50 protein-coding genes and 2 pseudogenes (2 of these 52 cut by a window edge) are annotated in these 57,413 nt (G+C 63.4%); 33 read left to right on the top strand and 19 right to left on the bottom strand.

From position 1 onward, the window contains the following. Positions 1–562: pseudogene (gene tnpC / locus PQR27_RS17445) on the top strand (IS66 family transposase) (its annotated part extends 479 nt beyond the left edge of the window); the annotation flags it as partial. Between the two features lie 287 nt (positions 563–849). Here the strand turns inward: tnpC and PQR27_RS17440 are convergent. The 6 genes from PQR27_RS17440 to PQR27_RS17415 all read right to left on the bottom strand — a co-directional run bounded on the left by PQR27_RS17440 (position 850) and on the right by PQR27_RS17415 (position 5,491). Then, the gene (locus PQR27_RS17440) at positions 850–1,419 is read right to left on the bottom strand and encodes a DUF2946 family protein (RefSeq protein ID WP_408524812.1); all 570 of its coding nucleotides are present in this window, start codon (positions 1,417–1,419) and stop codon (positions 850–852) included. Continuing rightward, positions 1,412–2,497 carry a YheT family hydrolase gene (locus tag PQR27_RS17435; protein ID WP_408524811.1) on the bottom strand — a complete coding sequence of 362 codons (1,086 nt, stop codon included), beginning with the start codon at positions 2,495–2,497 and terminating at the stop codon, positions 1,412–1,414. Before PQR27_RS17435 ends, PQR27_RS17440 begins: the two co-directional genes overlap by 8 nt. Positions 2,498–2,534: 37 nt before the next feature. After that, positions 2,535–2,981: a nuclear transport factor 2 family protein gene (locus tag PQR27_RS17430; protein WP_408524810.1), complete on the bottom strand. Its 447-nt coding sequence runs from the start codon at positions 2,979–2,981 to the stop codon at positions 2,535–2,537. Positions 2,982–3,149: 168 nt separating this feature from the next. Continuing rightward, positions 3,150–4,175 (bottom strand): lipopolysaccharide heptosyltransferase II, encoded by a 1,026-nt coding sequence (gene waaF / locus PQR27_RS17425; RefSeq protein WP_408524809.1) that lies wholly within the window; start codon positions 4,173–4,175, stop codon positions 3,150–3,152. Positions 4,176–4,312: 137 nt separating this feature from the next. Continuing rightward, the gene (locus PQR27_RS17420) at positions 4,313–4,507 is read right to left on the bottom strand and encodes a zinc-finger domain-containing protein (RefSeq protein ID WP_064268765.1); all 195 of its coding nucleotides are present in this window, start codon (positions 4,505–4,507) and stop codon (positions 4,313–4,315) included. 60 nt (positions 4,508–4,567) lie between these two features. After that, the gene (locus PQR27_RS17415) at positions 4,568–5,491 is read right to left on the bottom strand and encodes a branched-chain amino acid transaminase (protein ID WP_408524808.1); all 924 of its coding nucleotides are present in this window, start codon (positions 5,489–5,491) and stop codon (positions 4,568–4,570) included. A gap of 337 nt (positions 5,492–5,828) precedes the next feature. Here PQR27_RS17415 and PQR27_RS17410 point away from each other — a divergent pair, with 337 nt between their 5' ends. From PQR27_RS17410 to PQR27_RS17370, 9 genes are all read left to right on the top strand, one after another. Next, entirely contained in the window at positions 5,829–6,575 is a 747-nt protein-coding gene (locus tag PQR27_RS17410; RefSeq protein WP_408524807.1) for an AzlC family ABC transporter permease, read from the top strand. Continuing rightward, positions 6,572–6,895 (top strand): branched-chain amino acid transport AzlD family protein, encoded by a 324-nt coding sequence (locus PQR27_RS17405; protein WP_408524806.1) that lies wholly within the window; start codon positions 6,572–6,574, stop codon positions 6,893–6,895. Before PQR27_RS17410 ends, PQR27_RS17405 begins: the two co-directional genes overlap by 4 nt. Positions 6,896–7,167: 272 nt before the next feature. Next, positions 7,168–8,361, top strand: coding sequence for a phosphoglycerate kinase (locus PQR27_RS17400; protein WP_408524805.1), 1,194 nt, complete (start codon positions 7,168–7,170; stop codon positions 8,359–8,361). A gap of 436 nt (positions 8,362–8,797) precedes the next feature. Beyond that, a complete protein-coding gene (pyk, locus tag PQR27_RS17395) occupies positions 8,798–10,234 on the top strand; it encodes a pyruvate kinase (RefSeq protein ID WP_408524804.1) in 1,437 nt (478 codons plus the stop codon). A gap of 278 nt (positions 10,235–10,512) precedes the next feature. Further along, positions 10,513–11,577, top strand: coding sequence for a class II fructose-bisphosphate aldolase (gene fba, locus PQR27_RS17390; RefSeq protein ID WP_408524803.1), 1,065 nt, complete (start codon positions 10,513–10,515; stop codon positions 11,575–11,577). Between the two features lie 132 nt (positions 11,578–11,709). After that, positions 11,710–12,600, top strand: coding sequence for a phosphoribosylaminoimidazolesuccinocarboxamide synthase (locus tag PQR27_RS17385; protein ID WP_408524802.1), 891 nt, complete (start codon positions 11,710–11,712; stop codon positions 12,598–12,600). 91 nt (positions 12,601–12,691) lie between these two features. Then, entirely contained in the window at positions 12,692–13,210 is a 519-nt protein-coding gene (purE, locus tag PQR27_RS17380) for a 5-(carboxyamino)imidazole ribonucleotide mutase (protein WP_408524801.1), read from the top strand. A gap of 97 nt (positions 13,211–13,307) precedes the next feature. After that, positions 13,308–14,504: a 5-(carboxyamino)imidazole ribonucleotide synthase gene (locus tag PQR27_RS17375; RefSeq protein ID WP_408524800.1), complete on the top strand. Its 1,197-nt coding sequence runs from the start codon at positions 13,308–13,310 to the stop codon at positions 14,502–14,504. 10 nt (positions 14,505–14,514) lie between these two features. Then, positions 14,515–15,567, top strand: a complete 1,053-nt coding sequence (locus PQR27_RS17370) for an L-threonylcarbamoyladenylate synthase (RefSeq protein ID WP_408524799.1) — start codon at positions 14,515–14,517, stop codon at positions 15,565–15,567. A gap of 170 nt (positions 15,568–15,737) precedes the next feature. On the opposite strand, the gene PQR27_RS17365 is transcribed toward PQR27_RS17370, so the two are convergent. The 3 genes from PQR27_RS17365 to dacB all read right to left on the bottom strand — a co-directional run bounded on the left by PQR27_RS17365 (position 15,738) and on the right by dacB (position 19,863). After that, complete coding sequence (locus tag PQR27_RS17365; RefSeq protein WP_408524798.1) at positions 15,738–16,988, bottom strand: SGNH/GDSL hydrolase family protein; 1,251 nt, start codon at positions 16,986–16,988, stop codon at positions 15,738–15,740. A 94-nt stretch (positions 16,989–17,082) separates the two neighbouring features. Continuing rightward, positions 17,083–18,021: a sterol desaturase family protein gene (locus PQR27_RS17360; protein WP_408524797.1), complete on the bottom strand. Its 939-nt coding sequence runs from the start codon at positions 18,019–18,021 to the stop codon at positions 17,083–17,085. A gap of 195 nt (positions 18,022–18,216) precedes the next feature. Beyond that, positions 18,217–19,863 carry a D-alanyl-D-alanine carboxypeptidase/D-alanyl-D-alanine endopeptidase gene (gene dacB / locus PQR27_RS17355; RefSeq protein ID WP_408524796.1) on the bottom strand — a complete coding sequence of 549 codons (1,647 nt, stop codon included), beginning with the start codon at positions 19,861–19,863 and terminating at the stop codon, positions 18,217–18,219. A gap of 236 nt (positions 19,864–20,099) precedes the next feature. On the opposite strand from dacB, the gene PQR27_RS17350 reads away from it, so the two are divergent. The 6 genes from PQR27_RS17350 (at position 20,100) to PQR27_RS17325 (ending at position 25,884) form a co-directional block, all read left to right on the top strand. Then, on the top strand, positions 20,100–20,762 hold the full coding sequence (locus tag PQR27_RS17350; RefSeq protein WP_408524795.1) for a response regulator: 663 nt from the start codon (positions 20,100–20,102) through the stop codon (positions 20,760–20,762). Between the two features lie 4 nt (positions 20,763–20,766). After that, on the top strand, positions 20,767–22,068 hold the full coding sequence (locus PQR27_RS17345) for an ATP-binding protein (RefSeq protein ID WP_408524794.1): 1,302 nt from the start codon (positions 20,767–20,769) through the stop codon (positions 22,066–22,068). 167 nt (positions 22,069–22,235) lie between these two features. Next, positions 22,236–23,750, top strand: coding sequence for a DegQ family serine endoprotease (locus tag PQR27_RS17340; RefSeq protein ID WP_408524793.1), 1,515 nt, complete (start codon positions 22,236–22,238; stop codon positions 23,748–23,750). A 286-nt stretch (positions 23,751–24,036) separates the two neighbouring features. Next, complete coding sequence (locus tag PQR27_RS17335) at positions 24,037–24,534, top strand: peptidase associated/transthyretin-like domain-containing protein (RefSeq protein ID WP_408524792.1); 498 nt, start codon at positions 24,037–24,039, stop codon at positions 24,532–24,534. 168 nt (positions 24,535–24,702) lie between these two features. Beyond that, positions 24,703–25,095 carry a DUF427 domain-containing protein gene (locus tag PQR27_RS17330; RefSeq protein WP_408524791.1) on the top strand — a complete coding sequence of 131 codons (393 nt, stop codon included), beginning with the start codon at positions 24,703–24,705 and terminating at the stop codon, positions 25,093–25,095. Positions 25,096–25,128: 33 nt separating this feature from the next. After that, positions 25,129–25,884, top strand: coding sequence for an SRPBCC family protein (locus PQR27_RS17325; RefSeq protein ID WP_408524790.1), 756 nt, complete (start codon positions 25,129–25,131; stop codon positions 25,882–25,884). Positions 25,885–26,032: 148 nt separating this feature from the next. On the opposite strand, the gene PQR27_RS17320 is transcribed toward PQR27_RS17325, so the two are convergent. Next, complete coding sequence (locus tag PQR27_RS17320; protein ID WP_408524789.1) at positions 26,033–27,028, bottom strand: helix-turn-helix domain-containing protein; 996 nt, start codon at positions 27,026–27,028, stop codon at positions 26,033–26,035. 165 nt (positions 27,029–27,193) lie between these two features. Between PQR27_RS17320 and PQR27_RS17315 the strand changes: the two genes are divergently transcribed. Next, complete coding sequence (locus PQR27_RS17315; RefSeq protein WP_408524788.1) at positions 27,194–27,826, top strand: cysteine hydrolase family protein; 633 nt, start codon at positions 27,194–27,196, stop codon at positions 27,824–27,826. A gap of 198 nt (positions 27,827–28,024) precedes the next feature. Here the strand turns inward: PQR27_RS17315 and PQR27_RS17310 are convergent, their stop codons facing one another. Further along, positions 28,025–28,660 (bottom strand): TetR family transcriptional regulator, encoded by a 636-nt coding sequence (locus PQR27_RS17310; protein ID WP_408525514.1) that lies wholly within the window; start codon positions 28,658–28,660, stop codon positions 28,025–28,027. A gap of 429 nt (positions 28,661–29,089) precedes the next feature. On the opposite strand from PQR27_RS17310, the gene PQR27_RS17305 reads away from it, so the two are divergent. The 3 genes from PQR27_RS17305 to PQR27_RS17295 are packed head-to-tail and all read left to right on the top strand — an operon-like array spanning position 29,090 to position 35,066. Continuing rightward, positions 29,090–30,319, top strand: a complete 1,230-nt coding sequence (locus PQR27_RS17305; protein ID WP_408524787.1) for an efflux RND transporter periplasmic adaptor subunit — start codon at positions 29,090–29,092, stop codon at positions 30,317–30,319. An 18-nt stretch (positions 30,320–30,337) separates the two neighbouring features. Beyond that, positions 30,338–33,547 carry an efflux RND transporter permease subunit gene (locus PQR27_RS17300; protein ID WP_408524786.1) on the top strand — a complete coding sequence of 1,070 codons (3,210 nt, stop codon included), beginning with the start codon at positions 30,338–30,340 and terminating at the stop codon, positions 33,545–33,547. 1 nt (position 33,548) lies between these two features. Continuing rightward, entirely contained in the window at positions 33,549–35,066 is a 1,518-nt protein-coding gene (locus tag PQR27_RS17295) for an efflux transporter outer membrane subunit (protein ID WP_408524785.1), read from the top strand. A 153-nt stretch (positions 35,067–35,219) separates the two neighbouring features. On the opposite strand, the gene PQR27_RS17290 is transcribed toward PQR27_RS17295, so the two are convergent. Beyond that, positions 35,220–36,629 carry a nucleobase:cation symporter-2 family protein gene (locus PQR27_RS17290; RefSeq protein WP_408524784.1) on the bottom strand — a complete coding sequence of 470 codons (1,410 nt, stop codon included), beginning with the start codon at positions 36,627–36,629 and terminating at the stop codon, positions 35,220–35,222. Between the two features lie 435 nt (positions 36,630–37,064). Here PQR27_RS17290 and PQR27_RS17285 point away from each other — a divergent pair, with 435 nt between their 5' ends. The 3 genes and pseudogenes from PQR27_RS17285 to fghA all read left to right on the top strand — a co-directional run bounded on the left by PQR27_RS17285 (position 37,065) and on the right by fghA (position 39,852). Beyond that, positions 37,065–38,525 (top strand): xylulokinase, encoded by a 1,461-nt coding sequence (locus PQR27_RS17285; RefSeq protein WP_408524783.1) that lies wholly within the window; start codon positions 37,065–37,067, stop codon positions 38,523–38,525. Between the two features lie 224 nt (positions 38,526–38,749). Further along, positions 38,750–38,986: pseudogene (locus tag PQR27_RS17280) on the top strand (S-(hydroxymethyl)glutathione dehydrogenase); the annotation flags it as partial. Between the two features lie 14 nt (positions 38,987–39,000). Beyond that, positions 39,001–39,852, top strand: a complete 852-nt coding sequence (gene fghA / locus PQR27_RS17275; RefSeq protein ID WP_408524782.1) for an S-formylglutathione hydrolase — start codon at positions 39,001–39,003, stop codon at positions 39,850–39,852. A gap of 81 nt (positions 39,853–39,933) precedes the next feature. Here the strand turns inward: fghA and PQR27_RS17270 are convergent, their stop codons facing one another. Genes PQR27_RS17270 through PQR27_RS17260 form a run of 3 tightly spaced genes read right to left on the bottom strand, consistent with a single transcriptional unit; the run spans position 39,934 to position 42,606 of the window. Then, the gene (locus PQR27_RS17270; RefSeq protein ID WP_408524781.1) at positions 39,934–40,716 is read right to left on the bottom strand and encodes a metal ABC transporter permease; all 783 of its coding nucleotides are present in this window, start codon (positions 40,714–40,716) and stop codon (positions 39,934–39,936) included. Further along, positions 40,709–41,650, bottom strand: a complete 942-nt coding sequence (locus tag PQR27_RS17265; RefSeq protein ID WP_408524780.1) for an ABC transporter ATP-binding protein — start codon at positions 41,648–41,650, stop codon at positions 40,709–40,711. Before PQR27_RS17265 ends, PQR27_RS17270 begins: the two co-directional genes overlap by 8 nt. After that, entirely contained in the window at positions 41,647–42,606 is a 960-nt protein-coding gene (locus tag PQR27_RS17260; protein WP_408524779.1) for a metal ABC transporter solute-binding protein, read from the bottom strand. Before PQR27_RS17260 ends, PQR27_RS17265 begins: the two co-directional genes overlap by 4 nt. A gap of 420 nt (positions 42,607–43,026) precedes the next feature. Between PQR27_RS17260 and PQR27_RS17255 the strand changes: the two genes are divergently transcribed. Both PQR27_RS17255 and PQR27_RS17250 read left to right on the top strand, forming a co-directional pair. Then, positions 43,027–43,809, top strand: coding sequence for an L-iditol 2-dehydrogenase (locus PQR27_RS17255; protein WP_408524778.1), 783 nt, complete (start codon positions 43,027–43,029; stop codon positions 43,807–43,809). 84 nt (positions 43,810–43,893) lie between these two features. After that, entirely contained in the window at positions 43,894–45,216 is a 1,323-nt protein-coding gene (locus PQR27_RS17250; RefSeq protein ID WP_408524777.1) for an ABC transporter substrate-binding protein, read from the top strand. Here the strand turns inward: PQR27_RS17250 and PQR27_RS17245 are convergent. Then, positions 45,207–45,404, bottom strand: a complete 198-nt coding sequence (locus tag PQR27_RS17245; RefSeq protein ID WP_408524776.1) for a hypothetical protein — start codon at positions 45,402–45,404, stop codon at positions 45,207–45,209. The two genes, PQR27_RS17250 and PQR27_RS17245, sit on opposite strands and share 10 nt — an antisense overlap. 2 nt (positions 45,405–45,406) lie before the next feature. Between PQR27_RS17245 and PQR27_RS17240 the strand changes: the two genes are divergently transcribed. The 4 genes from PQR27_RS17240 to PQR27_RS17225 all read left to right on the top strand — a co-directional run bounded on the left by PQR27_RS17240 (position 45,407) and on the right by PQR27_RS17225 (position 49,142). After that, on the top strand, positions 45,407–46,342 hold the full coding sequence (locus PQR27_RS17240; RefSeq protein ID WP_408524775.1) for a carbohydrate ABC transporter permease: 936 nt from the start codon (positions 45,407–45,409) through the stop codon (positions 46,340–46,342). 38 nt (positions 46,343–46,380) lie between these two features. Then, complete coding sequence (locus PQR27_RS17235) at positions 46,381–47,214, top strand: carbohydrate ABC transporter permease (RefSeq protein WP_408525513.1); 834 nt, start codon at positions 46,381–46,383, stop codon at positions 47,212–47,214. Then, entirely contained in the window at positions 47,211–47,924 is a 714-nt protein-coding gene (locus PQR27_RS17230) for an HAD family hydrolase (protein ID WP_408524774.1), read from the top strand. The genes PQR27_RS17235 and PQR27_RS17230 overlap by 4 nt, the downstream gene beginning before the upstream one ends. 108 nt (positions 47,925–48,032) lie before the next feature. Continuing rightward, positions 48,033–49,142: an ABC transporter ATP-binding protein gene (locus PQR27_RS17225; RefSeq protein WP_408524773.1), complete on the top strand. Its 1,110-nt coding sequence runs from the start codon at positions 48,033–48,035 to the stop codon at positions 49,140–49,142. Between the two features lie 41 nt (positions 49,143–49,183). On the opposite strand, the gene PQR27_RS17220 is transcribed toward PQR27_RS17225, so the two are convergent. The 3 genes from PQR27_RS17220 to dalD form a co-directional block, all read right to left on the bottom strand. Continuing rightward, positions 49,184–50,131, bottom strand: a complete 948-nt coding sequence (locus PQR27_RS17220; protein WP_408524772.1) for a sugar-binding transcriptional regulator — start codon at positions 50,129–50,131, stop codon at positions 49,184–49,186. An 82-nt stretch (positions 50,132–50,213) separates the two neighbouring features. Next, a complete protein-coding gene (xylB, locus tag PQR27_RS17215; RefSeq protein WP_408524771.1) occupies positions 50,214–51,695 on the bottom strand; it encodes a xylulokinase in 1,482 nt (493 codons plus the stop codon). Positions 51,696–51,832: 137 nt separating this feature from the next. Next, entirely contained in the window at positions 51,833–53,245 is a 1,413-nt protein-coding gene (gene dalD / locus PQR27_RS17210; RefSeq protein ID WP_408524770.1) for a D-arabinitol 4-dehydrogenase, read from the bottom strand. A gap of 439 nt (positions 53,246–53,684) precedes the next feature. Between dalD and PQR27_RS17205 the strand changes: the two genes are divergently transcribed. The 4 genes from PQR27_RS17205 to PQR27_RS17190 form a co-directional block, all read left to right on the top strand. Then, complete coding sequence (locus PQR27_RS17205) at positions 53,685–54,779, top strand: alcohol dehydrogenase catalytic domain-containing protein (RefSeq protein ID WP_408524769.1); 1,095 nt, start codon at positions 53,685–53,687, stop codon at positions 54,777–54,779. 37 nt (positions 54,780–54,816) lie between these two features. Beyond that, positions 54,817–56,361 carry an FGGY-family carbohydrate kinase gene (locus tag PQR27_RS17200; RefSeq protein ID WP_408524768.1) on the top strand — a complete coding sequence of 515 codons (1,545 nt, stop codon included), beginning with the start codon at positions 54,817–54,819 and terminating at the stop codon, positions 56,359–56,361. Then, complete coding sequence (locus tag PQR27_RS17195; RefSeq protein WP_408524767.1) at positions 56,358–57,095, top strand: SDR family oxidoreductase; 738 nt, start codon at positions 56,358–56,360, stop codon at positions 57,093–57,095. The genes PQR27_RS17200 and PQR27_RS17195 overlap by 4 nt, the downstream gene beginning before the upstream one ends. 152 nt (positions 57,096–57,247) lie before the next feature. Next, positions 57,248–57,413, top strand: the 5' end (the start) of a protein-coding gene (locus PQR27_RS17190) for a DUF6984 family protein (protein WP_408524766.1). It continues 212 nt past the right edge of the window; 166 of the gene's 378 nt are visible here — the first part of the coding sequence; it begins with the start codon at positions 57,248–57,250; its stop codon lies off the right edge, out of view.

Raw genomic sequence — 57,413 nt, 5'->3', positions numbered from 1 at the left:
CCGCGGCAAGTGGGTGTGCCGTCAATGCGAGACGCTGACGCAGGCACCCGTGCCTGCACACGTTATCGACAAGGGCATTCCCACGGCCGCGCTGTTGGCCTGGGTGCTGGTGTCGAAATTCTCCGATCATCTGCCGCTGTACCGGGTTGAGCGCATTTGCGCCCGCGCGGGGCTGGCGATCCCGCAGTCGACGCTGGGTGACTGGGTGGGCGTGTGCGGCGTGCGACTGCAGCCGCTGGTTGACGCTTTGCGCGAACACCTTCTGCGTGAGCTTGTGCTGCATGCTGATGAAACACCTGTGCAGATGCTCAGTCCGGGCAAAGGCAAGACGCACCGCGCGTATCTCTGGGCGTATGCCACGACGCAATACTGCTCGCTCAAGGCGGTGATATACGACTTCGCTGACAGCCGCGCTGGCGAGCATGCGCGCGCATTCCTGGGCGACTGGCAGGGCAAGCTGGTGTGCGACGACTATAGCGGCTACAAGAAAAGCTTCACCCGGGGCGTCACGGAAATCGGCTGTGCCGCGCACGCGCGGCGCGCGTTCTTCGACCTGGATGTGAACCGTCTCCATCACGTTTTTGATGGACACGCATGACGGCCTGGTCACTCACGCGGGCAGGTGCGCAGGCTGAATCTCTACGGAGCCACGATCCCCTCCAAGCCAGGGAGCCCGCTTAGAAACTAGCGGTGTGAGCCGCTTTCTTTTGCCTACTTTTCTTTGCGGCCGGCAAAGAAAAGTAGGTGCCGCCCCGCACAGGGGCGAGGCCAATAAACCAATAAGAAAACAAGGAAAGGCCAAAGAGGCAAGTACCAGGAAAACGCCGCCGCCAAAGGCAAAAAAAACCTCTATGCCCCTCCAGCCGGACTAACAACAAACCCAAACCGCGCTGCCACGTCCCCCCGCCGCAGCGCCTGCATCCCCAACCTCAGGCCACGCCACAAAAAAACACCACTAACCCCATCGTCAGCCAACTCAGCATGCTCAGAAAAAACATCCAGATCATGATCATGCAAAACAGCCACCCTCGGTGGAACCGAACCATCAGCAAACAGAATCCCGCCTTCATCATCAACAAACACAGCCGAAGGCTCGAATAACACCCCAGCCTGGTCAGTCAACGAAAGCGAACCGCCCGCATCGGCGGACAACCTCACCACCCACGGCGTATAACCCAATTCAACATAAACCCGTTGCGGTCCATTCTGGAAAAACCACTGCCCGCGTTCATCGGCGTCGTAATTGCGGTTGATAAACCCGAGCAACGCCTCGTGCCGGATAGGCTCCCCAAGTGCACCACTAGCCTGCGCAGCCTCATCCCGCATGCGCCAGACACCACGGCGATCGAGCATCAACCAGCCCGTGCAACTCGGTACATTCGGCCACTTGGCCAGCGCCTGCTTGACAATGTCATCCATGATCGACGTACCGCTCCAGATAGCCAAACACCCGCCGCGACAACCAGTCAATCCGTCCGGGAAACGGTCCGGTCATAAAGCCGGCGTGCCCGCCGTGCAAGGGTTGATCGAGTTCGACAACTGCCGATACCTCGTGCCGCGACGGCAACGCCTCGCTCGGCAAAAACGGATCGTTGCGCGCATTCAGCACCAGCGTCGGCACGATAATCGCCGGCAGCAGCGGACGCGTCGTCGCGCTACTCCAGTAATGGTCAGTATCGCGAAAGCCGTGCAGCGGCGCCGTCACCGCATTGTCGAACTCATACATGGTGCGGCTCGCCAGCATCGCGTCGCGATCGAACAGGCCCGGAAACTGGACCAGCTTCTGTCCGGCCTTCTGCTTCAGCGTTTTCAGGAAACTGCGTGTATAGATCATGCCGAAGCCCTGCGACAACGCCCGCCCGCCAGCATGCACGTCGATCGGCGTCGAAATCGCGGCCGCAGCCGATACCACCGACGACGCATCCTCGCGTCGCTCGCCAAGCCAGCGCAACAGCACATTGCCGCCCAGCGAGACACCCGCCACCACGATCGGCCCGCGATGCGCCGCGCGTAGCCGCCGCAGCACCCAGTCGACTTCGTTGCTATCGGCGAGATGATAGAAGCGCGGCATCAAATTGAGCGCCCCGCTGCAACTGCGAAAATGCGGCACCACGCCATGCCAGCCATACTCGCGCGCGGCCGCCATCAGTGAAGACGCATAGTGCGAAGCGGAACTGCCTTCAAGGCCGTGAAACAGCACGAAGAGCGGAGCCGTGTTGGCAGGAATCCGTGGCGCAACGGCTGCGCCCGATGCGCCAATGGACTGGCCGTCATGCACCACCCAGTCGAGATCGATGAAGTCGCCGTCTGGTGTATCCCAGCGTTCACGCCTGAAGGCGACCGCCGGACGGCGCGCGAACAGCGACGGCACGATAGTCTGGATATGCCGGTTCGGCAGCCAGAGCGGCGCGCGGTAAAGCAGATCGACGCTAGCCTCGACGGCAGCCGCAGTGCGTGCCGCGCCGGAAGAAACGGATTTATTGTGCGTCGTACTCATGCCTGCGCCGGAACAGAAAGGTGAAACGCGAGGCGCGTCAGTGCAGCGCCCCCTGACCATGTCGCATCTTAACGGCGAACTGGCTGGCGGCTTCGTTCGGCATCGCACTCGCGTGAATATGCGCAATGCGCCATTCGCCACGCTCGTGGACCATTACGTAGGTGGTGAACACCATGCTTGGCGTGGCGGTCTGATCGGCCGGCCGATGCGCTTCGGCAATGGCGTAGACCACGGTGCCGAGGCTGTCGTACACGCGAATATCGAGCGGCTCGATCGAAATGCGCGCAGCTTCGAGCTGGATCTGCAAACCGGCGCGAATGCTGTCGAGGCCGTGCAGGTGCGAGCCGTCTGCGCAGATGCAGCTGGCGAACTCCTCGTCGATCCACAGGCCCATCAAGCTGTCGATATTCGCCTCGGCGATTGCCTGGTAGTAGGCATTCAGCGTATCGGCGGCGGCTTCGAAGATGTGGGCAAAACGTGGCATGGCTCGTCAGTCTCTTGTGCGCGGCGCGCGGTTGCGGGGCAGCAGTCAGCGGGACAGTCCGGTGCACCGGACAATCAGGCCTGAGCGCGAGAATGCCCGCGCCTCAAGGCGCGAACATGACGCAACGCGCTCAGGTGCGTGCGGTGTTGCGTGCAAGTATCAGTTGGTTCAGCGCTGCGCGAGCAGCATGCCACGCAAATCGCCAAATACCTGCTCGGCGCTCAACTGCTTCAGGCAGTTCAGATGACCAAGCGGACACTCGCGCTCAAAACAGGGGCTGCATTCGAGATGAAGCCATTGTACCTTCGCAAGCTCGGACAAGGGCGGGGTGTGGCGCGGATCGGTCGAACCGTACACGGCCACCAGCGGGCGGCGCAGCGCGGCGGCCACATGCATCAGGCCGGAATCGTTCGTGACGACCGCGTTGGCCCGCGCGATCAGCGCGCAAGCCTCGCCCAGCGCGGTCTGGCCACACAGGTTGCGTACGTTCGGCGCCTTTTCGGCAATGGCCTGGGCAAGCGGGGCGTCTTTCGGCGAGCCGAGCGCGACGATCTGGGTGTACGGGAAGGACTGGCCGACCATCTGCGCGAGCGAAGCGAAATGCTCAGGCGGCCAGCGCTTGGCCGGACCATACTCGGCGCCCGGGCAGAACACCAGCAGCGGCACCCGTGTATCCAGATTGAAGCGCGCCGAAACCCGCGATGCCTCGTTCAGATCCGCGTCGAGCCGCGGCATGGGCAGGTCGTCGGGGATTTTGGCGCCGGGCGCGTAGGCGAGGGCGGCGTATTGGCCGACCATCGGCGGACGCTCGTCTTTGCGCGGATTCGCGTGACGCACGTTCAGCAGGCCATAGCGGCTTTCGCCGGTATAGCCGATGCGCAGCGCAATACCCGCCAGCCACGGAATCAGCGCCGATTTGAGCGAATTCGGCAGTACATAGGCCGCGTCGTAGCTGACGTCGCGCAAGTCGCTCGCCAGTTGCCAGCGGCGCAGCATCTGCAGCTTGCCGTGCGCGAGGTCGGTGGCATAGACGTCGCGGATCTCGGGCATCCGTTCAAGTACGGGCGCGACCCACGAGGGCGCGACCGCGTCGATGACGATGCGCGGATGCAATTTCACGAGGCGCGCAAACAGCGGCTGCGCCATCAATGCGTCACCGATCCAGTTCGGTGCGATAACCAACGCGCGACGCATCAGAGTGGGTGTCCGGTGTCGAAACGAAGCGCCGCGCGCATCCTGCGCGTGACGTTCAGAGTGGTAAATAGGAAAAAGCCGCGAGCGGGATGGCGCGCGGCAGGTGCGGAACGGCGCAAGCGCTCAGCGTTCAGCGATCAATGACCCTTGACCACTTCGCCGTCGCGCAGCTTGTAGCGCGTGCTGCAGTACGGGCAGCGCGCTTCGCCATGCGTGACGTCGATAAAGACGCGCGGATGGGCGCTCCAGCGCGGCATGGCCGGGTTCGGGCAGTACGCCGGCAGGTCTTTTGCCGACAGTTCGACTAGCGGCATTTCCTTGATTTCGCTCATGGGGACTTTCTCGTTGTATGCAGGGTTCGTGCGGGACGCGCATGCGGCGCGCCCTGCGCGTTAAATCTTGGTGAGCCAGTGCGCGTACTTCTCGCTCTTGCCGTTCACGATATCGAAGAAGCCCGCTTGCAGCTTCTCCGTGATCGGGCCGCGTGCGCCCGCGCCGATCGTGCGGTTGTCGAGTTCGCGGATCGGCGTGACTTCAGCGGCGGTGCCGGTGAAGAAGGCTTCGTCGCAGGTGTAGACCTCGTCGCGTGTGATGCGCTTTTCGATCACTTCGATGCCAGCGTCTTTCGCCAGCGTGATGACCGTGTCGCGCGTGATGCCGTCGAGGCACGACGACAGATCAGGCGTGTACAGCTTGCCGTTGTTCACGAGGAAGAAGTTTTCACCCGAGCCTTCCGACACGTAACCGTCCACGTCGAGCAGCAGCGCTTCGTCGTAGCCGTCGGCCGTGGCTTCCTGGTTGGCGAGGATCGAGTTCACGTACCAGCCGGACGCCTTCGCGCGCACCATCGACACATTCACGTGATGGCGGGTGAACGACGAGGTCTTCACGCGGATGCCCTTCTTCAGGCCGTCTTCGCCGAGGTAGGCACCCCACGGCCACGCGGCGATCGCCACGTGAATCGTATTGCCCTTGGCCGACACGCCGAGCTTTTCCGAGCCGACCCAGATGATCGGGCGCAGATAGCAGGATTCGAGTTTGTTCTCGCGGACGACTTCGCGCTGCGCGGCGGCGAGCGTTTCGTGGTCGAACGGCACGTCCATCTGGAAGATCTTGGCCGAGTTCAGCAGGCGCTTGGTATGTTCCTGCAGACGGAAAATCGCGGTGCCGCCATCGGCCGTCTTGTAGGCGCGTACGCCCTCGAAAACGCCCATGCCGTAATGCAGCGTATGGGTGAGCACATGGATCTTGGCATCGCGCCAGTCGATGAGCTTGCCATCCATCCAGATCTTGCCGTCGCGGTCGGCCATTGACATACGATTCTCCAGCGGTGCGGTTGTGAGTGCCTCTGAACCTGACGCTTCGCGCCAGGCCCCGAGTGGGCAATCTCCCAATCCCCCAAGGGGACTTCCTTCGGGGCGGGGGACTTCCTGCGGGGCGGAAAACGCGGGGACGGCCCCTGCGTTTTCTTGTGAGGTCTTGCGAAGAGCGTTATTTTAGCGTCTTTTGCACAAGGAACGGGCATTTGGCCGCATGTCGGGCGCTATAATTCGGCGCACGCATAAATCAAATCCGGATGCGCCAGCGGGTGCTTGACGACCTGGCGCCGACTCCCTTCATTGCGGCGCCCTTTGCGCCGGCGCGTTTCACCTCATGCTCGCTCGCCTGTCAGATACCGATCGCCGTGCCTTTCGCGAGGGCGCGCGCGACTACTCGCCCACGCTGATGGCGATTTTCTCCTGGGGTCTCGTGACCGGCATCGCGATGAGCAAATCCGTGCTCACGCTGCCGCAAGCGCTCACCATGTCGCTGCTGTGCTACGCCGGCTCGTCGCAACTGGCGGTATTGCCGCTTCTGGCGGCCAAGCTGCCGATCTGGACCGTGCTGCTCACGGCGGCGATGGTCAATACGCGTTTCGTGATCTTCAGCGTCGGCCTCGCGCCGCATTTTTCCTATCTGCCGATGTGGCGCCGCATCGTACTCGGTTACTTCAATGGCGACGTGATCTATCTGCTGTTCCAGAAGAAGAGCTTCCAGACCGGCTACGTGCCGGGCAAGGAGGCGTACTTCTGGGGCATGGCGGTCTGCAGCTGGCTGTCGTGGCAGGTTTCGTCGATCATCGGCATTCTGCTGGCGAGCCTGATTCCCGATAACTGGGGTCTTGCGCTGGCCGGCACGCTGGCGCTCCTGCCGATCATGGTCTCGGCGATTGTCAACCGTTCTACCCTGGTCGCCGTGAGCGCCGCTGGGGTGGTGTCGCTGCTTGCGTTCGATCTGCCGTACCGCCTCGCGCTGCCGCTCGCGGTGATCGCGGCGATCATCGCCGGCAGCGCAGCCGATCTGATGGTCGAGCGCGCCGACTTGCGCCGTATCCGTAACCGCGCCGGAGATTCCCCATGACGTCCACGCAAATCTGGCTCGCCATTTTCGGCATGACCTTTGTCACGGCGGTGACACGCGCGCTGTTTCTGATTGGCGGTGAGCGCACGGTTCTGCCGGCACGCGTGCAAAAGATGCTGCGCTATGCGCCTGCCGCGGCGCTTGCTGCCGTCGTGTTGCCCGATGTGCTGGCAACGCCCGACGGCCTGTCGTTCGCGCCGTCGAATCACGAGTTCTACGCCGCGCTGTCAGGACTTGCGTGGTTTTTGTGGCGACGCAGCATGGTCGGCACGATTGTCGTTGGAATGATCGTATTTACGCTGCTGCGCGTCTTCATGTGACTGATGCGGCGTGAAATGTTGCGTTGCGGCATGCGCGACGCATTCATCAAATACGGGACATTCGCCGGGTGGCGGGTCAGAAGGGAGTGTGGATCAGTTAAAATGGATGTTTCCGGGATAACCGCGTCGCTGCATTGCGCGCGAGCCGCGGCGCGTGCCGCCGGCGCCCGCCCCAGTGGAGCCGCTGCTGTGCCGAAGCGCCGGAGTTGCCGCGCGAGGCCCGCAGTGCGTCGTCCGCCACCGCCTTCTCATCAACTCGCACACAAACGCCCATGAACAAGGTATTGCGTCTCTCTGATCTGATCGCCGAAGGCAAGCTCTCCGGCAAACGCGTGTTCATCCGCGCCGATCTGAACGTGCCGCAGGACGATCAAGGCAACATCACTGAAGACACCCGCATCCGCGCCTCCGTGCCCGCGATCAAGGCCGCGCTGGACGCAGGCGCCGCCGTGATGGTCACGTCGCACCTGGGCCGCCCGACCGAAGGCGATTTCAAGCCGGAAGACTCGCTTGCGCCGGTCGCGAAACGTCTGGCCGAATTGCTCGGCCGCGACGTGCCGCTGCTCGCCAACTGGGTTGAAAACGGCGTGAACGTTGCCGCAGGCCAGGTCGTGCTGCTGGAAAACTGCCGCGTCAACAAGGGCGAAAAGAAAGATTCCGACGAGCTCGCGCAGAAAATGGCGAAGCTCTGCGATGTCTACGTGAACGACGCATTCGGCACGTCGCACCGCGCCGAAGCGACCACGCATGGCATCGCGAAGTATGCGCCCGTGGCATGCGCCGGCCCGCTGCTGGCTGCTGAACTGGACGCGCTCGGCAACGCGCTCGGCGCGCCGAAGCGCCCGCTGGTGGCAATCGTCGCCGGCTCGAAGGTGTCCACCAAGCTGACCATTCTGAAGTCGCTGGCCGAGAAGGTCGATCAGCTGATCGTGGGCGGCGGGATTGCCAACACGTTCATGCTGGCCGCGGGCCTGAAGATCGGCAAGTCGCTGGCCGAAGCCGATCTGGTCAACGAAGCCAAAGCCATTATCGACGCAGCCAAGGCGCGCGGCGCCTCGGTGCCGATCCCGACCGACGTGGTCACGGCCAAGGAGTTTTCGCCGACCGCCAGGGCTGAAGTCAAAGCCGTGGCCGACGTAGAAGACGACGACCTGATCCTCGATATCGGACCGGAAACGGCCAAATTGCTGGCCGCGCAACTGGAAAAAGCCGGCACCATCGTGTGGAACGGCCCGGTCGGCGTGTTCGAATTCGACCAGTTCGGCAACGGCACCAAAACGCTGGCCGATGCGATCGCCAAATCGTCGGCGTTCTCGATTGCCGGTGGCGGCGACACGCTCGCGGCCATCGCCAAATACGGCATCCACGACAAGGTCAGCTATATCTCGACGGGCGGCGGCGCTTTCCTCGAGTTCCTCGAGGGCAAGAAACTGCCCGCCGTCGAAGTTCTGGAATCGCGGGCTTAACGTGGCGACGCGCTCCCCAACGGCAAAATCGGCAAAAGCGCGCGGCGGCCAGCGCGGCGGCCAACGCAACGGCACGCCGCGCAACACCGCAGCAGCAACGGCCGGGGAGCGCCCAGCGCGTTCCGACGCCACACAGCACGCTGCCATCCAGCAGGAATCCGAGACGCCCGTCGCGCTCGCGGAGTTGACCACTGCCAGTGAGGCAGCGGAATTGTCCAGCGGACAAACCGCCCAATCGCCGGCAGAACTTCACGACGAAGAGATTGCGCTCGCCCCCCCACCGGCACCCCCCGTGCTGGTGTCGAATACCGCTTCACCCTACAAAGCGACGCTGGTTTCAACCGGCGCGCAGCCCCTGGCAGCATCTTTCGGTGCGCAGCCTCCGCATCCGACTCGCAGCGCTCATTCCAGCGATCTCACCCAGACGAGGAGACTCATGCATCGCGCCACCAAGATTGTCGCTACCATCGGACCGGCTTCCAGCACGCCCGAAATCCTGCTGCAAATGATTCAGGCAGGGTTGGACGTGGTGCGGCTGAATTTCTCGCACGGCACCGCCGACGACCACCGCCAGCGCGCCGAATTCGTGCGCGAGGCGGCCCGTCAGGCCGGCCGTGAAGTCGCCATCATGGCCGACCTGCAAGGCCCGAAGATCCGGGTCGGCAAATTCGAAAACGGCAAGGTCATGCTCGTGGCCGGCGAGCCGTTCGTCCTCGACGCCGACTGCGAACTCGGCAACGAAGAGCGTGCCGGCCTCGACTACAAAGACCTGCCGCGCGACCTGAAACCGGGCGACGTGCTGTTGCTCAACGACGGCCTGATCGTGCTGAACGTGGCACGCGTGATCGGCAGCGAAATCCACACGATCGTCAAGATCGGCGGCGAGCTGTCGAACAACAAGGGCATCAACCGCCAGGGCGGTGGTCTGTCGGCGCCCGCGCTGACCGCGAAAGACATGGAAGACATCCGCACGGCAATGTCGCTCGGTGTCGATTTTGTCGCGGTCTCGTTCCCGAAGAACGCCACCGACATGGAAATGGCCCGCCAGCTCGCGAATATCGCCGGCGCGCCCTACGGCATCAAGCCGAAGATGATCGCCAAGATCGAGCGCGCGGAAGCGATTCCGGCGCTGCAGGGCATTCTCGACGCATCGGACGGCATCATGGTCGCGCGTGGCGATCTGGCCGTGGAAGTGGGCAATGCCGCCGTGCCCGCGCTGCAAAAGCGCATGATTCGCATGGCGCGCGAATCGAACAAGTTCGTGATCACCGCGACCCAGATGATGGAGTCGATGATCCACGCCCCGGTGCCGACCCGCGCCGAGGTGTCGGACGTGGCGAACGCCGTGCTCGACGGCACGGACGCGGTGATGCTGTCGGCGGAATCGGCGGCGGGCAAATACCCGGTGCAAACCATCGAAACGATGGCGGCCATCTGCGTCGAAGCCGAGAAGTCGGAACAGTCGGAACTGGACAAGGATTTCCTCGACCGCACGTTCACCCGCATCGACCAGTCGATCGCAATGGGCGCGCTGTTCACGGCGTTCCACCTCGGCGCGAAGGCGATTGTGGCGTTGACCGAATCGGGCTCGACCGCGCTGTGGATGTCTCGCCACTGGACGCATGTGCCGATTTTCGCGCTCACGCCGCGCGTCGGCAGCGAGCGGGCCATGGCGCTGTATCGCAACGTGACCTCGCTGCATCTGGACACCAACACCGACCGCGACACTGCGTTGCAACAGGCGTTGGAAACCGTGGTCAGCAAGGGTTACGCGTCGCGCGGCGATATGGTGGTGCTGACTGTCGGCGAGCCGATGGGCCAGGCGGGCGGCACGAACACGCTGAAGATCGTTCGGGTTGGCGAGCCGTATTGATTGGCGACAACCATCTTGATCGGAGCGCCTTGCGTGGGACGGAAGTAAGCGCTAAAGCGCTAACTCCCGTCGACAGGAGACTGCACGATCGGCACTGGCTTGATTGAGTGAAGCAGGCTGTCATGCCCCGCGAGAGGCGGCGCACAGACTCCAATCGCGCGTTCAGGAAACATGCGCTTTAGGGAATGTGTGAACGGGTATGCAGCTTGCTTCGCGATAAAATCGCCCCAAAAAGATGCCGACGGCACAGAATTCGTTTCAATTTATGGAGTTACAGCATGCCTCTCGTATCAATGCGTCAACTGCTGGACCATGCCGCGGAAAACGGTTATGGCCTTCCGGCATTCAACGTGAACAATCTGGAGCAGGTGCAGGCAATCATGGCCGCGGCCGACAAGGTCAACGCCCCGGTCATCATGCAGGCTTCGGCCGGCGCGCGTAAGTACGCAGGCGAAGCGTTCCTGCGCCACCTGATCGAAGCAGCGGTCGAGTCGTACCCGCATATTCCAGTCGTGATGCACCAGGACCACGGGCAGTCGCCGGCGGTCTGCATGGCGGCGATCCGCAGCGGTTTCACCAGCGTGATGATGGACGGTTCGCTCGAAGCCGACGGCAAGACGGTCGCATCGTACGAGTACAACGTCGACGTGTCGCGCAAAGTGGTAGAAGCGGCGCACTCGATCGGCATTACGGTGGAAGCGGAACTAGGCGTGCTCGGTTCGCTGGAAACCATGAAAGGCGACAAGGAAGACGGTCATGGCGCGGAAGGCACGATGACCCGCGAACAGCTGCTGACCGACCCGGAACAGGCTGCCGACTTCGTCAAGCTGACCCAGTGCGACGCGCTGGCCATCGCGATCGGCACCTCGCACGGCGCGTACAAGTTCAGCAAGAAGCCCACGGGCGACATTCTGTCGATCCAGCGCATCAAGGAAATTCACCGGCGCATTCCGAACACCCATCTGGTGATGCACGGTTCGTCGTCGGTACCGCAGGAATTGCTCGCGGAAATCCGCGAATTCGGCGGCGACATGAAGGAAACCTACGGCGTGCCGGTCGAAGAAATTCAGGAAGGCATCAAGAACGGCGTGCGCAAGGTCAACATCGATACCGACCTGCGTCTGGCGATCACCGGCGCGATCCGCCGTTACATGGCCACCAATCCGGGCAAGTTCGATCCGCGCGATTATCTGAAGCCGGCGCGCGAAGCCGCGATGAAGATCTGTATCGAGCGTTACACGCAATTTGGCTGCGAAGGCCAGGCCGGCAAGATCAAGCCGGTTTCGCTTGATAAAATCGCGGAGAAGTACAAATCGGGCGACCTCGCGCAAGTCGTCCGCTAAGCTATAAGCAAGCTCAACATCTGGCCGAAAGGCCAGGTTGTCGTTCGATCGCCGTTCCCGCATCATCCGGGGAACGGCGTTTCCCTTTTGTTCCGGTCACACTTTTTGCCCCACTTTTAGCGAACCACGACGATGTCTACCCTTTACGAATCCACGCTCCGCTCGCTGCCGCTGCTCGGCCGCGGTAAAGTCCGCGACAACTATGCGGTGGGCAACGACCAGTTGCTGATCGTCACCACCGACCGTCTGTCGGCGTTCGACGTCATCATGGGCGAGCCGATTCCGAATAAGGGCCGCGTGCTCAACGAAATGGCGAACTTCTGGTTCGAGAAACTGAAGCACGTGGTGCCGAATCACCTCACGGGCGTGGCGCCCGAATCCGTGGTGGCGGCAGACGAAGTGGAGCAGGTCAAGGGCCGTGCGGTGGTGGTCAAGCGCCTCGAACCGATTCTCGTCGAAGCAGTGGTGCGCGGTTATCTGGCCGGCAGCGGCTGGAAAGACTACCAGGCAACCGGTTCGGTGTGTGGTGTTGAACTGCCGCCGGGTCTGCAAAACGCGCAAAAACTGCCTGAGCCGATTTTCACGCCGGCAGCCAAGGCCGAAATGGGCCACCACGACGAAAACATCACCTACAACGAGATGGAACGCCGCATCGGCACCGAACTGTCGGCCACGATCCGCGACATCTCGATCAAGCTGTACAAGGAAGCCGCTGATTACGCGGCTACGCGCGGCATCATCATCGCGGATACCAAGTTCGAATTCGGGCTCGACAACCACGGCAAGCTGTATCTGATGGACGAGGCGCTGACGGCCGATTCGTCGCGTTTCTGGCCGGCGGATCAATATCAGGTCGGCACCAACCCGCCGTCGTTCGACAAGCAGTTCGTGCGCGACTGGCTGGAAACCCAGCCGTGGAAGAAAGAGCCGCCGGCGCCCAAGCTGCCGGACGACGTCGTCGCGAAGACCGGCGAGAAGTACCAGGAAGCGCTCGAACGCCTGACCGGCCAGAAGCTCGCTTGATCGCGCGGGCTGGCTAGATTCTCGCACCCCTTGGGGGGCCTGGCGCGAAGCGACAGGTCTTGGGGGCCTCAAGACACAAGGAAGCCGTAAGATGAGTGAAGTCCAGACTGCCCATACACATGGCGCGCCCGTGGTTGGCGTGCTGATGGGGTCCAGTTCCGATTGGGAAGTGATGAAAAACGCCGTCGCGATTCTGCAGGAATTCGGCGTGCCGTATGAAGCGAAGGTTGTATCCGCGCACCGCATGCCGGACGAGATGTTCACCTATGCTGAAAATGCGCGCGAGCGCGGCTTGCGCGCGATCATCGCCGGTGCCGGCGGCGCGGCGCATCTGCCGGGCATGCTGGCCGCCAAGACCACGGTGCCGGTGCTCGGCGTGCCGGTAGCGAGCAAGTATCTGAAGGGCGTGGATTCGCTGCATTCGATCGTGCAGATGCCCAAGGGCGTGCCGGTCGCCACATTTGCGATCGGCGAAGCGGGCGCGGCGAACGCGGCGTTGTTCGCGGTGTCGATTCTGAGCGGTACGAACGCCGAGTATGCGGAAAAACTGGCTGCATTCCGCGCGCGCCAGAACGAAGCAGCCCACGCCATGGTGCTGCCCGCGCTGTAAGCGCAATGGCGGATGCTTTTAGACGTCCCCCTGTCCGACCCCCGGTTGGGCGTTGTTGCATGCTTGCATGCGCGCCCGGCCGCGACCGACCACTAAGATGAACCCAGACAACACACCGGTTTCACCAATTCTGCCCGGCGCATGGCTTGGCATGGTTGGTGGCGGCCAGCTCGGCCGCATGTTCTGCTTTGCCGCCCAGGCAATGGGCTATCGCGTCGCTGTACTCGATCCGGACGAAAACAGTCCGGCGGGTGCCGTCGCTGACCGGCATATCCGCGCGGCTTACGACGACGAAGCGTCGTTGACCGAACTCGCGCGTTTGTGCGCGGCGGTGTCGACCGAATTCGAGAACGTGCCGGCGGCGAGCCTCGATTTCCTTGCCAGAACCACGTTCGTGAGTCCGGCCGGCCGGTGCGTCGCCGTGGCGCAGGACCGGATCGCCGAGAAGCGCTTCATTGCGTCCTCGGGCGTGACGGTGGCGCCGCATGTCGTGATCGAGTCGTCGAATGCGCTGGCCGCGCTCGACGACACGAAGCTCGAAGCGGTGCTGCCCGGCATTCTCAAGACCGCGCGCATGGGCTACGACGGCAAAGGCCAGGTTCGCGTGCGCAACGCCGAGGAAGTGCGCGAGGCGCATGCGTCGCTCGCCGGCGTGCCGTGCGTGCTGGAAAAGCGCTTGCCGCTGAAATTCGAGGTGTCCGCGCTGATTACACGCGCGGCGAGTGGTGCGTCGGTGGTGTATCCGCTGGCGCAAAACACGCATCGCGACGGCGTGCTGTCGCACACCATCGTCCCCGCGCCGGATGCGAGCCCGACGCTGGTTGCCCAGGCCCAGCAAGCCGCGCTGCAGATCGCCGACAAGCTCGGCTATGTGGGCGTGCTGTGCGTCGAGTTTTTCATTCTCGAAGACGGCTCGCTGGTCGCCAATGAAATGGCGCCGCGTCCGCACAACTCCGGTCACTACACCGTCGACGCCTGCGCGACCAGCCAGTTCGAGCAGCAGGTGCGCGCGATGACCGGCATGCCGCTTGGCGACACGCGCCAGCATTCTCCGGCGGTGATGCTGAATATCCTCGGCGACGTGTGGTTCCCGGACGGTCCGAAGCGTGCGGCGGTCACGCCGCCGTGGCACGAGGTTGCCGCGATGCCGGCGGCGCGTTTGCATCTGTACGGCAAGGAAGAAGCACGTTGCGGCCGCAAGATGGGCCACGTGAACTTCACGGCCGCGACACTCGAGGAAGCTCGCACGGCCGCCCGCGATTGCGCGCGGCTCCTGCACATCCTCACGAGCTGACGCGCACGCCATGCCGGATCAAAGCAAACCTGCCGAAGGGGGCGCCGCAAGCGCCTTGCCTGTGAGCGCCGAGCAGATCGAACACGCTGCCGCGCTGCTCGATGCGGGCGGCCTCGTCGCGTTCCCCACGGAGACGGTCTACGGACTCGGCGGCGACGCCGAGAGTCCTGACGCCGTCGCGCGCATCTACGCGGCGAAGGGCAGGCCGGCGAATCATCCAGTGATCGTGCATCTTGCTCCGCAGGGCGATCCGAACTACTGGGTCGAGCATTTGCCGGCGGAAGCGCAGCGTTTGATCGATGCGTTCTGGCCGGGGCCGCTCACGTTGATCCTGAAACGCGCCGAGCGGATCAATGCAGCCGTGAGCGGTGGCCAGGATTCAGTGGGTTTGCGCTGTCCGTCACATCCGGTTGCCCAGGCGTTGCTCGAAGCATTCAGTGCGTTGCGCGGCGGACATGGCGGCGTGGCGGCGCCGTCGGCGAATCGCTTCGGCCACGTGAGCCCAACGACGGCGCAACATGTGCGCGACGAGTTTGGCAGCGCGATTCACGTGCTGGACGGTGGCGCATCTGACGTCGGGATTGAGTCGACGATCTTGGATTTGTCGCGCGGATTTCCGGCGCTACTAAGGCCTGGGCGGATAACGCCGCAGGATATCGCCGACGTGCTCGGCGAGGCGCCACGCCTGGCCGACGGTTCGGATGCAACGGCACCGCGCGCTTCGGGGACGTTGAAGGCGCACTATGCGCCGCGCACGCCGTTGGCCTTGCTACCTTTTGATGCGTTGCAGATTTTGCTCGCGGCGCGCCAGAGCGATGAACGCGTGGCCCTGGTGGCGCGTGCTTCCCGCGCAGGGGAGTGGGCCCAGGCCGAGGGCGTGCACTTCATTGCCGCGCCTGAAGATCCGCACGTTTATGCGCGCGAGTTGTATGGCCTGCTAAGGGCGCTGGATCGCGCGGATGTGAGCCGGATTCTCATCGAGAAGTTGCCGGACACGATCGAGTGGATCGCTGTGAACGACCGATTGGGCCGGGCCGCGGCTGCATTCGAAGCGCAGGGGTAGGGACGGCCTGGTTTGTGCGGCCTGCTCACTGGCGCCGCCGCAATCCGTTGTAGCAACTTGTCGTCTCAACCGCTGTGCCGCGCGCGACAATAAAAAAACGCCTGGCTTGACCAGCAAGCCAGGCGTTCGCAGGATTCGCATCCTGCAGCCGCTATGCGGCAACCCTCAACTTATTTCCCCAACCCCGTGGCCGCGATCTGCTGCTGAACGTACTGCGCGAACAAGGCGTGCAAGTGCGTGCTCGGATGGACCAGGTCCGCGAACATGTAGGTCTGGTCAGCGCCGGCCACCGTGTAGGTCTGCGGTGAGCAGAACAGCGACGAGCCGAACTGGGAGCCGTACTGGGCCGGGGTCAGCCCGTTCGTCGCGCTCGGATTGGCGGTGGCGTACGCGGTTGCGTTGGTCACCATCGACGCCAGGTTACACGCCGTACCGGTGTTGGACACCGTGAAGCCCAGCGCCTGGTAGTTCGGCACCTGCTGATCAATCCACGTGAACGCATCGGCCACGATCACCTTGCCCGTCCCCAGCAGGCCGCGAGCCGTCAGGTTCTGGACCAGGATGCCGTTATACGCTGCGGTAATCCCCGACAGCAGTGCAGCCGTGCCAGGCGCGGCTGCGTTGGCCTGAACGCCTTGCGGCGTACTGCCGATGTCCGGCACCGTCGACACCACTACGTGGGTCGCACCCGAGTTGACGATGGTCTGAATTTGTGCGGCGAGCTGCGCGGCGGCCGTCGCGATCTGGGGGTTGGCCAACTGCTGCAGATAACCGGCTATAAACTGTACCTGGCCTGCCTGCGAGTTCGGCAGTTTGCCTGCCTGCACGAGCAGCGGGTATTGCGTCTGCAGCGCGGCGCCGAGCGCCGTCAGATTGGCGGTGGTCGAGAACTGGAAGATGTCGTTCGCGCCGCCGTTCACCAGCACGAGCTGGTTCGAGTTGAAGCTCGTATGCGCGCCCAGGTAGTTTGCCACCTGAGTGACCACCGGCACGGTCGTCGCCGCCATGCTGTTCGGTGCCCAACCTTCGCCTTGGGCGTTCACGACGTCCGAGCCGCCTTGCGCGTAGCCTAACCCGCCCGTTGCGACCAGCGGTCGACCGAAGCCGCCCACATACGCTGCGGTCAACGTGCCGCCATAGTACTCCGCGACTTTCTGGGTCCACACTTCACCCGGGTTCGTCGTGAAGCGGCCGCCGCCGAAGCTCGACTGAATCACCGGCGCGTACGTGCCGACATCCGACAGGCTGTCGCCAAACGAAACAACCTGCAGGTTCACGCCGCCTGGCGGCGTGGTGCTGGTGCTGGCGTTGTTGTTGTCGCTACCGCCCCCGCAGGCAGCCAGCAAAGCAAACGCGGCACTGGCCGTGGCGATCTGCGTGACACGAACGAAATTGGGTTTCTTCGATGCTGTTTGTTTCATGTTGACTACATCTCCTCGTATGTGTGGCCCTTGTGCCATGTATTGCAGGCAGCGCCCACCGCGTCGACGGCGTGGCGACAGCTTACAGAATCTTCTACGGCCTGCGCGTCGTTTGAAACGCAGCCGTATGGTTTTCGTTCACACTCGTCTCACCACCCAATGACGCAGCGCCGGCAGCGCGGCGCGCATGATACTCGGCAGCCCACGCGGGCGGCGCAAACAGCGCACGCCACCTATTGCGCCAGCCACGCACGCTCGCGAAATCGGCGGCCATCGACGCCCATTCGTGAAACGTCGCCTTCAGCGGGTTGTAGGTGTGCAGCGGTTCGACGATGCCGTACGCCGGCGCGTCATGCGGATCTTCCTCGACAAAGCTGCCGAACAGACGATCCCAGATCACCAGCACACCCGCGTAATTGCGGTCGATATAGCGATCGTTGCGCGCGTGATGCACGCGATGAATCGACGGCGTGTTGAACACGTATTCGAGCCAGCCGAGCTTGCCGATCGCCTGCGTGTGGACGAAAAACTGAAAGCCGAGATTGATCAGCACGATCGCCACAATCTGTTTGGGCGGAAAGCCAAGGACGGCGAGCGGAATCCAGAACACCCACATGCCGGCAACCGGATACATCAGGCTCTGGCGAAACGCGGTCGAAAAATTCATCCGTTCCGACGAGTGATGCACGACATGCGCGGCCCACAGCCAGCGCACCCGGTGGCTGCAGCGGTGAAACACGTAGTAGAGCAGATCCTGAGCGACGAACAGCACGACGAACGACACCCAGGTCGCCGGCCACGTATGAACGCGGTAGTGATCGTAGAAAAATGCATAGACGGGGATGATCGCGAGCCACGCGAGCTTGTCCGCGGCTTGCTGCATCAGCGCGAGCGCGGCGTTGCAGAGCGTGTCGCGCCAGCTATAGAGCTGCGCGCCAGGACGGCTGCGCCGCAGGTGCCACGCCTCCCAGCCGATGCATGCGAGAAAGACTGGCGCCATGGCGAGCAGCAGCAATTCGGCATCGAATTGCATCGTGTCTTCCTCCGTGGTCCCTGATCGCTGCGTTTGCCGCAGCGGACGTTGTCGTTATCGTTTGATTGCGCCGTAGGGCCGCAACGGCTGCGCGGTCCGTGCGCCGCGCGTTGCGTTTTACGCGCGCCTCAAACACTGCCCGACAGCGTACACGCTTGGGCGCGTCGCGGCGCGCGGGTTCTATAGAAGGAATACTCAATGGCCCGCGCGCTTCTGCGGGTTTTTCCTGGGCTTGCTGCGTGGCTCTTCAACGGACGCGGCGACCTTGGTAAATCCCTGAGCCGGTCCTTGATACACCCATTCGAGCAAGGCATCGTGTGCGGCGCCGGCGGCTTCGGAATGCGGGTCGTTGATCAGGCTGACGACCACATAGCTGTTGCCGTCCGCCGATGCGACATAACCAGCGATCGCGCGCACGTCGCGCAAGGTGCCAGTCTTGATGTGCGCGTTGCCGCCCGCGCCCTGGTTGGTCAAGCGGTTGCGCATCGTGCCGTCGACCCCCGCAATCGGCAGCGACTCCACGAACACCTGGGCGACCGGGCTCGCATTGGCCCGTTGCAGCAGATCGGCGAGCGAGAGCGCGGTGACATGTTCGTCGCGCGACAGGCCCGAGCCGTTGTCGAGCGTCAGATATTGCATATCGACGGCGTCGCGCCGCAAAAACGCCTGAATCGCGCGGGCCGATTTCGCCGGCGTGGCGGGCGGCCTTTCTTCCGACGCGCCGATCGTCAGGAACAGGTTGCGCGCCATCGTGTTGTTGCTGAACTTGTTGATGTCGCGAACGATGTCCGACAGCATCGGCCCCTCGTGCGTGGCGACCAGTTTTGCACCCACCGGCACGGGGCCCTCGCGGGTCGGGCCGCTGAACGTGCCGCCGGTCTGTTGCCACAGCGCGAGGAAGCCGCGCGCGAAGAACGCGGCGTGATCGAGCACCGCCACGTTGATCGTGCGCGGGCCGCAGCGCACCGAGTAGTCGCCGGCGAAGGAAGCCACCAGGGTGCCGTTCGGCTGCGGCGTGACGCTGGGCGAAACGCTCGCCGCGTCGCCACGGCAGGGGCCGTTCGTGGCGCGCAGCTGATTGTCGATCTGCAACTGCGCGAGCGCGGGCAGTACGTCGATCGCAACGCTGCCGTCCGGCGAAGGCGTCACTGTGAATGACAGCGCCTTGAATGCGTACAGCAGCGGGTCGGGCCCGACGTTGTACGGTGCGGTGGCGTCGTCGTCGAAGGCGGGCAGGTCGCGTGTCGACGGATCGAAAAAGCGCTTGTCGAGCACGAGCGCGCCGTCAATGCCGGTAATGCCCGCCTTGTGGATCTTCTGCACCAGATCGATCAGTTCTTCAGGCACCAGCTTCGGATCGCCCGTGCCCTGAATGTAGAGATCGCCGTGCAGCACGCCGTTGCCGTCGAGCGTGCCATCCGCGTAGGCGCTCGTGCGCCAGCGGTAGTCCGGGCCGAGAATCGACAGGCCGGCGTAGGTGGTGACGAGCTTCATCGTCGAGGCGGGCATCATCGGCTTGCCGGCGTTCAGCGCGAGGAGCGGCGTGCGGTCGCCGACTTTTTCCACCACCACGCTGATCGACGACAACGGCACGTGCGCGCGCTGCAAGCCGACCATGACGGCCTGCGGCAGAACCGTCGTGACGTTGACGCTCGGACGCGTGGCCTTGACACGGGCCTGAACGGACAGCGGCAGCGATGCACTCGCGCCAAGCGCGGCGCAGGCGAGCAGCAAAGCCGCCGTGCGCGGCGCGAACCGGCGAGGCTTCAGATCGTCAGCGGAACGGGACAGCAGACGCCGCGCCGTACGGCGTGCGAGAGAAGACAGGAAAGCGTGCGTCATGAACGGGCGAAAAAGCAAAATATCAGGGCGTGGGGCGCGGGTTCGATGCGCGGGCGGATGTGCGTGAGCTATGGCCGCGCGGTTATCCACGACGCATCGGGCGTCGACGCGTTCGACACAAAGCGCCCATTGTAGAGACATGCCGTCGCGCTGCGGTGAAAAAACGTCCAACGGCGCGGCACGTTGGGCCGGGCGCTAGAATGCGGCATCACCAAACGATTCGGAAACGTACAACCATGCGCATATTGCTAGTCGAAGACGACCGGATGATCGCCGAAGGCGTGCGCAAGGCGCTGCGCGGCGAAGGCTTCGCGGTTGACTGGGTGGAAGACGGCGAAGCGGCGCTCAGCGCGGCGGCCGGCGAAACTTACGATCTGCTGCTGCTCGATCTCGGCCTGCCCAAGCGCGACGGCCTCGACGTATTGCGCGCCTTGCGCGCGCGTGGTCATGCCTTGCCGGTGCTGATCGTCACGGCGCGCGATGCGGTCGCCGACCGGGTCAAAGGGCTCGACGCCGGTGCCGACGATTACCTCGTCAAACCTTTCGATCTCGACGAACTCGGCGCCCGCATGCGCGCACTGATCCGCCGTCAATCGGGCCGCAGCGATTCGACCATTCGCCACGGCAACCTGACGCTCGATCCGGCCTCGCATCAGGTCACGCTCGAGGGCGCACCGGTGGCGCTCTCCGCACGTGAATTCGCGCTGCTCGAGGCGCTGATCGCCCGGCCCGGCGCCGTGCTCTCGAAGAGCCAGCTCGAAGAAAAAATGTACGGCTGGGGTGAAGAGATCGGCAGCAATACCGTCGAGGTGTATATCCACGCGCTGCGCAAGAAGCTCGGCGCGGATCTGATCCGCAACGTGCGCGGTCTCGGCTACATGATCGCCAAGGACGCCTGAGCCGATGCGTTCGATTCGCCGTCAATTGTTGTTCTGGCTGCTGGCGCTGGTGTTGCTCGGCGTCGGCATTGCGGGTTGGCTGATCTACCGGCAGGCGCTTGCCGAAGCCAACGAACTGTTCGATTACCAGCTGGAGCAGATCGCCGCCGCGCTGCCGTCGGAACCGTTTTCGCAGGTGCTGGGTTCGCGCGATACCGGCGATGAAGGCATCGTGTTGCAGATCTGGAATCGCAACGGCGTGCTGATGTACTACTCGCGTCCGCGTGCGCCGCTCGCGCCGCGCGCCGAACTCGGCTTTTCGACCGAGCATACCGAGCGTGGCGACTGGCGCGTGTACGGCGCGATTGTCGGCGATAACGTCGTGCAGCTGGCGCAGCCGGTTTCCGTGCGCAACCGCCTTGCGGCGAATGTCGCGCTGCGCACCTTGTGGCCGTTGATCGTGCTGCTGCCGCTGCTGGGGCTGGCGGTGTGGGTCATCGTCGGGCGTGGGCTCAGGCCGTTGCGGCGGGTGACCAGCGCGCTCGACGCGCGTCATCCCGAGGCGCTCGATCCATTGCCGGATCGGCGTTTGCCACTGGAAGTACAGCCGCTGGTGCGCGCGCTGAACGGGCTGCTCGAACGGCTCGCCACGGCGCTCGACATCCAGAAGGCTTTCGTCGCCGACGCGGCTCACGAACTGCGCACGCCGCTCGCCGCCGTGCAGATTCAGTCGCAACTGGTCGCGCGCGCCAAAGATGACACCACGCGCAGCGAGGCGCTTGCCGATCTGCAAGCGGGTGTCACGCGCGCCACGCGTCTCGCCGAACAATTGCTGGCGCTCGCACGTTCGGAGCCGGACGGGCTCGCCGTCACCAATGCGATCGATCTGCGCGCGCTGCTGCAGGACTGCGTGGTGACCTACGCGCCGCTGGCGCAGGATCGCGGGGTCGATCTCGGCATCGATGCAAGCGAGCCGGCCACGGTGATCGGCGACGCCGACGCGCTGCGGGTGATGTTCAACAACCTCGTTGACAACGCAACCAAGTACACGCCGCACGGCGGCCGCGTCGATGTCAGTCTGCATGTCGAGGAAGGCCATCCGGTGGTGCGGATCGCCGATAGCGGACCGGGTATCGAGCCGGCCGAACGTGACCGTGTGTTCGACCGCTTCTACCGGGCCGGCGCCGGCGCGAACCGTGCGCGCACCGATGTGGCGGGCAGCGGCCTCGGTCTCGCGATCGTGCGCCGCATCGGTACACAACACCACGCGGCGGTGTCGCTCGACGAATCGCCCGCAGGTGGATTGCAGGTCACCATCCGCTTCTGAGACGTGTTGCCTGCGGTAGGGAAAGAGGCTTAAAGCAGCCTTAAAACCGGGCTGAAATGACTGGAAAGCCGCCTAAAACGATCTGGCGCTGCTTAAGACTGGTTTAAGCGACGCCACGTACGCTTCGAGTCATTCCAAAGCCACTTTCTCTCAGTCAGGAACACACGATGAACGCGAAAACCTTGTCCCGTAGCGCTGTTGCAGTGGCTGTCGCCGTGGCCTTGTCCGCCGGCTATGTGGCGGGGCATCGCGACGTGCCCGCGCCGCAGGTCATCAGCCCGGCGCAAGCCGCGATGATGCCCGCCGAAGCCGCCGCGAAAACCGGCATCCCCGATTTCTCGGGCCTCGTCGAAACCTTTGGTCCGGCCGTCGTCAATATCAGCGCCAAGCACGTAGTCAAGCAGGCCGCGCTGCGCGGCAATGGCGGCAATGGTGGCGGCAACCAGTTGCCGATCGACCCGAGCGATCCGTTCTACCAGTTCTACAAGCGCTTCTTCGGCGGCATGCCCGGCATGCAGGGTCGCGGCGACGGCGGCGATGCGCCGGATCAGCCGAGCGCGAGCCTCGGTTCGGGCTTTATCGTCAGCAATGACGGCTACATCCTGACCAATGCGCACGTGGTGGACGGCGCCAACGTCGTCACCGTGAGATTGACCGACAAACGCGAATTCAAGGCGAAGGTGGTCGGCGCCGACAAGCAATCGGACGTCGCCGTGCTGAAGATCGACGCGAGCAACCTGCCGACCGTGAAGATCGGCGATCCGCGCCAGAGCAAGGTGGGTCAATGGGTTGTCGCGATCGGGTCGCCTTACGGTTTCGATAACACGGTGACCTCAGGCATCATCAGCGCGAAGTCGCGCTCGCTGCCGAACGAGAACTACACGCCGTTCATCCAGACCGACGTGCCGGTGAATCCGGGCAACTCGGGTGGGCCGCTGTTCAATCTGCAAGGCGAAGTGATCGGCATCAACTCGATGATTTACTCGCAGACCGGCGGCTTCCAGGGCCTTTCGTTCGCCATCCCGATCAATGAAGCGATCAAGGTCAAGGACGACATCGTCAAGACCGGTCACGTGAGCCGCGGGCGCCTCGGCGTTGCCGTACAGGGCATGAACCAGACGCTGGCTAACTCGTTCGGCATGCAGAAGCCGCAAGGTGCGCTGGTCAGTTCGGTCGATCCGGGTGGCCCGGCTGCCAAGGCTGGCTTGCAACCGGGTGACGTGATCCTGTCGGTGAACGGCGAAGCGGTCGGCGACTCGACGGATCTGCCGTCGCAGGTGGCGGGTCTGGCGCCGGGCAGCTCGGCCACCGTGCAGGTGTGGCGCGACAAGGCGACCAAGGATCTGAAGGTGACCATCGGTTCGCTGTCGGATGCCAAGGTCGCTTCAGACAAAGCCGATCAGCCGACGCAATTGCAAGGCCGCCTCGGCGTGGCGGTGCGGCCGCTGACGCCGGAAGAGAAGAGCAGCGCATCGGTCTCGCATGGTCTGCTGGTGCAGCAGGCGGGCGGCGCGGCTGAAGGTGCCGGCATCCAGCCGGGCGACGTCATTCTGGCGGTCAACGGACGGCCCGTCACGAGCGTCGATCAGTTGAAGCAGATGGTCGCCAGCGCCGGCAACAGCATCGCGTTGCTGATCCAGCGCGATAACGCGCAGATCTTCGTACCGGTCGATCTCGGCTGATGGCTGGGCCGTCCCTCGTCAATCGCGTCGGACGTCGAGGTCGTTGAGGTAATGCTTGCCGGTCCGTTGCATTTACTGCCAACGGACCGGTGTTTTTTTCACCTTCCACAACGTCTTGAAGCCGTGATGAAGCCGTGATGAATCAGCACGCTCCGCGCCACGTGGTGCGGCGAAGCAGCGTTTTCCCGACGACGCAATCTGTTCGCTGGCACGCAGGTTGCGTCTGCCTTGATCCGGGCCCAATCCCGAACACCGGGCGACAGGGGCCTCAAAAAGGAGCAAACCGATGAAAACCCAACGCAATCAGCGAAGGATCGTAGCCGCTGCGATGTGCGCAGCGCTCACGCTCGGTCTGGCGGGCGGCGCATATGCACAGCAGGCGAGTGAAGTGACCGGTGGCACGACCGCCGACGACAGTAGCGCGGGTAATGCCAACGGCGGCGGTCTGCCGCAAATCCAGCAGCAGGGAGATGTCTCGTTCGTGTCGGGCGGCGTCGGTCTCGACGAATCGAAGGCGCTGCAGGCGGCGCAAAGCCAGTGGCCGCTGTCGCTGCGCTTTACGGGTCCCGGTTCCGATTTTCTCGCCGACGTTCACGTGCGGGTGGTCGACGCGCACAATGGCGAGGTGCTGAGCACCACGTCGCGCGGGCCGTATATGCTGGTCAAACTGCGTCCCGGCCGTTACACCGTGCATGCGGAGTACAAGGATCGCGACCAGTCGAAGCCCGTGACGATTCCAGCCAAGGGCACCGCCAAGGCCACGTTCTACTGGAATACGCAATAAGTACCGGTAAGTACCGTCCTGGCGCCCCGCGATTTGCACTTGCTGGTGTGCGCCGGGCGACATGCAGGAAGGCCGCCCACGCGAGTGAAGTTTGATCGATAATGAAGCCACGGGCGCACCCCGTGGCTTTTCTGTTTGCACGACCGCACACCATCACGGAGCCGAGACATGAGCGATGCCTTGACACCTCACGGAAGCCCCGCCGCGAGCGCGGGCGGGCACACCATCGGCATTTCGGGCAACAACCACCGGGTGCGCGTGATTCACGGCGGCGTGACGATGGCCGACACCCAGGCCGGGCTCACACTGACAGAAACCGGGCTGCCGGATGTGTTCTATTTTCCGCGTGGCGACGTGAACATGGCGCGGCTCGAACGTTCCACGCATACTTCGCATTGTCCGTTCAAGGGCGATGCCTCGTACTTCCATCTGCGCACGGAAGACGGTCTGATCGAAAACGCCGTGTGGAGCTATGAAACGCCGCTCGAACCGGCCGTGCAGATCAAAGGGTATCTCGCGTTTTACGCATCGCGCGTCGACCGCATCGATCAGACGTCCTGATCCTGCTGCCGCGCGTTCATCGGGGAGGCTGCCATGGAACTGACCGACGCGTTAAGGATTCCACTTGGCGCATCTGACGTTTGGGACGCGTTGCAGGACCTCGCCTTATTGCGGGCCAGTCTCGACAATTGCGAGTCGTTCACACGCCTCGCCCACGGCGAATATGCGCTGATCATGACCGTGCCTCTCGGGCCTTTGCGCGCGCGTTACGAGGCGCGCGCCCACGTGGCGGGCCAGGACTCCGGGCCGGCGGACGCGCAGCGCCGCACCATCAACTTCAAGGCTCGCGCCGAAGGCATCGGCTCGTTACGCGGACAGATCGAAGTCAGGCTGCGCGCCGACGACGCTTCGCATGGCATCGGCAGGGAGCGGGGCACGCGGATCGATTACACGATCTGGGCCACCTCGTCCGGGCCGCTCGCCGAACTACCGACTCGCCAGCTCGAAAACGCGTTGCGTCATCTGGCCGATGACTTTTTCACCGAATTCGACGCAGTCGTGCGGGCCAAACATGGGCAGGGACCGAACCGTGCGCGAGGCGCGTCGGTGCGCCGTCAGCATGTGTTCCTGCGCCCGATCACGCTCGGCGGCATCGCGCGGCGCACGCGCGTGCAGGACCACCACGGTCACACGCTGACCGGGCGTGCGGCCAGCGCGTCGCACGGCGTCTCCCATGGGGTGTCGCATCGCGAGCCGAATCCGCACGCGGTCCCGCACTGGGCGTGGGCGGCGATGATTTTTCTGGTCGCGCTGCTGCTCTATGTGGCGCGCTGGGTCAGCGAGCACTGAAGCGAAAAGTTGAGTGAAACCTTGCACTTGCCGCAGCGAGGCGCGCGCGGCGGGTGAACTGTCGCGTCCGCGCGACTACGAAATTCCGGCGACTGCCTACGAAACATCGTCAGATACGCGACGCGTAACCCGGTCGCGTAAGCGAGTCTCATGCGCCGCGAAATTCCCGCCGCCAGGCCGACGGCGAAGTGCGGAACGCCTCCGCGAAATGTTGGCGCAAGGAGGCCGTCGAGCCGAAGCCGGCAATCGTCGCGATGGCCTCAACCGACTCATCCGTGCTCTCCAGTAATTGCTGCGCACGGGCAAGCCGTTGCGTCAGCAGCCAGGCGCCGACCGTCGTTCCCGTGACGCTGCGAAAGCGTCGCGTGAAGGTGCGGCGGCTCATCACCGCGCGCTCCGCCAGCGTATCGAGCGTATGCGGGGCGTCCAGATTTCCGCCGACCCATTCGAGCAGGCACGACAACCGGTGGCCGCGCACATTCGGCGGCACGGGTTGCTGGATATATTGCGCCTGACCACCCTGGCGATGCGGCGATACCACGAGGCGGCGCGCCACATAGTTCGCCGCCTGCGCGCCGCACATCTTGCGCAGCGCGTGCAGGCAACAGTCGAGACCGGCGGCGGTGCCCGCCGAGGTCAGCACGTTGCCGTCGTCGACATAGAGCACGTCGCGGTCGAGGCGCACGCGCGGGTAACGGCGCGCGAAATCGTCGGCCCACGCCCAGTGAGTCGTGGCCGGCCGGTCGTCGAGGATGCCGGCGGCGGCCAGCACGAATGCGCCCAGACACAGCCCGACCAGTTGCGCACCCCGCGCGTGCGCGGCGCGCAAGGCGTCGAGCAGGGCCTCCGGCGGCGTTTCGTCCGGGCTGCGCCAGCTCGGCACAATGATTGTCTGCGCGTCGTTGAGCGCGTCGAGCCCGTGCGTGACAGCGATCGAGAAGCCGGCAGTGGTGGCCAACGCGCCCTTTTCAGCGGCGCAGACGCGAAAGTCGAAATCGGGCACGCCGCCCTCGCGACGATCCTCGCCGAAGACCACGCACGGCACCGACAGGTGGAACGGGCTGATATGGTCGAACGCGACCACGGCGACGATGTGCCGGGACGCTTCGGCACCCGCGGCGGTAGAGGAAGCCAGTGTCGACATGAGTCGCCTCGAGAAACCCAATGATGGCCCGATTCTAGCGAATCTTGTCATTCGGGTCACTGTCGGTGAAACGGTCGCAAGCTAACAATGCAGTCATCGCCGCTGATTTTGAAACGGCCCATCTCGGGCCATGCAGCGCGAGCCATAACTCATAGGAGTCTTGCCATGACCACACCGCGCCGTGCGTTGATCGTCGTCGATGTGCAGAACGAATACGTCACCGGCGATCTGCCGATCGAATACCCGGATGTGCAGACTTCGCTTGCCAATATTGGCCGCGCGATGGATGCGGCGCGTGCTGCGGGCGTACCCGTGGTCGTGGTGCAAAATTTCGCGCCGGCCAATTCGCCGCTGTTCGCGCGTGGCAGCGCCGGTGCGGAATTGCATCCGGTGGTGGGGTCGCGCAGCCACGATCACTATGTAGAGAAGTCGCTGCCGAGCGCCTTCGCCGGGACCGATCTGGCCGACTGGCTTGCCGCGCAGCAGATCGACACGCTGACGGTGGCCGGCTACATGACGCACAACTGCGACGCGGCGACTATTTTTCACGCCGTCCACGCCGGGCTCACGGTCGAGTTCCTCTACGACGCAACGGGATCGGTGCCCTATGAGAACAGCGCCGGCTTTGCGAGCGCGCAGGATATACACCGGGTATTCAGCGTGGTGCTGCAGTCGCGTTTCGCGGCCGTCGCGAGTACGGATCAATGGGTCGCGGCGGTGAAGAGCGGGGCGCCGCTCGAGCGCGGCAACATTTATGCGTCGAATCAGACGGCGCGCGCCAGCCGGGCGGCAGCGTGAAGGTAGGTGCATGGGGCGGCTGCATTGAGCCACTGCGTTAAGCCACTGCATTGAGCCACTGCATTAAGCCACTGCATTGAGCGGCACCGCATGAACGGAAGCGGGCGGGATGCGCGATTGCGCACCCCACCCGCCGTTTTTGAGTTTGCCCTATCTATCCAGGCAGCTACCCGATCAGATAGGGCCGCCGCGTACCCCTTACGCCTTACGCAACGCCGGGCTGAGCCGCAGCGCGTCGAACATGCCCTCGACCATCCGCTCGGCATGCTTGCCGAAATCGGTCGCCCCCGGCAGGAACAACATGTCGCGCAGCGAGCCGCTGACGAACGCGTGGATCATCGCCGCCGCCACCTTGGTATCGAGATCAGCGGGTACCTGCCCTTTGGAGAGCGCGTTGCGCAATGCGCTTTCGATCTTCGCGAGCCCTTCGCGCATATTGGTCTGATAGCGGACCATCACCGGCCCCATTTCCTGGACGAACTCGCACTTGAGGAACAGGATGTCGAACACCCGCCGGCGGCGCGGGTCGTTGGCGGTGTCGCGCAGGCAGACGACGCAGATTTCCCGCAGGCGCCCGAGCGGATCGGGTTCGTTGGGGTCTTGCGAGGCGGCTTTGAGTTCGTCGAGCGGCAGCAGCACGCGGTCGAACATTTCGGTGAACAGATCGCTTTTGTGCGCGAAATGCCAGTAAATCGCGCCGCGCGTGACCCCGGCGGCCTGCGCGATGTCGGCTAGCGACGTGCGCGACACACCCTTCTCGAAGAAGACCCGTTCGGCTGCGTCGAGGATGCTGTTGCGCGTCTCCTGCGCCTCTTCTTTGGTTCTTCTGACCATATTGCTGTGACCTGCCCTGATTGTGGGGTTTTCCCGAGCCTTTTTAAAAACGCCCGGTGACAATCCGTTTGCTCGTGAGCATTTTGTAACGCGAACTTGCAGGTCCCCGCCTGAAGATGACGTAAACGCACTTTTACATGCATTCTTGAATGTATATATAATAGCACCCCACGATCGGATAGCCCAAGCCGTGACGACCGGTTAATATCCGTCACTGTTGCCTTTCAAAACGCTTTTGCGCTGTGCCCAGACGGGCTGCACCGTGCGGCATTGCCCCGGTACGGCGCATTTTGCTCAGGATGCCCCTGCAGGTCTGGCTTGCATCCGCGGGCTTCCGGTCAGGCGTCGCAAGACGCATGTGTGCGCTGTCGTCCCCGGGGTAGGGATGCGCGCACTTTTTCATTCTCAGTCTTTGACAGAGGTCGCTCCATGCGCGTCGAACGGGTTCCATTCCGCTTAATCAGTGCCGCGACGGCTGCCGTATTGCTGGCCGCGTGCGGACCAAAACAATCGGCCCCGCCGCAACAAACGCCCGAAGTGGGCGTCGTCACCGTCCAGCCGCAGGCTGTGCCCGTCACCACCGAATTGCCAGGCCGCACCAGCGCCTTCCTCGTCGCGCAAGTGCGCGCACGGGTCGACGGCATCGTGCTGCGCCGCGAGTTCACGGAAGGCGGCCAGGTCAAGGCCGGCCAACGGCTGTACAAGATCGATCCGGCGCCCTACATCGCCGCGCTGAACAACGCGAAGGCATCCTTGGCGAAGGCGCAGGCCAACCTCGCCTCGACCACCGCGCAGGCCAACCGCTACAAGGTGCTGGTTGCCGCCAACGCGGTCAGCAAGCAGGACTACGACAACGCGGTCGCCGCAGAAGGCCAGGCCGTCGCTGACGTAGCCGCGGGCAAGGCAGCGGTCGATACGGCGCAGATCAATCTTGGCTATACCGACGTCACCTCGCCGGTGACGGGCCAGATCGGCGTGTCGCAAGTCACGCCGGGCGCGTATGTGCAGGCGAGCGCCGCCACGCTGATGGCCACGGTCCAGCAACTCGATCCGGTCTATGTGGACCTGGTGCAATCGAGTCTCGACGGCCTGAAGCTGCGCCGCGACGTGCAGGAAGGGCGCCTGAAGACGAGCGGTCCGGACGCCGCCAAGGTTTCGCTGGTCCTCGAAGACGGCCGCACCTATTCGGAGAAGGGCAAGCTGCAGTTCACCGACGTGACGGTCGACCAGAGCACCGGCTCGGTCACGGTTCGCGCGATCTTCCAGAACCGGGACAAGGTGCTGCTGCCGGGCATGTTCGTGCGCGCGAAGATCGAAGAAGGTGTGAACGAAAACGCGCTGGTCGTCCCGCAAGTCGGCATCACGCATGACCAGAAGGGTCAGCCGACCGCGTTGGTCGTCGGCCCGGACAACAAGGTCGTGTTGCGTCAGCTGGTCACCTCGGGCACGTACGGGTCGAACTGGGTGGTCGAAAGCGGCCTGAAGCCGGGCGACCGCGTGATTGTCCAGGGCACCGACAAGGCCCGCCCCGGCACGCAGGTCAAGACAGTCGCGGCGCAACTTCCCGCCGCCCCCGCCTCCGACGCATCCGCTCAGGGTGCGCCGGCCGCCAGCGGTGCGCAGACGGCTCAACCGGCCTCCGCTGCATCGGGCGCGTAATAACAGGGAGCCCGCCTCATGGCAAAGTTCTTTATTGATCGCCCGATTTTTGCATGGGTGATCGCCATTATTCTGATGCTCGCGGGTATCGCGTCGGTCTTCACACTGCCGATCGCGCAATACCCGACCATCGCGCCGCCGGCCGTGCAGATCAGCGCAACGTACCCGGGCGCCTCGGCGAAGACGGTGGAAAACACCGTCACGCAGGTGATCGAGCAACAGATGAGTGGTCTCGACCACTTGCTGTATCTGTCGTCCACGTCAGACGACTCGGGTACGGCAACCATCACGCTGACGTTCGCGGCCGGCACCAATCCTGACATCGCGCAGGTGCAGGTGCAGAACAAGCTGCAGCTCGCCACGCCGCTGTTGCCGCAAGCCGTGCAGCAGTTGGGCACCAAGGTCACGAAGTCGAGCAGCAGCTTCCTGCTGGTCATGGCGTTCGTGTCCGAAGACGGCAGCATGAGCAAGTACGACCTGGCGAACTACGTCGCGTCGAACATTCAGGATCCGGTCAGCCGTATCGACGGCGTGGGCACGGTGACGCTATTCGGCTCGCAATACGCCATGCGGATCTGGCTCGATGCGAACAAGCTGACCAACTTCGGCCTCACGCCGGTGGATGTGCAGACGGCCTTGCAGGCGCAGAACGTCCAGGTGGCCGGCGGCTCGCTCGGCGGTACGCCGTCGGTGCCGGGCCAGGTGCTGCAGGCCACTATCACGGAAGCCACGCTGCTCAATACGCCTGAACAGTTCGGCAACGTGCTGCTGAAGGTGAATCCGGATGGCTCGCGGGTCCGCATCAAGGACGTTGGCCGTATCGAGCTGGGTGGCGAAAACTACAACTTCGACACCAAATACAACGGTCAGCCGACCGCAGGCTTCGGGATTCAGCTCGCCACCGGCGCGAACGCGCTGTCAACCGCCAAGGCAGTGCGCGCGAAGATCGACGAATTGTCGAAGTACTTCCCGCATGGCCTCGTCGTGAAGTATCCGTACGACACCACGCCGTTCGTGCGTCTGTCGATCGAAGAAGTGGTCAAGACGCTGCTCGAAGGTATCGTGCTGGTGTTCCTGGTCATGTACCTGTTCCTGCAGAACCTGCGCGCCACGCTGATCCCGACGATCGCCGTGCCGGTGGTGCTGCTGGGCACGTTCGCCGTGATGGGTCTGGTGGGCTTCTCGATCAACACGCTGTCCATGTTCGGGCTCGTGCTGGCGATCGGCTTGCTGGTGGACGATGCGATCGTGGTGGTGGAAAACGTCGAGCGGGTGATGGCGGAGGAGGGCTTGTCGCCTCGTGATGCCACCCGCAAGGCGATGGACCAGATTACCGGTGCGCTGGTCGGCGTGGCGCTCGTGCTGTCGGCGGTGTTCGTGCCGGTCGCGTTCTCGGGCGGTTCGGTCGGCGCCATTTACCGGCAGTTCTCGCTGACGATCGTGGCGGCCATGGTGCTGTCCGTGCTGGTCGCGTTGATCCTGACGCCGGCATTGTGCGCGACGATTCTCAAGCCGATTCCGAAGGGCCATCACGAAGAGAAGAAAGGCTTCTTCGGCTGGTTCAACCGCACCTTCGAAACGAGCCGCGACAAGTATCACTCGGGCGTTCACCACGTGATCAAGCGCTCGGGCCGCTGGCTGATCATCTATATGGTGGTGATCTTCGCGGTCGGCCTGCTGTTCGTGAAGCTGCCGAAGTCGTTCCTGCCGGACGAAGACCAGGGCACGATGTTCGTGCTGGTGCAAACGCCATCGGGTTCGACCCAGGAAACCACGGCGCGCGCGCTGAAGGATGTGTCGGACTACCTGCTCAACACCGAGAAGGGCATTGTCGAATCGGCCTTCACGGTGAACGGCTTCAGCTTTGCCGGCCGCGGCCAGAATGCCGGTCTCGTGTTCGTGCGGATGAAAGACTACGCGGTGCGTCAGCATTCGGACGAGAAGGTACAGGCGCTGGTGGGCCGTCTCTTCATGCACTTCTCCGGCTACAAGAACGCCCTCGTGTATCCGGTGAATCCGCCGTCGATTCCTGAACTCGGCACCGCCGCGGGCTTCGACTTCGAATTGCAGGATCGCGCGGGTGTCGGCCACGCAGCACTGATGGCAGCACGCAATCAGCTGCTCGGCATGGCGGCGAAAGATCCGACGCTGGCGCAGGTGCGTCCGAACGGCCTGAACGATACGCCGCAGTTCAAGGTGGACATCGACCACGAGAAGGCGGCCGCACAGGGCGTGTCGCTGTCGGCGATCGACCAGACGTTCTCGATCGCGTGGGCGTCGCAGTACGTGAACAACTTCCTCGATACCGATGGCCGGATCAAGAAGGTGTACGTGCAGGGTGATGCACCGTTCCGCATGAAGCCGGAAGACCTGAACGTGTGGTACGTGCGCAATTCGGCCGGCACCATGGTCCCGTTCTCGTCGTTTGCCAGCGGCACGTGGACCTACGGTTCGCCGAAGCTCGAGCGCTACAACGGTATCTCGGCAGTGGAAATCCAGGGCGCCGCTGCACCGGGCAAGTCGACCGGTCAGGCCATGACGGCGATGGAAGCACTCGTGGCGAAGCTGCCGGCCGGTATCGGCTACGAATGGACGGGCTTGTCGTTGCAGGAACGCCAGTCCGGTTCGCAGGCGCCGATTCTGTACGGCATCTCGATCCTCGTCGTGTTCCTCTGTCTCGCGGCACTGTATGAAAGCTGGTCGATCCCGTTCTCGGTGATCATGGTGGTGCCGCTCGGCGTGATCGGCGCACTGCTGGCCGCTACGTTGCGCGGGCTCGAGAACGACGTGTTCTTCCAGGTGGGTCTGTTGACCACGGTGGGGCTGTCGGCGAAGAACGCGATTCTGATCGTGGAATTCGCCCGTGAGTTGCAGCAGGGCGAAGGAATGGGGCCGATCGAGGCCGCGCTGGAAGCCGCGCGTCTGCGGTTGCGTCCGATTCTGATGACCTCGCTCGCGTTCATTCTCGGCGTGATGCCGCTCGCGATCAGTAACGGCGCCGGCTCGGCCAGCCAGCACGCGATCGGTACCGGCGTGATCGGCGGGATGTTGACGGCGACCTTCCTCGCGATTTTCATGATCCCGATGTTCTTCGTTGTGATCCGCGCGAAATTCGGCGGTGAGAAGGAAGACCCGGATGAGGCGCTCGCACACTACAACCAGCATCATCCGCATGACGGCCAAGGTGGCGGGTCGACCGATGAAAGCTCGGGCAAGGACGGACATTGAGATGCAAAAACACTCTCTGATTGCAGTGGCGGTTGCGCTGTTCACCGCGGGTTGCACGATGGCGCCGAAGTACGAGCGCCCGGCTGAGCCCGTGACGAGCACCTTCCCGACCGGCGGCGTGTATGACACGCAACCGGGCGCGGCGGGTACGAATCGTACGGCGAACGGCCAGGCCGCGGCCGATATTGGCTGGCGTGATTTCTTCGCCGACGCGCGCTTGCAGCAACTGATCGAGATCGCGCTGAAGAACAACCGCGATCTGCGCGTGTCGGTGCTGAATATTCAGGCATCGCAGGCGCAGTATCAGATTGTTCGCGCGGCGCTGTTCCCGACCCTGGATGCTGCCGCGTCGCAATCCAAACAGCGCACGCCGAAGAATCTGTCGTTCAACGGCCAGACGATTACCAACACGTATTCGGTAGGCCTGAACGCCTCGTGGGAAATCGACTTCTTCGGGCGGATTCAAAGCCTGAAGGACCAGGCGTTGGCGCAGTACCTGGCCACCGCTCAGGCGCGCAAGGCCACGGAAATCGCGCTGGTCTCGCAGGTCGCGAATCAGTACATGACGGTGCTCGAACTGGACGACCTGATGAAGGTCACCCAGGGCACCTTGAAGACCGCGCAGGAATCGTATCGGATCACCAAGCTGCAGTTCGACAACGGCACCGGCTCGGAACTGGATCTGCGCCAGGCGCAAACGGTGGTCGAGCAGGCGAACGCCAATCTGCAGTCGCAGGCGCGTCTGCGGGCTCAGGCCGATAACGCGCTGGTGCTGCTGCTCGGCGAACCGTTGCCCGACGATCTGCCGCCTGGCATGTCGTTGGACAATCAGAATCTCCTCACGGATATTCCGGCGGGGTTGTCGTCCGATCTGCTGACGCGTCGCCCGGACATCATGGAGGCTGAAGAGAACCTGCTGGCGGCCAACGCGAATATCGGCGCGGCGCGTGCAGCGTTCTTCCCGAAAGTCTCGCTCACAGGCAGTTTCGGTACGTTGAGCCCGTCGCTCGGCAGTCTGTTCAAGCCGGGTTCGGCGGCATGGAGCTTCGCGCCGTCGATCACGCTGCCGATCTTCGAAGGCGGCCAGAACAAGGCCAATCTCGACCTCGCCACCGTGCAGAAGAACATCCAGATCGCGACGTACGAAAAGGCGATCCAGACGGCCTTCCGCGAAGTGGCGGACGGACTGGCGGCGCGCGGCACGTACGATCAGCAGATCGAGGCGCTCGAGCGCAATACCTTTGCCGAACAGCGCCGGCTGGATCTGTCGAATCTGCGCTATACGAACGGCGTCGACAGCTATCTGGCGGTGCTGACCGCGCAGAATGACCTGTACATCGCGCAGCAGTTGCTGGTTACCGCGCGCAAGGAGCGCCTGCAGAACCTGGTCACGCTGTATCAGGCTCTCGGCGGCGGCTGGATCCAACGGAACGGCGAGCAGCCGCGTCCGGCCGATGCGCCGGTCGACTACGGTGCGGCCAGCGCGCCGGCGGCGGCCTCGGCAGCCACGGCGGGCTAAGCACCGAAGTAGCGGTTGCGTGGGGCGGGCGTCAGTTTCAGGGGGCCCATCCTGCGCAGCCGGCAATAACAAAAACGCCACGGCATGCCGTGGCGTTTTTGTTTGTCCGCAGCGCTCGCGCGATATCAGTCGCGCGGCGCGGGTTCCGGATGCTTAGTGCGCATCCACCGCGCGCAGCATGTCGTCGCGCGGCGCTTCGTTGCCGCCGCGGCCGTCGAAGTCATGCCCGGCTGCGCGAATTTCGCAGGTTGCTTTCTTCTCGCTCTTCACACCGTTGAAGATGAGATTCAGCACGACCGCCGACACCGACGCCAGCAGAATCCCGCTATGCAGCAGCGGCGACAGGGCCGGTGGCAGTTGCGAGAAGAAGTGGGGCGAGACGACCGGCACGAGGCCCAGACCGATACTGACGGCGACGATGAACAGGTTGTGATGGTTCTTCACGAAGTCGACCTTCGAGAGGACCTTGATGCCGTTCGCGGCGACCATGCCGAACATCACGATGCCCGCGCCGCCCAGCACGAAAGCCGGCACCGAGGCAACCACTTGCGCCATCTTCGGGAACAGGCCCAGCAGCACGAGGATCACACCGCCCATTGCGCAGACAAAGCGGCTCTTCACGCCCGTCACGCCGATCAGGCCGACGTTCTGCGAAAACGAGGTATGCGGAAACGAGTTGAAGATGCCGCCGATCAGCGTGCCCAGACCATCGACGCGCAGGCCGCGCACCAGCGTCTTCTGATCGACCGGACGGTCGACCATGTCGCCGACCGCGAGGAACATGCCGGTCGATTCGATGAACGTGACGAACATCACCGTGACCATCGTCGCGATCGAGAGCGGATCGAAATGCGGCAGGCCGAAGTGGAACGGCATGACGAAGCCGACCCATGGGGCGTGCGTCACGCCTTCCATATTGACGCGGCCGAGTGCCAGCGCGATCACGAAGCCCGCCACGATACCGAGCAGCACCGAGATGTTGGCGAGGAAGCCTTTGGCGAACTTGTTGATCAGCAGAATCAGCATCAGCACCATCAGCGACAAGCCCAGATAAACAGGATTGCCATAGTCAGGATTGCCCACGCCGCCGGCTGCCCAGTTGATACCCACTTCCATCAGCGACAGACCGATCACCGAGATCACCACGCCGATCACGACCGGCGGGAAGAAGCGCAGCAACTTGCCGACCGCCGGCGCGAGAAGAATACCGACCACGCCGGCCGCGATCGTCGAACCGAAGATATCGAGAATGCCGAGAGAGGGATTGGTGCCGATGGCGACCATCGGGCCGACGGCCGCGAAGGTGCAGCCCATGATGACCGGCAGACGGATGCCGAAGATCCACAGACCGAGCGTCTGAATCAGCGTGGCGATGCCGCAGGAAAAGAGATCGGCGCTGATCAGGAACGCGATCTGGTCTTTCGGCAGTTTCAACGCAGCGCCAATGATGAGCGGCACCGCAACCGCGCCTGCGTACATCACCAGAACGTGCTGAATGCCGAGCGTCAGCAACTGGCCTGCGGGCAGTCGCTCGTCGCACGGGTGAACCGTGTTCGATTGCATTTTGTCTCTCTCCACCATCTCGTTTTGGGATGGCTCCAAGGTATGCGGAACGAAAAGCTACAACAAGACCACTGGGGCCTATTCCGGCATTCCCGGTGACGATATGCGTGAGGCCGCTTTGAAAGGCAAAAGAAATCCGCCCGTGGCACGAAACGGCGGGAAGCCCTGCCCAGCGGCAAAGCGCGAGTACGCGAGGCGCGGCGTCGTGCCAGGGGATATGTGTGAAAATCAATGAGGTGTATCTCGCTGCGCGCATAGTGCTGTTTTCGCCTGGCGTCTCATTTGGCGGGGTTAACCCGCGAATCGAGGGTTTCCACTGAGGCCGCCGGGCCGGTATCCACGCGCCTCGAAAGCGCGCCTCGATGACGGAAAATAAGGCGCAATCCGCGCTTTCAGCGTGTCCTTTCTCATACCTCATTTGACGTTCTATCGCTCATGACTTTTCTTGGCATCGATCTCGGTACCGGTTCCCTCAAAGTCGCCATCGTCGACGAAAACGGGCGCGAGCTGGCTGCCGCGAGCGTCGCTTATGCGCTCGAAACGCCGCATGCGGGTTGGGCGGAAACGTCGGTGCAAACCTGGTGGCGCGCGCTCGGTGAAGCGGCGTCGCGTTTGCCCGCGGACGCGCGGCGAAACGTGCAGGCGATCGGCTTCTCCGGGCAGATGCACGGCGTGGTGCTGATCGACGCCGACGGTGAAGCGGTGCGGCCGGCGATGCTCTGGCCCGACACGCGTGCGCTTGCCTTGCTCGACGAGTGGCCCGAACCGCAACCGAATCCCGTGGCGCCTGGCATGGCCGGCCCGTTGCTACGCTGGATCGTGCAGCACGAACCGCAGTCCGCCCGCAAGGCACGCTGGGCGCTGCAACCGAAAGACTGGCTGCGTGTCGCGCTGGGTGGCGTGGTCGCAACCGATCCCTCCGATGCCTGCGCGACAGCACTCGCGGATCCCGCCGGCGTGTGGGACGAGGCGCTGCTCAAGCGACTCGAACTGCCGCGCGAATGGTTCGCGCCGTTGGCACCGTCCTATGCGGCCGGCGGCGTGTTATCGGAGAAAGCCGCTCAGGCGCTCGGTTTGCGCGCCGGCATCGTGCTCGCGATCGGCGCAGCCGATACGCCTTGCGCGGCACTGGGCAGCGGCCTCGCGCGCGACGGCGACGCGTTGCTCACCACCGGCACGGGTGGGCAGATCGTCGTGCTCGCCGAGCACGCGCCCGCCGCGGTCAAAGGTCTGCATCGCTATCGCGCGGCGAGTGATCACTGGTACCGGATGGCGGCGATGCAAAACGTCGGCGTCGCGCTCGAACGTGTGCGTGGCTGGCTTTCGTATGAATGGGCCGACGCCTATCGCGATGCGTTCGGCGAAGCAGAAAGCAAAGCGGAAAACAAAACGACAACCGAAGCCGCAGCAGGCCTGACCTTCCTGCCGTACCTCACCGGCGAGCGCACGCCATGGCTCAACCCGGCCGCCCGTGGCGGCTGGCTCGGCCTCGCGCTCGATCACACGCGCGGCACGATGATGCGGGCCGCCTTCGAAGGCGTTGCGTTCTCGCTGCGCGCCGGGCTCGATGCGATTCGCGCGAGCGGCGCGAACGTGAGCATATTGAAGCTCGCCGGCGGCGGTTCCGTCGATGCGCGCTGGCGGCAGTTGCTCGCCGACGCGCTGAACGTCGAGCTGCATGCGGTCGATTGCCCGAACGCGGCGCCGCGTGGCGCGGCCATTCTCGGCGCGTTGGCAAGCGGGCACTGGCACGCGGGCGACCTCGCTGCACTTGCACCGGGCGCGACGCGGGTCGCCGGTCCGCAAGGCGATGCGGCGCTCGCGCAACGGTACGCGCGTTTTCTGGATCTTTATGGCCGGGTCGAAACATGGTTCGGCGAAGCTGACCGCCCGTAGCGGAACCGATGTCACGTACAGACAATGCGGCGACGCACTTTGCAATACCATGACGGCTTTCGCGCGAGATCACACCGCGACGCGCCAGGCACTCACAGACTCACAGGAGCTTCACGATGAAGACCAAAGCAGCAATCGCATGGAAAGCAGGCGCCCCGTTGACGATCGAGGAAGTGGATCTGGAAGGCCCGCGCGCCGGTGAGGTCCTGATCGAAGTGAAGGCGACGGGTGAAGAGATCAGTACGCGTCCGTTCCAGCTGGTGACGGGCCGTGAGTGGAAAGGCTCGGCATTCGGCGGCGCACGCGGCCGCACCGATGTACCGAAGATCGTCGACTGGTACATGGAAGGCAAGATCAACATCGACGATCTGATCGCGCACCGTCTGCCGCTGGAGCGCATCAACGAAGGCTTCGATCTGATGAAGAAGGGCGAGTCGATCCGCTCGGTCGTGCTGTACTAAACGGGAGCCACGCCATGCTCGAACTCCTGTCGTCGCATGCCTGCCATGGCGGCGAGCAGCGCATCTACAAACACGACTCGCAGACCATCGGTCTGCCGATGCGCTTCTCTGTGTATCTGCCGCCGCAGGCTCTACAGCCCAACGCGAACGTGCCCGCGCTGTTCTATCTCGCGGGTCTCACTTGCACGGAAGAAACGTTTCCGACGAAAGCCGGCGCGCAGCGCTTCGCCGCGCAACACGGCATCGCGCTGATCGCGCCGGACACGAGCCCGCGCGGCGCGGGTGTGCCGGGCGAAAGCGCGGCATGGGACTTTGGCGTGGGCGCGGGCTTTTACGTCGACGCGACCCAGCAGCCGTGGGCCACGCACTACCGGATGTACTCATACGTGCGGGATGAACTGCGCGAAAAGGTGCTCGCCAATCTGCCGTTGGACAGCGCGCGCCTCGGCATCTTCGGTCATTCGATGGGCGGTCATGGCGCACTGATGCTGGCGCTGCGTAATCCGGAGATCTATCGATCGGTGTCGGCGTTCGCGCCGATTGCAGCACCTTCACGCTGCCCGTGGGGTGTGAAAGCGCTCAGCGGTTATCTGGGCGAAGACCGTGAAGCGTGGAAGCAGTACGACTCGAGCGAACTGGTCACGCAGGCGTCGCGCAAGTTCAAGGAAGGGATTCTGGTCGATCAGGGGCTGGCGGATCAGTTTCTCGCCGAGCAACTGAACCCGGACGTGTTCGAAGCGGCCTGCAAAACAGCGGGCCAGCCGCTTACGTTGCGTCGTCATGCAGGCTACGACCACGGCTATTACTTCATCTCGACTTTCATCGAGGATCACCTCGCGCATCACGCAAAAGTGTTGCTCGGTTGATGTCCCGCATCACAACGGCGGCGGCGCGCAGCTGTGCCGCCGCCGTTGCCATCTTGCCGCGAGCGGCGCGTCAACGCGCCTTCAATGCCGCTTCAGCAAACTCCCGCCATACACCACCGCCGATAGCACGGTGATCCAGAAGCTCGTCGGCCAATCTGTATAGAAGGCCAGCGTCAACCCGAGCCACGCCTGCAACAGCGCGAACACGGCAGCGAGTACAAGGCCGGCTGACAGCCGCGTCGTCATGTTTTGCGCCGCGGCGGCCGGGCCGACCATCAGCGTGAACACCAGCAGCACGCCGACGATCTGCGTACACGCCGCCACGGCGAGCGCCGCAATCGCCAGAAACAGCACCGACACCAGACGCAGCGACACGCCCTTGGCCTCGGCCAGTTCCGGCTGCAACGAAGCGAATAGCAGCGGTCGCATGATCGCCGCCAGCGCCAGCAAACTGACGATGCCCAACGCCGCCAGCACGCCGAGCGTCGACGCATTCACGCCAAGCACATTGCCGAACAGCAGGGCGGTCACCTGGGTCGCGTAAGCGGTGAAGAAGTGCAGGAACAGCAAGCCGAAGCCGAGCGACAGCGACAGGATTACGCCGATCGCCACATCGCGTCCGGCGAGGCGCTCGCCGAGCGCACCCATGCCGACCCCCGCAGCCAGGGTGAAGCCGATCATTCCCCAGATCGGTGAAACGCCGATCAGCACCGCGCCGGTCGCACCGGTGAAGCCCACGTGCGAGAGCGCATGGCCTGCAAAGGTCTGCCCGCGCATCACCAGAAAGTATCCGACTATCCCCGCCAGCACCGCGACGATCCCCGACGCCGCGAACGCGTTCACCATGAAATCGTATTCAAACATCGTGCGTGTGTCCGTCGCGTGAGTCGTGCTGGTGTGAGTGTCCGTGGCCATGCCCGTGCGAGTGAGCGTGTGAATGGCGGTGGCCGCCGGCCTCGTCGTGTTCGTGCTCGTGATCGTGCTTTTCGACTTCGACGTCGCCCGACATCACAAAGATGCGGCCATTCACCCGCATCACGTCGATCGGCGAACCATAGAGGCGCGACAGCACCGGTTTGGTAATCACTTCATCGACGGTGCCGAGCGCGGCGACGCCGCTGCCGAGGTACAGCACGCGATCGAGCGCGTGCAGCAACGGATTCAGTTCGTGCGCCGAAAACAGCACGGCGATGCCGAGTTCCTGCTGCACGCGCCGCACCAGTTCCACGACGCTCTTCTGATGATGCGGATCGAGGCTGATAAGCGGCTCGTCGAGCAGCAGCAGCTTCGGGTTGCCGAGCAGGCATTGCGCGAGCAGCAGCCGTTGACGCTCGCCGCCCGAGAGTTCCGACAACGGCCGCTCGGCCAGCTTGCGGCCACCGACCAGATCCAGCGCCCGCTCGACATCCGCGCGGGTTTTGCTGTCCGCATGCGGCAGGCCCCAGCGGTGCCCGTCGGCGGCCATCGCGATGAAATCGCGGCCGCGCACGCGCCGGCCGGCCAGCGCACTGCGCGTCTGCGGCATATAGCCAATCGACGCATGGCCGCGTTCGACCGGCTGCCCCAGCACGCGGATCGCGCCGCTGACGGCCGGCACCAGACCGAGTGTGGCGCGCATCAGCGTTGTCTTGCCTGCGCCGTTGGCGCCGAGCACGCCGATAAATTCGCCCTGATTCACCACGAAGCTCGTATCGCGCAGGATCGCGCGGCCGCCGAGTTCGAGCGTCACGTTTTCCAGTTCGAGCACCGGCGCATTGGCCGATGGATTAGCTGGCGCGCCGCGGCCAGTCTCGTTCATTGTGTTTTTCCTTTGCCTGTGGATGCGCCCGCGCCGCTTGCTTCGCCCGCTGCGAGAGCCGTGCCCAGCGCGTCGAGCTGCGTCAGCATCCACGTCTGCCAGGTCTTGCCGGCCGGTTCGGTCTCGGTGACGCTCATGGTCGGCACCTGCGATTGCTGTGCGAGCTTCAACATGCGTTTGGTCAGGGCCTCGGTTGCCTGGCTGTTATAGATCAGAACGCGCACGCGCTTTTCGCGCAGATCGCGTTCGAACGCGGCGATATCGGCCGCGCTTGCTTCAGTGTCGTTCATTGCCGCCAGCTGGAAGCGCAGATTGCGCATCGTGAGGCCGACCGCGTCCGACATATAGCCAAATATCGGCTCGGTCGCCGTCACCGGTACACCCGCGTAGCGCCCGTGCAACTCGGCGACTTTGGCGTCGATCGGTTTGAGCGAGTCGAGAAACTTCGCGAGGTTCGCATCGTACGCCGACTTGTGCGCCGGGTCAGCCGCGACGAGCGCCGCGCTCACCGCGCGCGCCACCTTCGGCATGGTCGCCGGGTCGTACCAGAGGTGCGGATTGTCGCCTCCCTTCTTGCCGGTCAGCTCGGCGGCCACGACCGTGGTGCGCGTCGCGCTCTTCGAGGCGGCCAGCAGTTTTGCCATCCACGGATCGTAGTCGGCGCCGTTGTAGACCACAAGGCTCGCATGCTGCAATGCGCGCGCCGTTTTCGGGCTGGCTTCGAACAGATGCGGGTCCTGATCCGGATTGCTGAGAATGCTCGTCACGTCGACGCGATCGCCGCCCAGTTGCTGCACCACGTCACCGTAGAAGTTCTCTGCCGCCACCACGGGGATTTTCGCATCCGCGGCGAACGCGCCATGGCCGAGCACAAACGCTGCAGCGCCCACGGCGACATATTTCGACAGCTTCAGCGCGCGGCGTGCCCGGTTCAACATCGAGACGACTTTATTCATCGTTATTCCCTGCTGCGTGAGAGTTGCATGAACCACAAACGTTAGACATGGCGCCAAGGCCAGGGGCCTCGAAGCGCGGGCACACGGCGCGGCCAGACCGGCCAGCGCGACCACGCGGCGGCGCGCGTGAACGATCAAGGCTTTGAAGCGATACGAGGCCGCAATGATATAACGTATCTCAATTTTTTGGCAGCGGCTCGCGCAGCAGCCCGATTGGCCGTTTTCGATTTCTCGTATTAAGTTGGATGGAACCGGACGCGCCGCGCCGGGCTCCTGCCGCGCTGCACCATCGAAATCTGGTTGAGCGCCTTGACATGGCCCTGTGCGTATCCGATCATTCGATCACAAACAGAGCAATTGTTCGCGTGATGGGCGTTCGCTCACCACGCCTCAAAAAGCGATACAAACCGGAGACAGACAGTGGCGGCACGTTTGCAAGACAAGGTGGCCATTCTGACGGGCGCGGCAAGCGGAATCGGTGAAGCCGTGGCCCGGCGCTATCTGGACGAAGGCGCACATTGCGTGCTGGTCGACGTGAAGCCGGCAGACAGTTTCGGCGACACGCTCGCCGCCGCCTATGGCGAGCGCGTGCTGACCGTCAGCGCCGACGTGACGCGCCGCGAAGATATCGGGCGCATCGTCGCCACGACGCTGCAACGCTTCGGCCAGATCGACATCCTCTTCAACAACGCCGCGCTGTTCGACATGCGCCCGATCCTCGACGAGTCCTGGGACGTGTTCGACCGTCTTTTCGCCGTCAACGTGAAGGGCATGTTCTTCCTGATGCAAGCCGTCGCGCAACAGATGGTCGAGCAGGGCCGCGGCGGCAAGATCATCAATATGTCGTCGCAAGCCGGACGGCGCGGCGAGGCGCTGGTGTCGCATTACTGCGCGACCAAGGCGGCTGTCCTGAGCTACACGCAATCCGCCGCGCTCGCGCTGGCGCCGCACAAGATCAATGTGAACGGCATCGCGCCGGGTGTCGTCGATACGCCGATGTGGAACGAGGTCGACGCGCTCTTCGCCCGTTATGAAAACCGGCCGCTCGGCGAGAAAAAGCGCCTCGTAGGCGAGGCGGTGCCGCTCGGCCGCATGGGCGTACCGGACGACCTGACCGGCGCCGCGCTGTTTCTTGCGTCGGCGGATGCCGATTACATCACCGCGCAAACCCTGAATGTCGACGGCGGTAACTGGATGAGTTGAAGGGATGGATCGAAGCATTTCATCCATCGTCATTTCCGTAGAACAAACGCAGCATCACATAACGTACGAGAAAGGAGACAACACATGAAACCTGCCCTCAAATCCGCGCTAAAGGCGGTCAGTGCCGGCGCTGTGGCATGCGCTGCGTTGAATGCGTCAGCGGCCACGGTCACGATCGCGACGTTGAACAATCCGGACATGATCGAGCTCAAGAAGCTCTCGCCCGCTTTCGAGCAGGCGAATCCGGACATCAAGCTCAACTGGGTGATTCTCGAAGAAAACGTGCTGCGCCAGCGCGCTACCACGGACATCACGACCGGCAGCGGCCAGTTCGACGTGATGACGATCGGCGCGTATGAAACGCCGCAATGGGGCAAGCGCGGCTGGCTCACGCCGCTCACCAATCTGCCCGCCGATTACGATCTGAACGACGTCGTGAAGACGGCCCGCGACGGCCTCTCCAGTGGCGGCCAGCTGTACGCGCTGCCGTTCTACGTAGAAAGCTCGATGACGTATTACCGCAAGGATCTGTTCGCGGCCAAGGGTCTGAAGATGCCCGATCAGCCCACGTACGACCAGATCGCCCAGTTCGCCGACAAGCTCACCGACAAGGCTAACGGCATGTACGGTATCTGCCTGCGCGGCAAGGCGGGCTGGGGCGAAAACATGGCGTATGGCACGACGGTGGTGAATACCTTCGGCGGCCGCTGGTTCGACGAAAAGTGGCAGGCCCAGCTCACGTCGCCGGAATGGAAGAAGGCGATGACCTTCTACGTCGATCTGCTGAAGAAAGACGGCCCTCCGGGAGCGAGTTCGAACGGCTTCAACGAAAACCTCACGCTGATGTCCTCGGGCAAGTGCGCGATGTGGATCGACGCGACAGTGGCAGCCGGCATGCTCTATAACAAGCAGCAATCGCAGATCGCCGACAAGGTCGGGTTCGCCGCAGCCCCGATCGCCGTCACGCCGAAGGGTTCGCATTGGTTGTGGGCGTGGGCGCTGGCGATTCCGAAGTCGTCGAAGCAGGCTGATGCCGCGAAGAAGTTCATCACGTGGGCCACCTCGAAGCAGTACATCGAACTGGCCGCGAAGGATGAAGGCTGGGCCTCCGTGCCGCCGGGAACGCGTAAATCGACCTACGCCCGCCCGGAGTACAAACAGGCGGCACCGTTCGGCGACTTCGTGCTGAAGGCGATCGAAACGGCGGATCCGGAACATCCGACGCTCAAGCCGGTGCCGTACACCGGTGTGCAGTTCGTCGGGATTCCTGAGTTCCAGTCGTTCGGCACCGTGGTCGGTCAGAGCATCTCCGGCGCGATTGCCGGCCAGATGACCATCGATCAGGCGCTGGCCGCCGGGCAGGCAACGGCGAATCGCGCAGTGCAACAGGCCGGCTATCAGAAGTAAGCCGTCGGCCGGTATTTGAGTAACGTTTCGAGTAACGTGAAACGCACCGGCTGACGCCCGTCAGCCGGCTCACGCAGCACAGCGGGCCGTCCCGCCGCGCTCGCCCGCGACATCGACTTGCGTCGTGGCGGAAAACGCGGTTCATGCGGCGCTAGCGCCGGCCCGCGCATTACCGAACAGGTGGTCAATCATGCGTCCTTTGCGCCTACCTCTCATGCATGCCCATCCCCAGACAGAAAAAGAACGCGAAACCCGTAAGGCCAATTCCGCCCGCTGGCTCGTCTCGCCTTCGGTTGCAGTGCTGGTGTTATGGATGGCGATTCCACTCGCGATGACGATCTGGTTTTCGTTCTCGCGCTACAACCTGTTGAACCCGGATCTCAAAGGCTTCGCCGGCTTCGACAATTACAAGTATCTCGCCACCGATCCTTCGTTCGGACCTTCAATCGGACACACGCTCGAACTGATCATTTCGGTGCTGGTGATCACGGTGGTCGGCGGCGTGCTGATGGCGATCCTGTTCGACCGCAAGTTCTACGGCCAGGGCATCGCACGACTGCTGGCCATCGCGCCGTTCTTCGTGATGCCGACGGTCAGCGCGCTGATCTGGAAGAACATGATCCTGCATCCGGTGTACGGCCTGATCGCACAGGGCATGCGTGCGATCGGCATGCAGCCGATCGACTGGTTCGCCGACTATCCGCTCACCGCGGTGATCATGATCGTCGCGTGGCAGTGGCTGCCATTTGCGTTCCTGATCCTGTTCACCGCGATCCAGTCGCTCGATCAGGAGCAGAAGGAAGCGGCGCGCATCGACGGTGCGGGTCCGTTTTCGATGTTCTTCTACATCACGCTGCCTCACCTGAAACGGGCGATCGCGGTGGTGGTGATGATGGAGACGATTTTCCTGCTGTCGATCTTCGCCGAGATCTATACGACCACGGGCGGCGGTCCGGGCACCGCGACCACTAATCTGTCGTACCTGATCTATTCGCTGGGCCTGCAACAGTTCGACGTCGGTCTCGCTTCGGCGGGCGGCATTCTCGCTGTCGTGCTGGCTAACATCGTGTCGTTCTTCCTGGTGAGGATGCTCGCGAAGAACCTGAAAGGGGAGTACGAAAAATGAGCCACGTTGCCTCCACACCGGCGTCGAGCACGGCGCCCATGACCGTGCCGGCCAAGTCGCCGTTCGAAGCAATTCGCCGCGGGATTCCCGGCGTGATTGCCTGGCTGGTCGCGTTACTGCTGTTCTTCCCGATCTTCTGGATGACGATTACCGCGTTCAAGACCGAGCAGCAGGCGTATGCGTCTTCACTGTTTTTCGTCCCGACGCTCGATAGCTTCCGCGAGGTGTTCGCACGCAGCAATTACTTTTCGTTCGCGTTGAATTCGATTCTGATTTCGGCGGGCGTCACGGTGCTGTGCCTGATTCTCGCTGTGCCCGCCGCCTACGCAATGGCGTTCTTTCCGACGCGCCGTACACAGAAAGTGCTGCTGTGGATGCTGTCGACCAAGATGATGCCGTCGGTCGGCGTGCTGGTGCCGATCTATCTGCTGTGGAAGAACAGTGGACTGCTCGATACGGTGTCGGGTCTGGTGATCGTCTACACGCTGATCAATCTGCCGATTGCGGTGTGGATGTCGTTCACGTATTTCGCCGAAATTCCGCGTGACATTCTCGAAGCCGGCCGGATCGACGGCGCGGCGACGTGGCAGGAAATCGTCTATCTGCTGATGCCGATGTCACTGCCGGGGCTCGCCTCCACCGCGTTGCTGCTGGTGATCCTGTCATGGAACGAAGCATTCTGGAGCATCAACCTGTCGAGTTCGGCCGCGGCGCCGCTGACCGTTTTCATCGCGTCGTATTCGAGTCCTGAAGGGTTGTTCTGGGCCAAGCTATCCGCGGCGTCGCTGCTCGCGGTCGCGCCGATCCTGATCGTGGGCTGGTTGTCGCAGAAACAACTGGTACGCGGCCTTACGTTCGGGGCGGTCAAATGACAGCAGGAACGGGTGTAGGCACGAGTATAGGTAACTACGCGCTGATCTGCGATTGCGACGGTGTCCTGATCGACAGCGAAGCCGTGGCGGCGCGCATGCTGGTGCACGAACTCGAAGCGCGCTGGCCCGATGCGGATGTCGAGCCGGTGGTGCTGCCGCTGCTCGGCTTGCGCATCGAGAAGGTGTTGGAGGGAACCGCGAGCCAGCTCGGTAAAAGCCTCACGGCCGACGATATCGATTCGATCCGGAGTGCGGTGGAAGCGGCGGCGATGCAGGCGCCCGCGGTCGAGGGCATCGAGGCCGCACTGGTTCAGGTGCCGCTCACCAAAGCCTGTGCGAGCAACAGTTTTCGCCCGTACGTGGAGTCGGTGCTGGCGCGCACTGGCCTCGTGAGGTTCTTCGGCGACCGCCTGTTCTGCGCCGACGCGGTGCCGAATCCCAAGCCAGCGCCGGACGTTTATCTGGCGGCCGCGGAGCGCCTGGGTCTCGCGCCCACGGCCTGTCTCGTGGTGGAAGACAGCGTGACCGGCGTGACCGCGGCGAGCGCGGCGGGCATGACGGTGCTGGGCTTTATCGGCGGCGGTCATGCGAGCGACGCGCAGATCGACGCATTGCATGCAGCCGGCGCGCGTCACGTTTTCGACGACATGCAGCAGTTGCCGGAACTGGTCGCACAATGGACGTTGAGCGCGACGGCGGCGGCGCCCTAAGCACGGCCATAAGCACGGCCATAAGCACCGCCAGGCACCCGGAAAACCGGCACACCGACACGAATTTATGCAGCTGACGCAGTTCTCAGCAAGATACGGAGACACATCATGGCAAGCGTAACTCTGCGCAACATCAGAAAAGCTTACGACGACAACGAAGTGATGCGAGACATCAATCTCGACATCCTGGATGGCGAGTTCGTCGTGTTCGTCGGCCCGAGCGGCTGTGGTAAATCGACGCTGATGCGAATGATCGCCGGCCTCGAAGACATCAGCGGCGGCGATCTGACGATCGACGGCGCGCGCGTGAACGACGTGCCGCCCGCCAAGCGCGGCATCGCGATGGTGTTCCAGTCGTACGCGCTGTACCCGCACATGACGCTGTACGACAACATGGCGTTCGGCCTGAAACTCGCGGGCACCAAGAAGCCCGAGATCGATGCCGCCGTGCGTAACGCGGCGAAGATTCTGCATATCGACCACCTGCTCGATCGCAAGCCGAAGCAGTTGTCCGGCGGTCAGCGTCAGCGGGTGGCGATCGGCCGCGCGATCACGCGCAAGCCGAAAGTGTTCCTGTTCGACGAACCGTTGTCGAACCTCGACGCCGCGTTGCGCGTGAAGATGCGCCTCGAATTCGCGCGTCTGCACGACGAACTGAAAACCACCATGATCTACGTCACGCACGACCAGGTCGAGGCGATGACGCTGGCCGACAAGATCGTCGTGCTGTCAGCGGGCAATGTGGAGCAGGTCGGCAGCCCGACCATGCTCTATCACGCGCCGGCCAACCGGTTTGTGGCCGGCTTCATCGGCTCGCCGAAGATGAACTTCATGGAAGGCACGGTGCAGACGGTGACCCACGACGGCGTCACGGTGCGTTACGAATCGGGCGAAACGCAGCGCGTCGCAGTGGAACCCGGTGCGGTGAAGGCGGGCGACAAGGTGACGGTGGGGATTCGCCCCGAGCATCTGCATGTGGGCATGACCGACGACGGTGTGTCGGCCCGCACGATGGCGATCGAGTCGCTCGGCGATGCAGCGTATCTGTATGCGGAATCCAGCGTGGCGCCGGACGGCCTGATCGCCCGGATTCCGCCGCTCGAACGGCATGCGAAAGGCGAGACGCAAAAGCTCGGCGCGACCCCTGAACACTGTCATCTGTTCGACAGCGAAGGCAAGGCATTCCAGCGCAAGATCGTGGAAGTGCTGGCCGCGTGATGTGATGATCGGGAAGCGGCGGGCGCGCCGCTTTCTTTTTTTTACGCTTCGAGTGCGGCTCGCGCGCACAGCTCGTCGGTCACGAGGCCTGAAAGCCAGCCGCCTTTGAGCACCGCAATCACCGCTTCGTGCTTGCGCGCACCGCCGGCAAAGCCAATGGTCGGCCGCCTGGGCGGCGAGTCGAGCGCGATGCTGGTGACACGGCGTCCTGTCGGCGATTCGACATGCGCGCCGGCCGTGTCGATCGGCAGGCCGAGCATCTCGGCCACCGCGCCGTTCTGCATCAATTCCTTCACTTCACCCGACGTAATGAAGCCGTCCTCGTGCAGTGGACACTTCGGCCCGATATTGCCGATGCCGACAAACGCGACGTCCGCTTGCGCCGACAACGATTCGACGATCCGGTACAGCCGGTGATTGCACCACTGCGCGCGCTCGGCCTCGCTATCGGCGAGCAAGGGCGCGGGCAGCAGGAAATGCTTGCCACCGGTCTTCTCGGAGATATGCAGCGCGACGTCGTAGCGGTTCGAGGAGCCGTCCGAAGCGATCGCCCCGACCATCGATACCAGCCGGTGCTGCGGACGCTCCAGCTGCGCGATCTGATCGACCGCGGCCTTCAGCGTACGGCCGCTGCTCACCGCGACCACCATCGGCTTTTCTTCGGTGAGATAGCGCTCCATCACCTGCGCGCCGGCCACCGCCAGCTTGCGGTCGACTTCTTCGGCCGTGTCGCTGTCGATCGGCACGACTTCGCACATGGCTAGGCCGTAGCGTTTGGACAACTGATCGGCGAGCGCGAGGCAGTCGGCCAGTTGATGATCGACGCGCACCCGAATCAGGTTCTTCTCGACTGCAAAGGCCACCAGCCGTTGCGCGACCGGACGCGACACCTGCAGCTTTTCGGCGATCTCGTTCTGGGTGTTGCCGGCGACGTAGTAAAGCCACGCGGCGCGGGTGGCGAGGTCTAGTTTTTCTGTGGACTTGGGCACGGTGACGGTTCGCGAAAAGTGCGCCGATGATAGCGGCCGGTCCTCACGCGTCTCGCGGTGCGGACCGGCTGCGGATGGTCGGTCAGGCGAGCGGCTGACGCGCCGGGTCGAACAGTGGCCGCACGTGGCGGTACAGCGCGCGATAGGCTTCGAGCCGCACACGCAGTTCGGCGTGCCGCTTGGGGTTCGGCGTGAAGGCTTTCTCAACCGGTGCCTTGGTCAGCACGGTGGCGGGATCGCCGCCGGCCGCGAGCCAGCCCAGCCGCGCCGCACCCAACGCAGCGCCGGTTTCGCCGCCGCCGTGCTTGCAGGTGGTGGTGTCGAGCGCGTCGGCCAGTAGTTGGCCCCAGTAATCGCTGCGGGCGCCGCCGCCGAGCAGGGACAGTGCCTTGGCTTCGGTGCCGGCCGCACGCAATGCGTCGAGGCCGTCGGTCAGCGCCAGTGTCACGCCTTCGAGCACCGCATAGCCGAGCAACGCGCGGTCGGTTGCGTGATTCATGCCGAAGAACACGCCTTGCGCGTACGGGTCGTTGTGCGGCGTGCGTTCGCCGGACAGATAGGGCAAAAACAGCGGCGCGGTAGTCAATGCGTCGGGCGCGAGCGCTTCGACTTCAGCGAGCAGCGTCGGCTCGTTGGTCGAGGTGAGCTTGCAGACCCAGCGCAGGCAACTCGCCGCCGATAACACCACGCTCATCTGATGCCAGCGATTGGGAATGGCGTGGCAGAACGCGTGTACCGCGGACGCCGGATTCGGCCGGAAGCTGTCGCCGATCACGCACAGCACGCCGGACGTGCCGAGCGAGACGAAGCCGTCGCCCGGCTGCACCGCACCGACGCCGATCGCGCTCGTCGCGTTGTCGCCGCCGCCGGCCGCGACGATCACGCCGTCGCTCAAACCGAATTCGCGCGCCACCGCGGGCAGCAGCGTGCCGGACGGCTCGCTGCCTTCGCACAGACTCGGCATTTGCGCGCGCGTCATATTGCAGGCGGCTAGCAGCGAATCCGACCAGTCGCGTTTGGCGACGTCGAGCCACAGCGTGCCCGCCGCATCCGACGGATCGGACACCTTGCCGCCCGTCAGTTGCAGACGCAAGTAATCCTTGGGCAGCAGCACGCAGGCGGTCCGCGCGAAGATGTCGGGTTCATGGCGCGCCACCCATAGCAGTTTGGGCGCGGTGAAACCGGGCATGGCCAGATTGCCTGCGATGGTATGCAACTCCGGCGCGCGCTCAGTCAACTCGGCGCATTCCTTGTCGCTGCGCATGTCGTTCCACAGAATCGCGGGCCGCAGCACGCGGTCCTGTGCATCCAGCAGCACGGCGCCGTGCATCTGGCCCGAGAGGCCGATGCCGCGGACCTGCGCGAATTCGTCGGGATGGCTCGCGCGCAGCGCGGCCAAGGCGATGCGCGTGCCCGCCCACCAGTCTTCGGGATTCTGTTCGGCCCAGCGCTGATGCGGACGCGAAACGGTAAACGGTGAGCCCGCGGTGCCGATCACGCGTCCATCGGAGGCGAGCAGCAGGACTTTCACTTCGGACGTGCCGAGGTCGATGCCGAGATACATGGGCGCGAAACCTTCGTCGGTAGGGATGCGCTACTTTAGCCGCACACGGCGCGCAGTGCCATGCGCATTAAGCCTGGCAACTGTGTGAACCGATGCGGCACGAGATGGCGCGAGGTGCTGTGACATATCGCGCCGATTCAGGCCGCGCCGCGTTTGGCGAGCCACACGTCGACGCGCGCCAACGCGCCGCTCAATGCCGACTCCAGTTCCGGCGTCTGCGCCATGCTGCCCCACAGCAGCCGGTCGGCGCTGAAAGCCTGCAACGGATCCGGCGCCGTGAAGAAGGCGCGGGCGACGCGCTCGTCCATCACGCCGTCCTGATACGCGTACGGCAGCTTGCCGGCCTGCCAGCGGTCGAGGAAACGGAAGAACAGCGCCGGCAGCATGGCCGTCGCCGCCGGTGTGACGCCGCGCTCGAAACATTCAGCCAGGGTCGGCGCGATAAAACCGGGCAGCTTCGAGAAGCCGTCCGCGGCGACGCGCTGATTCGTGTCCTGGATATATGGATTGCCGAAGCGCTCGAGCACGACGTCGCGATAGCGTTCGAGATCGAGCGGACTCGGCGTGAGGCAAGGGATCACGTCTTCGGTCACGTAATCGAAGGCGAATTTGTTGATGTCCGGATCGAGCGTGCCTTCGTGGATGTAGTTCAGCCCGACCAGCGTCCCCGCCCACGCGATGCAACTATGCGTCGCGTTGAGAATGCGGATTTTCGCTTCCTCGTACGGCATCACCGAATCGACCAGTTCCGCGCCGACCTTTTCCCAGGCCGGACGTCCGGCGATAAAGCGATCTTCGATCACCCACTGGATAAACGATTCGCCCATCACCGGGCAGGCATCGTCGACGCCGGTGGCGGCCTTGACGCGCTCGCTCACATCCGGCGTGGGGCGCGGCGTGATGCGGTCGACCATCGAGCTCGGGCAGGCGGTGTTGTCGTCGAACCATTGCGCCAGATCGTTCGTGCCGCGCCGCTCCAGAAACTCGCTCATCCCCGCGTGAAAGCGCTCGCCGTTGCTGCGCAGGTTGTCGCAGGTTTGCAGTGTGACGGGGCCGGCGCCGCGTTTCATGCGGGCGTCGAGGATCGCCGCGAGCGCGCCGTAGATAGTGGTATGGCCGCCTTGCAGATCGGCGGCGAGATCGGCGTTGGCCGTGTCGAGTTTGTCCTGCTCGTCGAGGTAATAGCCGCCTTCCGTGACCGTGAACGCGATGATCTTGCAGGCCGGATCGGCGCCGGCTTCGATCAGCGCATCGAGGCTTTCGGACCACGGCACCACGCGCTCGATCGAGCGGATCGTCTCGTAGGCGCGTTCGCCCTGCGGCGTCACGGTCTCGAGCGTGTAGACGCCGTTTTGCGCGGCGAGCGCGTCGAGCACCGCGTTCATGTCGCTGCGAATATTGCCCACCGCCAGCGACCAGTGCGGCTCGCCGGCCACGCGTGCTTCGTTCAACCGATGGAGATACCACGCCTGATGGGCGCGATGAAACGATCCCGCGCCGATGTGCAGGATCACGTGTGCGGCGCCGCCGCTGCCTTGCGCGCTGTTCATGTGCGTCTCCTGAATGTCTTTGCTCGCACGGCGTAGCGCGTGCGTTTCTTCTTGAGGTGGAGCATTTGCTCTGCTTGTGAGCGAATGATCGTACCCGGCGAAACGAAAGTCAAGGCGACGCGCACGGCTTTTCGTGGCGCAGCGCGGCGTGGTGGGGCTTTGCGCGCGACATGCCGTGAGGCGATGCGTTATGGGAGGCGTCTCGCGGCGTGTGTTGCGCCGCGTCAAATTTGATCCGGAGCGCGCGGGACTAACCCGAGCGCAAAAAAGTATCGGCCCACGGTTTCATTTTTAGTGGTGGACTGCCCGCTTGAGGACTACGGTTCGCTATACAAGACGAACGTCATCAAGGGCGGACTTATTCTGCTGGCGATTCATATCTGCCGCGACCGTGGAAAGTGACGCGTCTTCCCACTCCCTTTTCCTGCGGGACCATGCAATGACTCAATCCACTCAGTCCGATCAGCGCAACATGACCGCCGTCGTCTGTCACGCGCCGAAAGACTATCGCGTCGAGCAGGTGAGCAAACCTCGCGCACATGCACATGAACTGGTGATCCGCATCGCCGCCTGTGGCATCTGCGCGAGCGACTGCAAATGCTATTCAGGCGCCAAGATGTTTTGGGGTGGCCCGAGCCCGTGGGTCAAAGCGCCCGTGATTCCGGGCCACGAGTTTTTCGGCTTCGTCGAGGAAATCGGCGAGGGTGCCGCCGACCACTTCGGCGTGAAGATCGGCGATCGCGTCATTGCCGAGCAGATCGTGCCGTGCGGCAAATGCCGTTATTGCAAATCCGGCCAGTACTGGATGTGCGAGGTGCACAACATCTTTGGCTTCCAGCGCGAAGTCGCGGACGGCGGCATGGCCGAATACATGCGCATTCCGCCGACCGCGATCGTCCACAAGATTCCCGACGGCATTTCGCTCGAAGACGCCGCCATCATCGAGCCGCTTGCGTGCGCAATTCACACGGTCAATCGCGGCGACCTGCAACTCGATGACGTGGTGGTGATCGCGGGCGCGGGACCGCTTGGTTTGATGATGACGCAAGTGGCGCATCTGAAAACGCCGAAGAAGCTGGTCGTCATCGATCTGGTGGAAGAGCGGCTTGCACTCGCGCGTGAGTACGGCGCCGACGTGACGATCCATCCGAAGCAGGAAGATGCGCTGGCGATCGTCCATTCGCTGACCGAGGGTTACGGTTGCGATGTTTACATCGAAACTACCGGCTCGCCGACTGGTGTCAATCAGGGCATGGCCCTGATTCGCAAGCTTGGGCGCTTCGTCGAGTTCTCGGTATTCGGCGCGGATACGACCCTGGACTGGTCCGTCATTGGCGATCGAAAGGAGCTCGATGTACGCGGCGCGCACCTCGGACCCTACTGCTATCCTATTGCGATCGATCTGCTGGCACGCGGACTCGTCACGTCGAAGGGCATTGTGACGCACGGCTTTTCCCTGGAGGAATGGGACGAGGCAATCAAGCTGGCGAACTCATTCGATTCGATCAAGGTGTTGATGAAGCCGCGTGCCTGAGCGTGCAGATTGTGAGCGGGACATAAACGGAGACTGTATGGACTACGTTGTCGGCGTCGATATCGGCACGCAGAGTACGAAGGCGCTGCTGGTCGATCAGCATGGTGCGATCGTCGCCCAGCATGCGTCGAGCTATCAGCCGGACACACCCAAGCCGCTCTGGGCCGAGCAATGGCCCGCGGTATGGTTCAAGGCGGTGGTGGAGTGCATTGCTGCCTGCGTGGGCAAAGCGAAAGACGCGGGCGTCGCGGCGAAGTCGATCAAGGCAGTGTGCGTGAGCAGTTTGTATGGCGGCTCGGGGATCCCCGTCGATAGCGAGATGCGGCCGCTCTATCCGTGTCTGATCTGGATGGACCGGCGCGCGACCGATCAGGTTGAGTGGGTGCGTGAAAACATCGACCTCGAGCGGCTCTATGCAATCACGGGTAATGGCGTGGATAGCTACTACGGTTACACGAAGATGTTGTGGCTGCGTGACCATGAGCCGGATGTCTGGGCGCATACGCGTTACTTCCTGCCACCGAATGCTTATGTGATTTATATGCTGACCGGTGAGGTCGCCGTCGATCATAGTGCGGCGGGCAATATTGGCGGCATCTACGATATTGCCAAACGCGATTGGTCGGACGAAGCACTCGACATGCTTGGCATTCCTGCGACGATGATGCCGGAGCGGCTGGTGGAGTCGTCCGATGTGGTGGGTGGGTTGTTGTCGCAGTGGACCGGGCAGCTTGGACTGGAAGTGGGCACGGCGATTGTCGCGGGCGGCGTGGATGCTGCGGTGGCGACTTTTGCGGCTGGCGTCACGCGCGCAGGGCAGCATGTCGCGATGATTGGCACCAGCATGTGTTGGGGGTACATCAATCAGAGTGTCGACGCGAGGAATGGGTTGATCAGCATGCCGCATGTGTTCAACGGTCAGCGCGATATCTATGTGTTTGGCGGCGCGATTACGGCCGGTGCTTCGGTTACGTGGTATCGCGAGCAGTTTTGTCATGCGGAGACGGAAGCAGCTCGCGCTACGCCGCATGGTGATCCCCATCGGTTGCTGGAAGAGAGTGCTTCTCTGATTCCGGCGGGCTCTGACGGGGTGATGTTTTTACCGTATTTGATGGGCGAACGCAGTCCTGTGTGGGATGCGAAGGCGAGTGGCGCGTTTGTTGGCCTGAGCCTGTTTCACACTCGGGCGCATTTGTATCGTGCGGTGTTGGAGGGCGTGTCGTTTGCGTTGAAACACAATATCGAAGCAGGACGAAAGGGCGCGCAATCGTTGGACGACAAATTGATCGTGGTGGGTGGCGCGGCGCATTCGGATCTATGGATGCAGATCATCGCGGACATCACCGGTTATCCGGTTTATACGATCGAGCAGGACGTGGAGGCGGCGATGGGCGCGGCGTTGCTGGCGGGCGTTGGCGTCGGTCTGGTATCGCGTGAAGAGGCACAGCGCGGATGGATCACGCTGATCGAGCGCGCTCAACCGGATGCTCAGCGTATGGCGTTGTATGAGCAGCGGTTCGGCGTATATACGGATTTGTATCCGGCGTTGAAGCCGGTCATGCATCGGTTGCAATCATCATGAATGCTACTTTCGATTTCTCTGGACGCTCGATTCTGGTGACGGGTGCGTCGAGTGGGATTGGGCGCGCGACAGTCGAGTTGCTGTGCGCTTCTGGCGCGAGTGTCGTGGCTGCCGCGCGGAATGTGAATGAGCTCGCGCGGTTAGCAGAGGAAACGGGATGCGATCCGTTGGTGCTCGATGTGAGCGATGAAACCGGGATTGACGAGGCGTTGGGTTCGCTTGATGCGTTTGATGGGCTCGTGAATTGTGCGGGGATTGCTTTGCTCGAACGTGCTGTGGATACCACAGGTGCTAGTTTTGATCGCGTGATGGGGGTGAATGCGCGTGGGGCAGTGCTGGTTGCCAAGCATGTGGCCCGCGGGATGATTGATGCGAGGCGTGCTGGCAGTATCGTGAATGTTTCTAGCCAGGCTGGGTTGGTGGCGCTGGATGATCATTTGAGTTATTCGGCGTCGAAGGCGGCGCTCGATGCTGTTACGCGTGCGTTATGTATCGAGCTTGGGCCGTTTGGGATTCGGGTGAATAGCGTTAATCCTACGGTTACGTTGACACCGATGGCGGTGCAGGCGTGGAGTGATCCGGTTAAGCGGGATCCCGCTCTTAAGGCTATTCCGTTGCAACGATTCGCTGAACCCGCGGAAGTGGCGTTGCCAATTTGTTTCTTGCTTAGCGATGCGGCTTCTATGATTAGTGGAGTGGCTTTGCCTGTTGATGGGGGCTATACGGCTAGGTGATTTTTTGCTTTTGGCGGCGGCATTGTTTTGGTCTGCCTGCGGCGTTTGGTGTTTCTGGTTTTAGTGGTTTATTAGTGTTGCCCCTGTGCGGAGAGCGTACATGCTGCCAAGCGGCGAGATCAATGTTGGAACAATTTTTGTGATTAAGTGACATGACACGTGAACTAACCGACTGCGAAAAATCTTTTATCCGTGACGTTGCGGCGCGACTCGATCCTGCCGACGGAACAAGGCTTTTAGATGACCTCGCGAACGCTCGCGCCGAGTTGACGCTGGATGACGGTCCGTTGATCCTATTTCATATACGTGGTCACGAGC

It is taken from the genome of Paraburkholderia fungorum (assembly GCF_046027215.1).
In the GTDB taxonomy this organism is placed as follows: domain Bacteria; phylum Pseudomonadota; class Gammaproteobacteria; order Burkholderiales; family Burkholderiaceae; genus Paraburkholderia; species Paraburkholderia fungorum_D.
The sequence above is the reverse complement of the archived record's forward strand: the minus strand, read 5'-3'. Positions and strand labels throughout refer to the sequence as shown.

Coding starts and splice junctions, on each gene's coding strand:
- purE (WP_408524801.1), top strand. CDS start 12,692: ATGAGTGAAGTCCAGACTGCCCATACACATGGCGCGCCCGTGGTTGGC.
- PQR27_RS17415 (WP_408524808.1), bottom strand. CDS start 5,491: ATGTCAATGGCCGACCGCGACGGCAAGATCTGGATGGATGGCAAGCTC.
- PQR27_RS17340 (WP_408524793.1), top strand. CDS start 22,236: ATGAACGCGAAAACCTTGTCCCGTAGCGCTGTTGCAGTGGCTGTCGCC.
- PQR27_RS17285 (WP_408524783.1), top strand. CDS start 37,065: ATGACTTTTCTTGGCATCGATCTCGGTACCGGTTCCCTCAAAGTCGCC.
- PQR27_RS17370 (WP_408524799.1), top strand. CDS start 14,515: ATGCCGGATCAAAGCAAACCTGCCGAAGGGGGCGCCGCAAGCGCCTTG.
- PQR27_RS17325 (WP_408524790.1), top strand. CDS start 25,129: ATGGAACTGACCGACGCGTTAAGGATTCCACTTGGCGCATCTGACGTT.
- PQR27_RS17310 (WP_408525514.1), bottom strand. CDS start 28,660: ATGGTCAGAAGAACCAAAGAAGAGGCGCAGGAGACGCGCAACAGCATC.
- fghA (WP_408524782.1), top strand. CDS start 39,001: ATGCTCGAACTCCTGTCGTCGCATGCCTGCCATGGCGGCGAGCAGCGC.
- PQR27_RS17375 (WP_408524800.1), top strand. CDS start 13,308: ATGAACCCAGACAACACACCGGTTTCACCAATTCTGCCCGGCGCATGG.
- PQR27_RS17290 (WP_408524784.1), bottom strand. CDS start 36,629: ATGCAATCGAACACGGTTCACCCGTGCGACGAGCGACTGCCCGCAGGC.
- PQR27_RS17250 (WP_408524777.1), top strand. CDS start 43,894: ATGAAACCTGCCCTCAAATCCGCGCTAAAGGCGGTCAGTGCCGGCGCT.
- PQR27_RS17350 (WP_408524795.1), top strand. CDS start 20,100: ATGCGCATATTGCTAGTCGAAGACGACCGGATGATCGCCGAAGGCGTG.
- PQR27_RS17385 (WP_408524802.1), top strand. CDS start 11,710: ATGTCTACCCTTTACGAATCCACGCTCCGCTCGCTGCCGCTGCTCGGC.
- PQR27_RS17300 (WP_408524786.1), top strand. CDS start 30,338: ATGGCAAAGTTCTTTATTGATCGCCCGATTTTTGCATGGGTGATCGCC.
- PQR27_RS17440 (WP_408524812.1), bottom strand. CDS start 1,419: ATGGATGACATTGTCAAGCAGGCGCTGGCCAAGTGGCCGAATGTACCG.
- PQR27_RS17365 (WP_408524798.1), bottom strand. CDS start 16,988: ATGAAACAAACAGCATCGAAGAAACCCAATTTCGTTCGTGTCACGCAG.
- waaF (WP_408524809.1), bottom strand. CDS start 4,175: ATGCGTCGCGCGTTGGTTATCGCACCGAACTGGATCGGTGACGCATTG.
- PQR27_RS17270 (WP_408524781.1), bottom strand. CDS start 40,716: ATGTTTGAATACGATTTCATGGTGAACGCGTTCGCGGCGTCGGGGATC.
- PQR27_RS17195 (WP_408524767.1), top strand. CDS start 56,358: ATGAATGCTACTTTCGATTTCTCTGGACGCTCGATTCTGGTGACGGGT.
- PQR27_RS17315 (WP_408524788.1), top strand. CDS start 27,194: ATGACCACACCGCGCCGTGCGTTGATCGTCGTCGATGTGCAGAACGAA.
- PQR27_RS17435 (WP_408524811.1), bottom strand. CDS start 2,497: ATGAGTACGACGCACAATAAATCCGTTTCTTCCGGCGCGGCACGCACT.
- dalD (WP_408524770.1), bottom strand. CDS start 53,245: ATGAACAGCGCGCAAGGCAGCGGCGGCGCCGCACACGTGATCCTGCAC.
- PQR27_RS17305 (WP_408524787.1), top strand. CDS start 29,090: ATGCGCGTCGAACGGGTTCCATTCCGCTTAATCAGTGCCGCGACGGCT.
- fba (WP_408524803.1), top strand. CDS start 10,513: ATGCCTCTCGTATCAATGCGTCAACTGCTGGACCATGCCGCGGAAAAC.
- PQR27_RS17265 (WP_408524780.1), bottom strand. CDS start 41,650: ATGAACGAGACTGGCCGCGGCGCGCCAGCTAATCCATCGGCCAATGCG.
- PQR27_RS17225 (WP_408524773.1), top strand. CDS start 48,033: ATGGCAAGCGTAACTCTGCGCAACATCAGAAAAGCTTACGACGACAAC.
- dacB (WP_408524796.1), bottom strand. CDS start 19,863: ATGACGCACGCTTTCCTGTCTTCTCTCGCACGCCGTACGGCGCGGCGT.
- xylB (WP_408524771.1), bottom strand. CDS start 51,695: ATGTATCTCGGCATCGACCTCGGCACGTCCGAAGTGAAAGTCCTGCTG.
- PQR27_RS17420 (WP_064268765.1), bottom strand. CDS start 4,507: ATGAGCGAAATCAAGGAAATGCCGCTAGTCGAACTGTCGGCAAAAGAC.
- PQR27_RS17260 (WP_408524779.1), bottom strand. CDS start 42,606: ATGAATAAAGTCGTCTCGATGTTGAACCGGGCACGCCGCGCGCTGAAG.
- PQR27_RS17405 (WP_408524806.1), top strand. CDS start 6,572: ATGACGTCCACGCAAATCTGGCTCGCCATTTTCGGCATGACCTTTGTC.
- PQR27_RS17235 (WP_408525513.1), top strand. CDS start 46,381: ATGACCGTGCCGGCCAAGTCGCCGTTCGAAGCAATTCGCCGCGGGATT.
- PQR27_RS17410 (WP_408524807.1), top strand. CDS start 5,829: ATGCTCGCTCGCCTGTCAGATACCGATCGCCGTGCCTTTCGCGAGGGC.
- PQR27_RS17200 (WP_408524768.1), top strand. CDS start 54,817: ATGGACTACGTTGTCGGCGTCGATATCGGCACGCAGAGTACGAAGGCG.
- PQR27_RS17295 (WP_408524785.1), top strand. CDS start 33,549: ATGCAAAAACACTCTCTGATTGCAGTGGCGGTTGCGCTGTTCACCGCG.
- PQR27_RS17330 (WP_408524791.1), top strand. CDS start 24,703: ATGAGCGATGCCTTGACACCTCACGGAAGCCCCGCCGCGAGCGCGGGC.
- PQR27_RS17320 (WP_408524789.1), bottom strand. CDS start 27,028: ATGTCGACACTGGCTTCCTCTACCGCCGCGGGTGCCGAAGCGTCCCGG.
- PQR27_RS17240 (WP_408524775.1), top strand. CDS start 45,407: ATGCGTCCTTTGCGCCTACCTCTCATGCATGCCCATCCCCAGACAGAA.
- PQR27_RS17345 (WP_408524794.1), top strand. CDS start 20,767: ATGCGTTCGATTCGCCGTCAATTGTTGTTCTGGCTGCTGGCGCTGGTG.
- PQR27_RS17360 (WP_408524797.1), bottom strand. CDS start 18,021: ATGCAATTCGATGCCGAATTGCTGCTGCTCGCCATGGCGCCAGTCTTT.
- PQR27_RS17400 (WP_408524805.1), top strand. CDS start 7,168: ATGAACAAGGTATTGCGTCTCTCTGATCTGATCGCCGAAGGCAAGCTC.
- pyk (WP_408524804.1), top strand. CDS start 8,798: ATGCATCGCGCCACCAAGATTGTCGCTACCATCGGACCGGCTTCCAGC.
- PQR27_RS17335 (WP_408524792.1), top strand. CDS start 24,037: ATGAAAACCCAACGCAATCAGCGAAGGATCGTAGCCGCTGCGATGTGC.
- PQR27_RS17430 (WP_408524810.1), bottom strand. CDS start 2,981: ATGCCACGTTTTGCCCACATCTTCGAAGCCGCCGCCGATACGCTGAAT.
- PQR27_RS17205 (WP_408524769.1), top strand. CDS start 53,685: ATGACTCAATCCACTCAGTCCGATCAGCGCAACATGACCGCCGTCGTC.
- PQR27_RS17230 (WP_408524774.1), top strand. CDS start 47,211: ATGACAGCAGGAACGGGTGTAGGCACGAGTATAGGTAACTACGCGCTG.